Annotated in this window: 52 protein-coding genes and 1 tRNA gene (1 of these 53 only partly in view); 22 read left to right on the top strand and 31 right to left on the bottom strand. The window is 68.5% G+C overall.

The features are described from left to right. The 3 genes from H0X95_RS27730 to H0X95_RS27740 form a co-directional block, all read right to left on the bottom strand. The coding region (locus tag H0X95_RS27730) for a LysR family transcriptional regulator (RefSeq protein WP_077175698.1) at positions 1 to 914 on the bottom strand (914 nt) is incomplete at its 3' end. Positions 915 to 1,014: 100 nt separating this feature from the next. Further along, positions 1,015 to 1,434 (bottom strand): ATP--cob(I)alamin adenosyltransferase, encoded by a 420-nt coding sequence (locus H0X95_RS27735; protein ID WP_006490454.1) that lies wholly within the window; start codon positions 1,432 to 1,434, stop codon positions 1,015 to 1,017. 120 nt (positions 1,435 to 1,554) lie between these two features. Beyond that, positions 1,555 to 2,355, bottom strand: a complete 801-nt coding sequence (locus tag H0X95_RS27740) for an AraC family transcriptional regulator (RefSeq protein WP_006490459.1) — start codon at positions 2,353 to 2,355, stop codon at positions 1,555 to 1,557. Between the two features lie 164 nt (positions 2,356 to 2,519). Between H0X95_RS27740 and H0X95_RS27745 the strand changes: the two genes are divergently transcribed. After that, the gene (locus H0X95_RS27745) at positions 2,520 to 3,146 is read left to right on the top strand and encodes a LysE family translocator (RefSeq protein ID WP_006490488.1); all 627 of its coding nucleotides are present in this window, start codon (positions 2,520 to 2,522) and stop codon (positions 3,144 to 3,146) included. Between the two features lie 13 nt (positions 3,147 to 3,159). After that, on the top strand, positions 3,160 to 3,912 hold the full coding sequence (locus tag H0X95_RS27750) for a class I SAM-dependent methyltransferase (protein ID WP_059722502.1): 753 nt from the start codon (positions 3,160 to 3,162) through the stop codon (positions 3,910 to 3,912). Positions 3,913 to 3,936: 24 nt separating this feature from the next. On the opposite strand, the gene H0X95_RS27755 is transcribed toward H0X95_RS27750, so the two are convergent. The 4 genes from H0X95_RS27755 to H0X95_RS27770 form a co-directional block, all read right to left on the bottom strand. Then, the gene (locus H0X95_RS27755) at positions 3,937 to 4,626 is read right to left on the bottom strand and encodes a DUF2848 domain-containing protein (RefSeq protein ID WP_006490484.1); all 690 of its coding nucleotides are present in this window, start codon (positions 4,624 to 4,626) and stop codon (positions 3,937 to 3,939) included. Between the two features lie 65 nt (positions 4,627 to 4,691). Further along, entirely contained in the window at positions 4,692 to 5,078 is a 387-nt protein-coding gene (locus H0X95_RS27760; protein WP_006490483.1) for a hypothetical protein, read from the bottom strand. Between the two features lie 50 nt (positions 5,079 to 5,128). Continuing rightward, positions 5,129 to 6,607, bottom strand: a complete 1,479-nt coding sequence (locus tag H0X95_RS27765; protein WP_059722500.1) for a 4-hydroxyphenylacetate 3-hydroxylase family protein — start codon at positions 6,605 to 6,607, stop codon at positions 5,129 to 5,131. Between the two features lie 36 nt (positions 6,608 to 6,643). After that, positions 6,644 to 7,192: a flavin reductase family protein gene (locus tag H0X95_RS27770; protein ID WP_080322307.1), complete on the bottom strand. Its 549-nt coding sequence runs from the start codon at positions 7,190 to 7,192 to the stop codon at positions 6,644 to 6,646. 254 nt (positions 7,193 to 7,446) lie between these two features. On the opposite strand from H0X95_RS27770, the gene H0X95_RS27775 reads away from it, so the two are divergent. Further along, positions 7,447 to 8,658, top strand: a complete 1,212-nt coding sequence (locus H0X95_RS27775) for an IscS subfamily cysteine desulfurase (protein WP_059722498.1) — start codon at positions 7,447 to 7,449, stop codon at positions 8,656 to 8,658. Between the two features lie 19 nt (positions 8,659 to 8,677). Here H0X95_RS27775 and H0X95_RS27780 read toward each other — a convergent pair whose 3' ends face one another. Further along, a complete protein-coding gene (locus H0X95_RS27780; RefSeq protein WP_006490479.1) occupies positions 8,678 to 9,220 on the bottom strand; it encodes a MarR family winged helix-turn-helix transcriptional regulator in 543 nt (180 codons plus the stop codon). Positions 9,221 to 9,348: 128 nt separating this feature from the next. On the opposite strand from H0X95_RS27780, the gene H0X95_RS27785 reads away from it, so the two are divergent. Further along, the gene (locus tag H0X95_RS27785; RefSeq protein ID WP_059722497.1) at positions 9,349 to 9,945 is read left to right on the top strand and encodes a nuclear transport factor 2 family protein; all 597 of its coding nucleotides are present in this window, start codon (positions 9,349 to 9,351) and stop codon (positions 9,943 to 9,945) included. Positions 9,946 to 9,957: 12 nt separating this feature from the next. Here H0X95_RS27785 and H0X95_RS27790 read toward each other — a convergent pair whose 3' ends face one another. Both H0X95_RS27790 and rtcR read right to left on the bottom strand, forming a co-directional pair. Continuing rightward, positions 9,958 to 10,497 (bottom strand): SUKH-3 domain-containing protein, encoded by a 540-nt coding sequence (locus H0X95_RS27790; RefSeq protein ID WP_006490472.1) that lies wholly within the window; start codon positions 10,495 to 10,497, stop codon positions 9,958 to 9,960. Between the two features lie 86 nt (positions 10,498 to 10,583). Next, positions 10,584 to 12,200 (bottom strand): RNA repair transcriptional activator RtcR, encoded by a 1,617-nt coding sequence (gene rtcR, locus H0X95_RS27795; protein ID WP_059722495.1) that lies wholly within the window; start codon positions 12,198 to 12,200, stop codon positions 10,584 to 10,586. Positions 12,201 to 12,538: 338 nt separating this feature from the next. Here rtcR and H0X95_RS27800 point away from each other — a divergent pair. The 6 genes from H0X95_RS27800 (at position 12,539) to H0X95_RS27825 (ending at position 18,934) form a co-directional block, all read left to right on the top strand. Then, positions 12,539 to 12,611 (top strand) — tRNA-Phe (locus H0X95_RS27800). A gap of 256 nt (positions 12,612 to 12,867) precedes the next feature. Continuing rightward, positions 12,868 to 14,007: a slipin family protein gene (locus H0X95_RS27805; protein WP_006496077.1), complete on the top strand. Its 1,140-nt coding sequence runs from the start codon at positions 12,868 to 12,870 to the stop codon at positions 14,005 to 14,007. Positions 14,008 to 14,068: 61 nt separating this feature from the next. Further along, positions 14,069 to 15,298, top strand: a complete 1,230-nt coding sequence (locus tag H0X95_RS27810) for an RtcB family protein (RefSeq protein WP_059722717.1) — start codon at positions 14,069 to 14,071, stop codon at positions 15,296 to 15,298. A gap of 55 nt (positions 15,299 to 15,353) precedes the next feature. After that, positions 15,354 to 16,169: a nucleotidyltransferase domain-containing protein gene (locus H0X95_RS27815; RefSeq protein WP_059722493.1), complete on the top strand. Its 816-nt coding sequence runs from the start codon at positions 15,354 to 15,356 to the stop codon at positions 16,167 to 16,169. A gap of 258 nt (positions 16,170 to 16,427) precedes the next feature. After that, the gene (locus H0X95_RS27820; RefSeq protein ID WP_006496079.1) at positions 16,428 to 17,576 is read left to right on the top strand and encodes a DUF1176 domain-containing protein; all 1,149 of its coding nucleotides are present in this window, start codon (positions 16,428 to 16,430) and stop codon (positions 17,574 to 17,576) included. 62 nt (positions 17,577 to 17,638) lie between these two features. Then, positions 17,639 to 18,934: an XAC2610-related protein gene (locus H0X95_RS27825; RefSeq protein ID WP_059722491.1), complete on the top strand. Its 1,296-nt coding sequence runs from the start codon at positions 17,639 to 17,641 to the stop codon at positions 18,932 to 18,934. 36 nt (positions 18,935 to 18,970) lie between these two features. Here the strand turns inward: H0X95_RS27825 and H0X95_RS27830 are convergent, their stop codons facing one another. Beyond that, the gene (locus H0X95_RS27830) at positions 18,971 to 19,642 is read right to left on the bottom strand and encodes an O-methyltransferase (RefSeq protein ID WP_048988940.1); all 672 of its coding nucleotides are present in this window, start codon (positions 19,640 to 19,642) and stop codon (positions 18,971 to 18,973) included. Positions 19,643 to 19,791: 149 nt separating this feature from the next. On the opposite strand from H0X95_RS27830, the gene H0X95_RS27835 reads away from it, so the two are divergent. Then, positions 19,792 to 21,087: an O-acetylhomoserine aminocarboxypropyltransferase/cysteine synthase family protein gene (locus H0X95_RS27835; RefSeq protein WP_034202699.1), complete on the top strand. Its 1,296-nt coding sequence runs from the start codon at positions 19,792 to 19,794 to the stop codon at positions 21,085 to 21,087. 164 nt (positions 21,088 to 21,251) lie between these two features. Beyond that, positions 21,252 to 21,974 carry a ZIP family metal transporter gene (locus H0X95_RS27840; protein ID WP_059722490.1) on the top strand — a complete coding sequence of 241 codons (723 nt, stop codon included), beginning with the start codon at positions 21,252 to 21,254 and terminating at the stop codon, positions 21,972 to 21,974. A gap of 25 nt (positions 21,975 to 21,999) precedes the next feature. Here H0X95_RS27840 and H0X95_RS27845 read toward each other — a convergent pair whose 3' ends face one another. Together H0X95_RS27845 and H0X95_RS27850 are read right to left on the bottom strand one after the other, a co-directional pair. Next, positions 22,000 to 22,503, bottom strand: coding sequence for a hypothetical protein (locus H0X95_RS27845; RefSeq protein ID WP_006496083.1), 504 nt, complete (start codon positions 22,501 to 22,503; stop codon positions 22,000 to 22,002). Positions 22,504 to 22,530: 27 nt separating this feature from the next. Next, positions 22,531 to 22,806, bottom strand: a complete 276-nt coding sequence (locus H0X95_RS27850) for a DUF4148 domain-containing protein (RefSeq protein WP_058902796.1) — start codon at positions 22,804 to 22,806, stop codon at positions 22,531 to 22,533. A 315-nt stretch (positions 22,807 to 23,121) separates the two neighbouring features. Here H0X95_RS27850 and H0X95_RS27855 point away from each other — a divergent pair, with 315 nt between their 5' ends. Beyond that, positions 23,122 to 24,282, top strand: a complete 1,161-nt coding sequence (locus tag H0X95_RS27855) for a porin (RefSeq protein WP_059722488.1) — start codon at positions 23,122 to 23,124, stop codon at positions 24,280 to 24,282. Positions 24,283 to 24,482: 200 nt separating this feature from the next. On the opposite strand, the gene H0X95_RS27860 is transcribed toward H0X95_RS27855, so the two are convergent. Continuing rightward, positions 24,483 to 24,926 carry a hypothetical protein gene (locus H0X95_RS27860; protein WP_226245100.1) on the bottom strand — a complete coding sequence of 148 codons (444 nt, stop codon included), beginning with the start codon at positions 24,924 to 24,926 and terminating at the stop codon, positions 24,483 to 24,485. A gap of 92 nt (positions 24,927 to 25,018) precedes the next feature. On the opposite strand from H0X95_RS27860, the gene H0X95_RS27865 reads away from it, so the two are divergent. Further along, positions 25,019 to 25,306 carry a DUF4148 domain-containing protein gene (locus H0X95_RS27865; protein WP_006490475.1) on the top strand — a complete coding sequence of 96 codons (288 nt, stop codon included), beginning with the start codon at positions 25,019 to 25,021 and terminating at the stop codon, positions 25,304 to 25,306. A gap of 79 nt (positions 25,307 to 25,385) precedes the next feature. On the opposite strand, the gene H0X95_RS27870 is transcribed toward H0X95_RS27865, so the two are convergent. From H0X95_RS27870 to H0X95_RS27920, 11 genes are all read right to left on the bottom strand, one after another. Next, positions 25,386 to 26,810 (bottom strand): heavy metal sensor histidine kinase, encoded by a 1,425-nt coding sequence (locus H0X95_RS27870; RefSeq protein ID WP_196446299.1) that lies wholly within the window; start codon positions 26,808 to 26,810, stop codon positions 25,386 to 25,388. After that, complete coding sequence (gene irlR, locus H0X95_RS27875) at positions 26,807 to 27,490, bottom strand: heavy metal response regulator transcription factor IrlR (protein ID WP_006490455.1); 684 nt, start codon at positions 27,488 to 27,490, stop codon at positions 26,807 to 26,809. The genes H0X95_RS27870 and irlR overlap by 4 nt, the downstream gene beginning before the upstream one ends. After that, positions 27,490 to 30,702 (bottom strand): efflux RND transporter permease subunit, encoded by a 3,213-nt coding sequence (locus tag H0X95_RS27880; RefSeq protein WP_006490482.1) that lies wholly within the window; start codon positions 30,700 to 30,702, stop codon positions 27,490 to 27,492. The genes irlR and H0X95_RS27880 overlap by 1 nt, the downstream gene beginning before the upstream one ends. Positions 30,703 to 30,830: 128 nt before the next feature. After that, complete coding sequence (locus H0X95_RS27885; RefSeq protein ID WP_112750735.1) at positions 30,831 to 32,300, bottom strand: efflux RND transporter periplasmic adaptor subunit; 1,470 nt, start codon at positions 32,298 to 32,300, stop codon at positions 30,831 to 30,833. 26 nt (positions 32,301 to 32,326) lie between these two features. Continuing rightward, entirely contained in the window at positions 32,327 to 33,634 is a 1,308-nt protein-coding gene (locus tag H0X95_RS27890; RefSeq protein WP_058902791.1) for a TolC family protein, read from the bottom strand. Positions 33,635 to 33,875: 241 nt separating this feature from the next. Further along, positions 33,876 to 35,066 (bottom strand): phosphotransferase enzyme family protein, encoded by a 1,191-nt coding sequence (locus tag H0X95_RS27895; RefSeq protein ID WP_059722482.1) that lies wholly within the window; start codon positions 35,064 to 35,066, stop codon positions 33,876 to 33,878. A gap of 36 nt (positions 35,067 to 35,102) precedes the next feature. Next, positions 35,103 to 35,735, bottom strand: a complete 633-nt coding sequence (gene pnuC, locus H0X95_RS27900) for a nicotinamide riboside transporter PnuC (protein WP_034202705.1) — start codon at positions 35,733 to 35,735, stop codon at positions 35,103 to 35,105. 59 nt (positions 35,736 to 35,794) lie between these two features. Further along, entirely contained in the window at positions 35,795 to 38,026 is a 2,232-nt protein-coding gene (locus H0X95_RS27905) for a TonB-dependent siderophore receptor (RefSeq protein ID WP_059722480.1), read from the bottom strand. Positions 38,027 to 38,627: 601 nt separating this feature from the next. After that, on the bottom strand, positions 38,628 to 38,831 hold the full coding sequence (locus H0X95_RS27910) for a DUF2970 domain-containing protein (protein ID WP_006486164.1): 204 nt from the start codon (positions 38,829 to 38,831) through the stop codon (positions 38,628 to 38,630). Positions 38,832 to 38,951: 120 nt separating this feature from the next. Beyond that, the gene (locus H0X95_RS27915) at positions 38,952 to 41,015 is read right to left on the bottom strand and encodes a pyridoxamine 5'-phosphate oxidase family protein (RefSeq protein WP_059722478.1); all 2,064 of its coding nucleotides are present in this window, start codon (positions 41,013 to 41,015) and stop codon (positions 38,952 to 38,954) included. Between the two features lie 34 nt (positions 41,016 to 41,049). Beyond that, the gene (locus tag H0X95_RS27920) at positions 41,050 to 41,694 is read right to left on the bottom strand and encodes a glutathione S-transferase family protein (protein WP_058902787.1); all 645 of its coding nucleotides are present in this window, start codon (positions 41,692 to 41,694) and stop codon (positions 41,050 to 41,052) included. 126 nt (positions 41,695 to 41,820) lie between these two features. On the opposite strand from H0X95_RS27920, the gene H0X95_RS27925 reads away from it, so the two are divergent. Next, a complete protein-coding gene (locus H0X95_RS27925; protein ID WP_006486155.1) occupies positions 41,821 to 42,774 on the top strand; it encodes a LysR family transcriptional regulator in 954 nt (317 codons plus the stop codon). 15 nt (positions 42,775 to 42,789) lie between these two features. Here H0X95_RS27925 and H0X95_RS27930 read toward each other — a convergent pair whose 3' ends face one another. Continuing rightward, positions 42,790 to 43,275, bottom strand: a complete 486-nt coding sequence (locus tag H0X95_RS27930; RefSeq protein ID WP_006496097.1) for a hypothetical protein — start codon at positions 43,273 to 43,275, stop codon at positions 42,790 to 42,792. Between the two features lie 45 nt (positions 43,276 to 43,320). After that, positions 43,321 to 43,974 (bottom strand): TetR/AcrR family transcriptional regulator, encoded by a 654-nt coding sequence (locus tag H0X95_RS27935; RefSeq protein WP_034178474.1) that lies wholly within the window; start codon positions 43,972 to 43,974, stop codon positions 43,321 to 43,323. Positions 43,975 to 44,062: 88 nt separating this feature from the next. Between H0X95_RS27935 and H0X95_RS27940 the strand changes: the two genes are divergently transcribed. From H0X95_RS27940 to H0X95_RS27950, 3 genes are read left to right on the top strand one after another with little or no spacing between them, the layout of a single operon-like run. Then, positions 44,063 to 44,965: an SDR family NAD(P)-dependent oxidoreductase gene (locus tag H0X95_RS27940; protein WP_006496098.1), complete on the top strand. Its 903-nt coding sequence runs from the start codon at positions 44,063 to 44,065 to the stop codon at positions 44,963 to 44,965. Then, positions 44,962 to 46,545, top strand: a complete 1,584-nt coding sequence (locus H0X95_RS27945) for a flavin-containing monooxygenase (RefSeq protein WP_059722476.1) — start codon at positions 44,962 to 44,964, stop codon at positions 46,543 to 46,545. The genes H0X95_RS27940 and H0X95_RS27945 overlap by 4 nt, the downstream gene beginning before the upstream one ends. A gap of 7 nt (positions 46,546 to 46,552) precedes the next feature. Beyond that, the gene (locus tag H0X95_RS27950) at positions 46,553 to 47,536 is read left to right on the top strand and encodes an alpha/beta fold hydrolase (protein ID WP_059722475.1); all 984 of its coding nucleotides are present in this window, start codon (positions 46,553 to 46,555) and stop codon (positions 47,534 to 47,536) included. Between the two features lie 72 nt (positions 47,537 to 47,608). Here the strand turns inward: H0X95_RS27950 and H0X95_RS27955 are convergent, their stop codons facing one another. Continuing rightward, positions 47,609 to 48,007: a carboxymuconolactone decarboxylase family protein gene (locus H0X95_RS27955; RefSeq protein WP_006486153.1), complete on the bottom strand. Its 399-nt coding sequence runs from the start codon at positions 48,005 to 48,007 to the stop codon at positions 47,609 to 47,611. A gap of 362 nt (positions 48,008 to 48,369) precedes the next feature. On the opposite strand from H0X95_RS27955, the gene H0X95_RS27960 reads away from it, so the two are divergent. From H0X95_RS27960 to H0X95_RS27975, 4 genes are all read left to right on the top strand, one after another. After that, positions 48,370 to 50,736 carry a collagen-like triple helix repeat-containing protein gene (locus H0X95_RS27960; RefSeq protein WP_154641178.1) on the top strand — a complete coding sequence of 789 codons (2,367 nt, stop codon included), beginning with the start codon at positions 48,370 to 48,372 and terminating at the stop codon, positions 50,734 to 50,736. Between the two features lie 127 nt (positions 50,737 to 50,863). Continuing rightward, on the top strand, positions 50,864 to 52,147 hold the full coding sequence (locus tag H0X95_RS27965) for an isoprenylcysteine carboxylmethyltransferase family protein (RefSeq protein WP_059722472.1): 1,284 nt from the start codon (positions 50,864 to 50,866) through the stop codon (positions 52,145 to 52,147). A gap of 575 nt (positions 52,148 to 52,722) precedes the next feature. After that, on the top strand, positions 52,723 to 53,313 hold the full coding sequence (locus H0X95_RS27970; RefSeq protein WP_006485515.1) for a hypothetical protein: 591 nt from the start codon (positions 52,723 to 52,725) through the stop codon (positions 53,311 to 53,313). A gap of 54 nt (positions 53,314 to 53,367) precedes the next feature. After that, positions 53,368 to 53,940: an NADPH-dependent FMN reductase gene (locus H0X95_RS27975; protein WP_059722470.1), complete on the top strand. Its 573-nt coding sequence runs from the start codon at positions 53,368 to 53,370 to the stop codon at positions 53,938 to 53,940. 33 nt (positions 53,941 to 53,973) lie between these two features. Here H0X95_RS27975 and H0X95_RS27980 read toward each other — a convergent pair whose 3' ends face one another. The 3 genes in view from H0X95_RS27980 to H0X95_RS27990 are tightly spaced (at most 3 nt apart) and all read right to left on the bottom strand, a layout consistent with a single transcriptional unit that may run on beyond the window. Continuing rightward, the gene (locus H0X95_RS27980; RefSeq protein ID WP_034202712.1) at positions 53,974 to 54,603 is read right to left on the bottom strand and encodes a DUF2894 domain-containing protein; all 630 of its coding nucleotides are present in this window, start codon (positions 54,601 to 54,603) and stop codon (positions 53,974 to 53,976) included. Beyond that, positions 54,600 to 55,244, bottom strand: coding sequence for an OmpA family protein (locus H0X95_RS27985; protein WP_006491235.1), 645 nt, complete (start codon positions 55,242 to 55,244; stop codon positions 54,600 to 54,602). Before H0X95_RS27985 ends, H0X95_RS27980 begins: the two co-directional genes overlap by 4 nt. Positions 55,245 to 55,247: 3 nt before the next feature. Continuing rightward, on the bottom strand, positions 55,248 to 56,340 hold the 3' end of the coding sequence (locus H0X95_RS27990; RefSeq protein ID WP_196446300.1) for a DUF802 domain-containing protein. The gene runs 1,715 nt beyond the window's last position; only the last 1,093 of its 2,808 coding nucleotides appear in the window; its start codon lies beyond the right edge, outside the window; its stop codon occupies positions 55,248 to 55,250.

Here is a 56,340-nt window from a genome sequence, read left to right on the forward strand (position 1 = left end):
AGCCCTGTGTGTTCCTTCCCGGCCTGCACGAAACGCTCCGCGATCCAGTCGACGAACGCGCGCACGCCGGGCGACACATGCGGGCGCTTCACGTAGACGACCGACACGGCGAGCGCATCGGGTTGCCAACACGGCAGCACCTCCCGCAGCCGTCCCGCCTCGATCAGCGGCTGCGCGGCGACGCGCGTCGGCTGGATCAGTCCGAGGCCGTGCACGCCGCAGGCGAGATACGCCTGCTCGTCGTCCACGCTGACGATGCCGTCGAGCCGCACCTTGCGCACCGCGTCGTCCACCATGAACTCGAGCTCCGCCGGACGCTGGCCGAACACGTGCGATCCGCAAATCGCACGATGCGCGCCCAGATCGTCGGGTGTGCGCGGCACGCCGAAGCGGTCGAGATACGCAGGGCTCGCGCAGGTCACGCGCTCGAGCGCGCCGAGCCGGCGCGCGACGAGCGACGAATCGGGCAGCGCACCGAGCCGGACGCTGCAATCGATCGCGTCGCCGATGCGGTCGCCCGCGCGCCCGGCCACGGCGAGCATCAGCTCCAGATCGGGATGCCGGGTATGAAATTCGCCGAGCGCCGGCAACACGATCGCGCCCGCCACCGACGCCGGCAATTCGACGCGCAGCGGCCCGCTCGGATGCAGCGCGGCGCCGCGGATGCTCGCTTCGAGCTCGTCGACGTCCGCCGTGATGCTGACGCAGCGCCGGTAATACGCGTCGCCTTCGGGCGTCGGCCGCAGCGCGCGCGTCGTGCGCACCAGCAGCGGCATGCCGAGCGCCGCTTCGAGCTCCTGCACGGTGCGCGTGGCGGTGGCGCGCGAAATGCCGAGCGCCTGCGCCGCGCGCGTAAAACTGTTCATTTCGACGATGCGCGTGAAGATGCGCATCGCGCGGATCGGATTGTCCACCGGACACCTCTGCATGGTTGCACTCTGCCGCGGCGCGCGTTCGCGCACCGTGCGTGCGTGTCGATGTCGACGCAAGCCGCGCGCCGGCGCGGCCGTCGGGTCAGGCGTTCGCCGCCGCGACGCCGGGCGCCGGTTCGGCGAGCAGCCGTTGCGCGAGCGCCAGCGCGTCGTCGCGGCTCGCCGCCGCGTTCAGCGGATACCCCCAGACCTTCTCGAAGGCACCCGAAAAGGCATTGAGCGCCACGCGCCGCGCCGCATTGGGCTCGATCGCGATCATCCCGGGAATCCATTCGCGCGACAGCGCGCGGTTGGCCTTGCTCCACTTCGCGAGCTGCTTGCGCATCTCGTGATCGTTGTCGGCGCGATCGTCGCCGGACGGCGCGTCGTCGGTCAGAAGAACGAAGCGTTCGCGGCGCGCCAGCAGCGCGTCGAGTTCGGCAAGCAGGCGGGCGGGATCGGTGTGGGTCGAGCCGCTGTAACGCAGCCAGACAAACGGGAATTCAGTCGTGACGATTTGCATGTTGGCCTCCAGATGAGAACGATTCTCATTTTATGGATCGAGACCTGATGCGTCATTTCTCATCCCGGCCAACTGCTTTTTCAATCCGGCCAACCGTGCACGGGCGCGCAGCCCGGCGGTTCAGCGTTGCCGGTCGGTCAGGAATTGCGTCGGCGGCTTGCCGGTCGCCTTGCGGAACATCGTGACGAAGCTGCTCGCGCTTTCGTAGCCGAGATCGATCGCGATCTGGTGCACGCGGCGGCCGGTCGTCAGCATCCGCAGCGACAGCGCGACGTGCAGCCGCCGGCGCCAGTCGCCCAGGCTCATGCCGAGCTCCCTCGTCGCGAGCCGCGTCAGGCTGCGCTCGCTGATGCCCGCACGCCGCGCGAGCTCGGGCAGCGGCGACTTGTCGGCCGGGTCGTCGAGCAGATGGTCGATCAGCTTGCGCAGCCGGCGGTCGGCCGGCATCGGAAGGTACAGGTCCTCGACCGGCGCCGCGACGAGTTCGTCGAGCAGCGTCGCCACCAGCCGCCCTTGCGGCCCGTCGACGTCGTACAGATTCGGGAAGCTGGCCGCCTTCAGCAGCAGTTCGCGCAGCAGCGGCGACACGCCCAGCGTGCAACAGCGCGTGGGCAGGTCGAGCGCCGCGTCGGGTTCGACCAGCACCGCGTAGAAGGTCGCGCCGGCCGAGCCGCGCGCCGCGTGCGGGACATCGCCGGGAATCCAGACCGTGCATTGCGGCGGCGCGGTCCACACGCCGCCGTCGATCTCGCAATAGACGACGCCGGTCAGCGTGTAGAGCAGCTGCGCCTGGCGATGGCTGTGCCGCTCCAGCCGCCATTCGGGCTCGACGACCGAGCCGCCGAACACGACGAGCGGACGCGGCACGTGATAGACGTCGGCGTCCGCAGCGGGATCGGTGGTCGGTGGAAGGTCGCGCATGGAACGACGGGTCGTGAAAAAAGGCCGGACGCCGGCGCGTCCTGTCGTGCTTATACCAGAAAGGCGCGGCCGCAGCCGTGCCGTTCGAGGGCGCCTGCACCCGCGCGCCGAACCGAATACAATGCGCCGATCCCCCGCCGCTGCGCGAACCTGCCGGAGCCGCCATGTTCGACCTGACCACGCTGACCACCTTCACGGCCGTCGTTCTGGGCCTGTTCCTGATCCCCGGCCCCGCCGTGCTGCTCGTGCTGAGCCGCACCGTGCAGGGCGGCCGCAAGACCGGCATCCTGACCGGCCTGGGCGTCGCGAGCGGCGACTTCGTGCATACGCTGTTCGCGGCCGTCGGGCTGTCCGCGCTGCTGATGACGTCGGCGCTCGCGTTCAACGTCGTGAAGCTGGTCGGCGCCGCGTACCTGATCTATCTCGGCGTGCGCGCGCTGCTGGAGAAACCGTCCGATCCGTCGCTGCCGCAGGTGTCGCCCGTCACGCCGCTCAAGGCGTACCTGCAGGCGATTCCCGCCGAAGTGCTGAATCCGAAAACCGCGCTGTTCTTTCTCGCGTTCATGCCGCAGTTCGTGCATCCGGAACGCGGCTCGACGTTCGTGCAGTTCGCGGTGCTCGGGCTGATCTTCGTCGTGCTCAGCTCGCTCTACACGACGCTGATCGCGTGCTCGATCCGCCCGCTCGGCCGCATCGTGAAGCGGCTCACGTGGCTCACGCGCTGGCAGGGCAAGATCATCGGCTCGATCTTCATCGCGCTCGGGCTGCGCGTGGCCGTGCAGCAGCGCTGATGCGCATGAGCGTATGACGCCCGCCGGCGCGGACCTGCTCTATACCGACCCGCGGCTCGTCGCGGTGTACGACCTGTTCAACGCCGGCGATCGGGACTTCGCGTTCTACGCCGGCGCGATCGGCGCCACCCGGCGACGCGTCCTCGATCTCGGCTGCGGCACCGGCACGTTCGCGCGACGGCTCGCGGCGGCCGGGCACGACGTCGTCGCGATCGATCCCGCGCCGGCGATGCTCGATTACGCGCGACGCCAGCCGGGCGCCGACGCCGTACGCTGGTTCGCGTGCGCGCTCGACGGCCTGCCGCCGGGCACGCCGTTCGATGCGGTCGTGATGACCGGTCACGCGTTCCAGTGCCTGCTGACCGACGACGACATCGACGCGACGCTGCGCGGCGTGCGACGCGTGCTCGCCGACGGCGGCCGCTTCCTGTTCGACACCCGCAACCCGCGCACCGAACCGTGGCGAGCATGGACGCCCGCGCAGTCGGCGCGCCGCATCGAGTCGCACGAATTCGGCATCGTCGATCTCCATCACGCGGTGCGGGCGATCGACGGCGCGATCGTGACGTTCGACACGCACTACCGCTTCCGCCGCGACGACACGCTGCTGACGAATACGAGCCGGCTGCGTTTCATCGCGCAACCTGAACTGCAGGCGCGCGTGATCGCAGCCGGATTCCCGGCGGCCGACTGGTGCGGCGACTGGGACCCCGCTCCGTTCGACGAAGCGACCAGCGCGGAGATCATCGCGATCTGCCGCGCGTGAGCGCGCGCGCGTTCTGCTGCGGCGTCAGCCCGCCACGGGCAGCGTGTCCACCGCGTACGCATGCCGGATCGTGCGGCCCAGCACCGGGTCTTCCAGCTCGACCTCGAACCGCTCGGCCGGCCGGATGCCGCCGATCGCCGCGAGCGTGCCGCACAGCATCGCGGTGCCGTCCTCGAAGCGGCCGCCATGACGCGCGAATTGCGCGAGCAGATCGTCCGGCGCGCGCATCGCGGTCACGTTGCCCTCCTGATACAGCACGCGCTCGCCGTCGATCGTCGCGTACGCGCGCAACACCAGTCGATCCCAGTGACCGGCCACGTCGTCGAGCTTCCACAGCGTGTTCGCGCACGGCTTGCCGCACATCTGCTTCGACACGGTGATGCCGTACGTCTCGACCTCGCGATCGGTGTGATCGGACGCGATGCCGACGAAGGTCTCGCCGCCGTCGCGCACCAGCACGAATTCCGCTTCGCCGCTGCTCTGCCCGCCCGCGACCTGGATCGCCGGCGACGGATCGAGGCGATCGGCGGCAACGCGGTAGAACACTGGCGTCGTCGCCGGTCGCTTGACGCCGAGTGCTTCCAGTTCGCGGATATGCTTTTCCATGGCGACCGTATCGCGGCCGGTCCAGCCCGCGATCACGAGCGTGTCGATCGCGATCGCGCGCTCGGTGCGGCCGTCGCGACCGTCGATCGCGAACGTGATGGTTTTCATCGAATGCTCCTCGTCGCGGGCCGCGCGATGCAGCGGGCCCGCTGTCTGTCATTGATCGACCGGGCTCACGCCGGATCGTAATAGTGGATCTCCAGCAGCACGCAGCCGCCGTTCGACTTGAACGGACCGTGCCATGCGCCGGGCGGGCGCACCGCATACGTGTAGCCCTCGAACGGCGTGCCGCCGTTGCCGTGCTCGTCGTTGCCGACGGTCAAATCGCCTTCGACCAGAAACACCTCTTCCCAGTAGTCGTGCACGAACGGCTTCTGCGTATGCAGCCCCGCCGGCAGGCGCAGCAGGCGCGTGCGGCTGCCGCGCTTGCGCTCGGTGTCGAGCGCGCCGGAGAGGATCAGCTCCTGCGCGCCGGACGCCGGGTCATAGCCCTCCGGCAGCCGCCAGTCGCGCTGCATGTCCAGCGTGTGGAATTCGTCGTGAAGCTTGTTGATGGCCATCTGTCTCTCCTGGTTGCGATAGCGGGTGAAGCGGGTTTCGATGCGGGCGGTCAGGCGGCGCGCGGCGTCGACCGTTCCTGGTTCAGCGAATAGCTTCCGAGCATCGAATCGACCAGATGCGACGCGCGCTGCCAGTCGTACGTGCGATACGCATGGCCCTTCGTGACGAACGACGCGCCGGCATAGAACAGTTCGTACTGGTTGTGGCGCGACGCGAATTCGGAACCGACCGCGTCCCACGCGAGCTTGAAGAACTTCACGCGATCCTCGGACGAGCACACCGGCGACTTCTGCGTCTTCTCGATGATGCGCAGCAGGTCGGGGTTCTCGAAATCGCGCACGCTGGACGGCAGCATGATCATTCCGCCGCCGGCGAGCTCGCGCAGCGTGTTGAGCACCTTCGAATAGAGTTGCTGCGTGACGACCTGCGAGCCGTACAGCATGTTGCGGTCGGGCACGTAGAAGCCGTTGACGACCGTGCCCTTCGCTTCCATTCCGTAGACCCACGCCTCGACCATCGATGCTTCGGCCGCGAGCTGGCCCAGCGTCTCGCGCACCTGCGGGAACGCGTTCGTGCCGTTGACCTCGGAGATCTTCAGGCCGAGCCCGACGAGAAAACGCAGCTTCGTCATCAGGCGCACCTGGCATTGATAGTTCTGGTACACGTGCGCGGGTGTCGCGTGGAACTGCTTCGCGCACATCGCGGTATTGCCGGCGACGAAGATCCGCTCCCACGGCACCTTCACGTCGTCGAAATACAGCACCGCGTCGTTCTCGTCGAAGCGGCTCGACAGCGGGTTGTCGAACACCGACGTCGCATGCTCCTCGTACGACTTGCGCGACATGATCTTCATGCCCTTCGCGTTCATCGGCACCGCGAACGACAGCGCATACATCTCGTCGCCTTCGCGCAGCGGCTGGATGCAGCTGCAGAACACCTCGTTCGCCATGATCCCGCTGGTCGCGAGCATCTTCGCGCCGCGCACCGTGATGCCTTCGGCATCCTGATCGACGATGCCGACCGCGAGGTACTTGTCCTCCTGCTCGTGCGCGGCCTTCGACTGGTTCGCCTGCGGATTCACGATCACGTAGGTCAGGAACAGGTCGTTGTCGCGTGCATAACGGTAATAGTCGCGCAGCGCGCCGGCGCGCGCCGGGTCGTATTGCTCGAACACCTCGGCGCCCATGTACATGCCGGAGAGGCACGACGCGACGTGGTCGGGCGAGCGGCCCATGAAGCCGTAATGCAGCTCCGACCACGCTTCCAGCGCGGCACGGCGCTCGACGAGTTCGTCATAAGACGTCGGCAGTTGCCAGATCCGGCTGACGCGATTGCCGGAGTCCGGCGACACGAACGTCATCTTCTCGACGTTTTCGTTCTCCGCCTGATAGTCGTACAGGCTCGCGTAGCTGCGGATCGAATTGCGGAATGCCGCGTGCGCGGTCACGTCGCCGACCGGCTGGCCGTTCAGGTAGACCTGCCGCCCGTCGCGCAGCGACGCGATGTGCTGAGTGCCGTTCTTGATCATGATGCCCTCCTGGGTGGAATGAATCGTGGGTTGCGTTCACATGGCCGGCGCGTACGCGCCGTCGAGCGCGCGGTAGCGTCCGCCGAAGAAGATCAGCGGACGCCCGTCCGGGCGCGCGCGGTGCCGCATCACGCGGCCGACGAAGATCACGTGGTCGCCGCCGTCGTATTGCGCATACGGTTCGCATTCGAACGTCGCGAGTGCATCGGGTAGCAGCACGCCGCCGTCGTCACCGGCCGCACCGCCGCGCCAGCCCCACTTGTCGCCGTTCGCTTTCGCGAAGCAGTTCGACAGGTGCTGCTGCGTCTCGTCGAGCACGTTGACCGCGTAGCCATCCGCGCCGGCCAGCTCGCCGAGGCTCAGGCTGCGACGGTCGACCGAAAACAGGATCAGCGGCGGGTCCAGCGACACCGAATTGAACGACGCGACCGTGATACCGATCGGCATTCCCTCCTTGCGCGGGGCGGTAATCACCGCGACGCCCGTCGCGAACATCGACAGTGCGGCCCGGAAGCGCCGCTGCTCGTCGGCATCCGCGCCGGTTCCGGCATGGTTCTCGCTCATCTCGTCCTCCATGGGTTGCATTGCCGGATTCCGCCGAGGAATCCGCACCAACAAAGCACCGTTAATTAGCTTTGTTATTTAGCTTTTATTAAATGTAAACACAAAGCCCGGTTCAAGATGTCGTAAACCCTGATCTTGAAAGCTTTGTTTGAAAGACAACCCTACTCGCGGGATGGATGTTGCACGGCGCGCACGAATGTCCACGTACACTGCGGCAACCGTATTCCCCGGCGCTCGCGACCCATGCGGGACGCCGCCTTCCGGAGCCCCTTTCGATGCAATTCCGTCCGATCTACATGGACTACAGCGCAACGACGCCGGTCGATCCGCGCGTGGTCGCCAAGATGGTGCCGTTCCTGCACGAGCAGTTCGGCAACCCCGCCTCACGCAGCCACGCCTACGGCTGGGATGCCGAGCACGCCGTCGAGGAAGCGCGCGCGCACGTCGCCGCGCTGCTCGGCGCCGATCCGCGCGAAATCGTGTGGACGTCCGGCGCGACCGAAGGCAACAACCTCGCGATCAAGGGCGCCGCGCACTTCTATCAAGGCAAGGGCAAGCATCTCGTGACGGTGAAGACCGAGCACAAGGCCGTGCTCGATACGTGTCGTGAACTCGAACGCCAGGGTTTCGACGTCACGTACCTCGACGTGCGCGAAGACGGCCTGCTCGACCTCGATGCGTTGCAGCAGGCGCTGCGCGCCGACACGATCCTGGTGTCGGTGATGCTCGCGAACAACGAAACGGGCGTGATCCAGCCGGCGGCCGACATCGGTGCGCTGTGCCGCGCGCGCGGCATCGTGTTTCATTGCGATGCGGTGCAGGCGGCCGGCAAGATTCCGGTGGACGTGAATGCGCTGAACGTCGACCTGCTGACGGTGACCGCGCACAAGGTGTACGGCCCGAAGGGGATCGGCGCGCTGTACGTGCGCCGCAAGCCGCGCGTGCGCCTCGAAGCGCAGATGCACGGCGGCGGCCACGAACGCGGGATGCGCTCCGGCACGCTGCCGACCCACCAGATCGTCGGGATGGGCGAAGCGTTCCGGCTGGCGAAGGAAGAAATGGCGGACGAAAGCCGCCGCGTCGGCGCGTTGCGCGACCGGCTGCTGGCCGGCCTGTCGACGCTCGACGAGGTTTACGTGAACGGCGACCTCGCGCGCCGGATTCCGCACAACCTGAACGTCAGCTTCAATTTCGTCGAAGGCGAATCGCTGATCATGGGGATCAAGGGCGTCGCGGTGTCGTCAGGCTCCGCGTGCACGTCGGCGTCGCTGGAGCCGTCGTATGTGCTGCGCGCGCTCGGCCGCAGCGACGAGCTCGCGCACAGCTCGATCCGCTTCACGCTCGGCCGCTTCACGACCGAAGCCGAGGTCGACAGCGTGATCGCGCAGGTGCGCGACACGGTCGGCAGGCTGCGCGAATTGAGCCCGCTGTGGGACATGCATCTCGAAGGGGTCGACCTGGATACGATCGAGTGGGCCGCGCACTGAGCGCGGCGGCCGGCGCGCGTCAGCCTTTTTCCTGGCGCGCGATCATGTGCGCGAGATCGAGCGTCGCGCGATCGCCGTTGGTGACGAGGCGGTCGATCACCGAGCAAAGCGCCTTGAACTCGGTTTTCGTCACGCCTTCGAACAGCACGTTGTTGATGCGTTGCTGCGTATCGGCGAGCGCTTTCAGCAGCTTCGAGCCGGCCGGCGTGACCGTGAGCCGCATCTTGCGCTTGTCGTCGGGGTCCGCGCGTTTGTCGATCAGGCCGAGCTTCTTCAGCTTGCCGGTCTCGATCGTGACGAACGCGCCGCTCAGGTGCAGATGATCGGCGAGGCGGTTGACGGTCACGACGTCGTCGTGCGACAGATGGGCGACCGACACGAGCAATGAATACTGGATGCCGGTGAGGCCGATCAACGAGCCGAAACCGTCGCGCACCGACAGCAGGCGCGCCGCGAACGGCAGCAGCCCGTTGATCAGGTGGCGGAATTCCGTGTCCGTGCCGTCGATCAGGCAGGCCGGGTTGGTAATGGTCAGAACGGACTCCTCTTGCTGCTTGGCCATGACATCGACGCTCCGTGCGGTCATGCGAATTTAGCTTTGAAACGAAATTATACGGCAAAGGCACCTGCGGCCTCGGCCAGCCCGGCCGCCCGCATGCGGCCCGATTTCCCCTATCAGGAGGTTCGCGCATGCCCTTCCCGCTTCATCCCGCCACGGTTCGCGCGCTGCTCGAATGCTATCTGCGCGCGAAGGACCTGAACCAGGCCGCGCTGATCGCCGACTGCTTCGCGGCCCATGCCGAGCTGAGCTTTTCGCTCGCCAGCGACGACATCGATTTTCCGCCGCGCGTGACCGGTGTGACGGCCATTGCGCATACGCTGGTCGAGGCATTCGGCGAGCGGTTCGAGCAGTGCCGGACCTACTACGTCTGCGCGCAGCCGCCCGTCGACGGGCACGGCGTCAGCCGCATGCCGTGGCTCGTCGTGATGCGACAGAAGGACAACGGCGCACTGCGGATCGGACATGGCACGTACCGCTGGCAGTTCGCCGTCGACGGCGAAAACGACGACGTTGCGCGGGTTGCCGCGCTGCACATTCATATCGCGCGGATGGATACGATCGACGATCCGCAGTCGTTGAAACTCGCGCGGCTGCAGGCGGCGTTCGGGTATCCGTGGCTGCCGGCGCACGCGCTCGCGCGCGGGCTCGCGGACGTCGCGGCGGCGCATCCGGATTGGGCATTCCTGGCGCCGTTCGAGCAGGCGGCCGCGTCGGCCATCGACTGACGCCCCGCTGCATCACGGCGCCGCGCGCGATCCCTCATTGCCGGCCAGCAACTGCGCGGCGGTCATGACGCGCGGGTCGTCGCCCGTCAGATGCGCGCCGTAATAGGCGATCGACGCCTGCTCGTCGAGCAACAGCGGAATCGCGACCCGCCCGAGCAGCGCGCGTTCGATCGCGTCGCCGAACGTGAATCCCGCCAGATAGACGCCGTCCATCACGCAATTCGTCGTGAATACGCGGCCCTGCGCATCGACATAAAACTCGACGTAGCCGAGATCGTCCTCGGCGATTCCGATCATCGTCGTGTCGAGCGCCCGCTCCCACGCGGCAATCTGTTCATCCTGACGCTCCAGTGCGCGAAACGCGATGCCCATCGGCGCGCAGGTCTCCCCGCTGCGCCGGGCCGGCTCCGCCCCCACGATCAACGTGCCGAATTCGCGCAGGATCGTATCGCCCGGATGTTCGCCGTCGCGGGCCGATAGACGGCCGTCGGCAGGGCCGCGCCACCCGGCCGCGACAAACAGCGGCCTGACCGTCAACGGAATCTCGATCACGAAAATGCTCCTGAAGTTACCGCATACGATACGACACGCGCGAACACTCTCCGCAGCGTGGACAGCATGCGCCGCCGCGCTCGCCCTCACACACAGTCGAGCGCGCGCCGCACACCGTCCCAATCGAGCCCGAACCGCGCGAGATACTTGCGCAGGCGGTCCGCGTCGTTCGGCTGCTTCTTGCTCTGCCGCGACACCGCGAACAGCGTGCGCCCGGCTTCCGACAGGCTCACCGACGTGCGGCACACGTCGAGCACGCGTTCGAGCTGCGCACGGTCGAACAGGTCGAGTTCCGCCGCGCGCGCACCAAACACCGCGTCGACGCACGCATCGGATGCCCCCGTGCCCCCCGGCGGCGACCACGTGCGCGTCAGCCGCTCGACTTCCTGCTCGGCGAGCGCCTCGGTAATGCGCCCCGCATCGGCCAGCGTCGCCATCCGGGTGACCGACGCCGACAGCTCGCGGAAGTTGCCGGCCCACGTCGCGCGCGGCGAGGCCGCGAACGCGAGATAGCGCCGCTTCGCCTCGACGTTGAACCGCACCTGCTCGCCCTGCTCGCGACCGAACCGGTCGAGCTCGAATTCGAGGTTCGGCTCGATGTCCTCGCGGCGCTCGGCCAACCCCGGCAATTCATAGGTCCAGAGGTTGATCCGCGCATAGAGGTCCTCGCGGAACGTGCCGGCCGCCACCATCTGCCGCAGATCGCGGTGCGTGCCCGCGATCAGTTCGAAATCGCTGGTCGCCTCGACGTCCGCGCCGACCGGCAGGAAGCGCTTCTCCTCGATCGCCTTCAGCAGCATCGCCTGTTCGTCGAGCCCGAGTTCGCCGATCTCGTCGAGAAACAGCAGCCCGCCGTCCGCCGCGCGCAGCAGCCCCGCGCGCGCCGACTGCGCCCCTGTGAACGCGCCCTTCACGTGACCGAACAGCGTCGACATCGCCGCGTCGCCGCGCAGCGTCGCGCAGTTGATCTCGATGAACGGCCCTGCGAGCCGATGCCGGCCGCGCTTCAGCTCGTATACGCGCTTCGCGAGAAACGACTTGCCGGCCCCCGTCGGCCCGACCAGCAGCATCGGTGCGCGCGAACGCACCGCCACGCGCTCGAGTTGCTCGATCAGCGCATTGAAGCGCGCGTTGCGCGTCGCGATGCCGGCCTTCAGGAACGACACCGTTTCGTCGCGCTCGCGCGTGAAGCGCTGCGCGATACGGTTGTAGCGCGACAGGTCGAGATCGATCACCGAGATCGTGCCCGGCCCGCTCGGCCCTTCGTCGGTTCGCTGCGGCGGCCCCGTCTGCACGAGGCGCGCGGGCAGGTAGCGCGCTTCCGCGAGCAGGAACCAGCAGATCTGCGCGACGTGCGTGCCGGTCGTGATGTGGATCAGGTAATCCTCGTGTTCGAGGTCGAACGGATACGCGCGTGCGTAATCGTGCAGCGTCGCATAGACCTCCTCGAAATCCCACGGATCGTGGAGCGTGACCGGCGTGAGCCGCACATCGGTGTGCGGCGACACGCGCGCGAGATCGTCCCGCACCTGGTTGGCGAGACGCGTGTAGTCCAGCGAATGCAGCAGTTCGAGCCGGTCGATCGGCAGGTCGGGCTGCTCGCACAGCGAAATCGTCGGCCGCCATTTGCGGTAACGGCGCGGCGCGCGGCCGCCTTGGTCGAGCACCGTGCCGAGAAAACCGATCGCGACGGTTTTGCGCATGTTTATCTCATGGGATAAGAAGCGATCCGATTGTATCGGATATTCATGACCGCGAGGTGCCGACAGCGTCGATGCCGGACACTGAAAAACAGACAATTCTCTTTTGACTTCAATGAGTTGCGAGATTTCAAGAAGCACCGGCCGCCCCCTGGCACGCTCCTCGCTAAATAAAAGACGCCGGATGTCCCGCTGGCCCACGAGCCAGGGTTCGACAAGCCCTGCTGGTGCGCCGCCGCCGAACCTCGTTCGTCGCGGTAGCGCATGCCGCCATGGACAGACGAAGGCAACGGGGCGCGCGCCAGGATGCCTCGCCCGGGTTCGAATCCCGGGGCGCCCATTGTTCGAAAGCTCAGCCAGGTGGAGCAGCCGGCGAAAGCCGGCCGGTGGCGGGTTCGAATCCCGCTCGAACGCTGTCCGCAAGGACGGTCTCGTATGAAGGCAGTACCCGCCGGTGCGGGCCGACAGGCCCGCCGCGCGTCGGACCGGTTGCGGTTCCGCGCAATCGGCCGGGCGGCCGCACGGCCCGCGCGAAGGCGCACGACGACGCAATGCAGCAGGCGTCGCCATGCGTTTCGACGCTGGCCGGCGCGCCGCCCGCCCGATTGCGTCGCCCCGCGATCCGCACGATGCGCGTTACCCGGCGGCCATTGAAGAAAAGGACAAAAATATGTGGAAGCGTCATGTGGTGAAAAAGAACGAACGCGCGCTGCTGATGAGCGAGGGCGATTTCGTGAAGGTGCTGGAACCGGGCGTGTTCAAGGCCTTCGATCCGTTCAAGCGCCTGTCGGTGCAGACCGCGCGTCTCGACGCGCCGCTCGCCGACGACGCGCTGGCCGACTACCTGCGTCACGACGCACCGGACGTGCTCGCGCGGTATTTCGTCGCGATGGATCTCGCCGACGACGAAGCCGGCCTGCGCTACGAAGACGACGTGCTCGTCGAGATTCTGGCGCCCGGCACGCGCCGACTGTACTGGCGCGGCCTGACCGCGCATCGGCTGGAGCGCATCGACCTCGCGCAGGACAGCATGCTGCCTGCGGCGCTGGTGAAGCGCATCGCGCAACCGTCGCTGCGTGCGCGCGGCGTGGCGGGGCTGACGGGCGTGCTCCTGGCGCAGGTGCCGGCGTACCACGTCGGCGTGCTGAAGGTCGACGGCAAGATCGAGCGGCTGCTGGACGCGGGTGCGTCGGCGTTCTGGCGCTTCAACCGCGACGTCGCGGTCGAGCTGGTCGATCTGCGCTTGCAGGCGATCGAGGTCGGCGGGCAGGAAATCCTGACGCGCGACAAGGTCGCGCTGCGGCTGAACCTGTCGGCGACGTGGCGCTATGCGGACGTGCTGCATGCGTTCGGCCAGTTGCAGAAGCCGGTCGAACACCTGTACCGCGAGTTGCAGTTCGCGCTGCGTTCGGCGGTCGGCACGCGCTCGCTCGACGAGCTGCTGGAGGACAAGCAGTCGCTCGACGAGGTCGTGATCGCGCAGGTGCGCGCCCGTCTCGACGGTTCGGGCGTGGACGTGCGCAGCGTCGGCGTGAAGGATATCGTGCTGCCGGGCGACATGAAGACGATCCTCGCGCAGGTGGTCGAAGCGGAGAAATCCGCGCAGGCGAACGTGATTCGCCGCCGCGAGGAAACGGCGGCCACGCGTTCGCTGCTGAACACCGCGAAGGTGATGGAAGAAAACCCGACCGCACTGCGGCTCAAGGAGCTGGAAACGCTCGAGCGCGTCGCGGAACGGATCGACCGCATCTCGGTGTTCGGCGGTCTCGACCAGGTGCTGAACGGGCTCGTCAGCATCAAGGGCACGTAATGCAGGTTCCGGCGCGATGCAGATGTGTCGCGCCGGTCCCGAAATGAATCAGGTGAAGCAAATGACCGACATGGACATGGATTATCAGGTGATGGAACTGGCGAACGGCAAGCCGGTGAAAATGTGGACGCAAGGCGTCGCCGTCGAGGACGAAGCGCGCGCGCAACTGCGCAACACCGCGCAGATGCCGTTCATCTTCGGCCACGTCGCGGTGATGCCGGACGTGCACCTCGGCAAGGGCTCGACGATCGGCAGCGTGATTCCGACGAAGGGCGCGATCATCCCGGCCGCGGTCGGCGTCGACATCGGCTGCGGAATGATGGCCGCGCGCACGACGCTGACGGCGGCCGACCTGCCCGATTCGCTTGGCGGGCTGCGCAGCGCGATCGAACGCGCGGTGCCGCACGGCCGCGCGCCGGGCCGCCGCGACCCGGGCGCATGGGGCGATCCCACGCCGGCCGCCGTGACCGACGCGTGGAAATCGCTGCAGCCGGGCTTTCAGCGCATCGTCGACAAGTATCCGAAGCTGGCAAAGACGAACCACTACGCGCATCTCGGCACGCTCGGCACCGGCAACCACTTCATCGAAGTGTGCATCGACGAGGCGGACCGCGTGTGGTTCATGCTGCACAGCGGCTCGCGCGGCGTCGGCAATGCGATCGGCAGCCTGTTCATCGAACTCGCGCAGGCCGACATGCGACAACACATCGCGAACCTGCCCGACCGTAATCTCGCGTACTTCACCGAAGGCAGCCGGCACTTCGACGATTACGTCGAGGCGGTCGGCTGGGCGCAGGACTACGCGCGGCGCAACCGGCAGGCGATGATGGACGCGGTGATCGGCGCGGCGCGCGGCGTGATCGGCACACCGTTCTCGGTCGACGCGCATGCGGTGAACTGCCACCACAACTACGTGCAGCGCGAACGCCACTTCGGCGAAGACGTGCTCGTCACGCGCAAGGGCGCGGTGTCCGCGCAGAAGGGGCAGCTCGGGATCATTCCGGGTTCGATGGGCGCGAAGAGCTTCATCGTGCGCGGGCTCGGCAACCCGGAAAGCTTCTGCTCGTGCAGCCACGGCGTGGGCCGGACGATGAGCCGCACCGAAGCCAAGCGCCGCTTCACCGCCGACGATCAGGCGAAGGCGACGCAGGGCGTCGAATGCCGGAAGGACGCGGGCGTCGTCGACGAAATCCCGATGGCCTACAAGGACATCGACGCGGTGATGGCGGCCCAGCGCAGCCTCGTCGAAGTGGTACGTACGCTGCGCCAGGTGGTGTGCGTGAAGGGATAGCGCGGTGTGCGGCCGAGGGCCAGCGGCCGCGCACAACGAAAGGAAAACGACAACGATGAAAACCGACAACGCAATGACGACCGTGCGCAGCGCGCATCCGATCGACCCGGCGGTACGGGCGCGCGTGATGGCGGAGCTCGCGGAAGTCGAACGCCGCCATGATGTATGCGTGCTGTTCGCGTGCGAATCGGGCAGCCGCGGCTGGGGCTTCGCTTCGCCGGACAGCGATTACGACGTACGCTTCGTGTACGCCCACCGGCGCGACTGGTACTTGAGCGTCGAACCGCAACGCGACGTGATCGAGCGGCCGCTCGACGACGAGCTCGACGTCAGCGGCTGGGAATTGCGCAAGGCGTTGCAACTGCTGCGACGCTCGAATCCGACGCTGCTCGAATGGCTCGACTCGCCCGTCGTGTATCGCGAAGATGCGCGCTGGGCGCCGCGGCTCAGATCGCTGGCATCGGCGTTCTTCTCGCCGGTACGCGGGCGTCATCACTACCTCGCGATGGCGAAGAAGAATTTTCGCGGCTATCTGCAAGGCGACACGGTGCGTTACAAGAAGTACCTGTACGTACTGCGTCCGCTGCTCGCGGTGCGCTGGATCGACATGGGGCTCGGCATGCCGCCGATGCGCTTCGCCGATCTCGTCGACGGGACCGTGCACCAGCCGACGGTGCGCGCGGAGCTCGATGCGTTGCTCGCGCTGAAGATGAGCGCGAACGAAAGCGAATACGGGCCGCGCCGGCCGGCGATCCACGCGCTGGTCGAGACGATGCTCGCCGATGCCGAACACGATCGCGAATACAAGCGGCCGTGGGGCGACGTGGCGATGCTCGACGCGTTCCTGCGCGACGTGGTCGACGGCCGATGAAAAGTGAACGGCGCGATGCCTGCGGGGATCGCGCCATTTTTGCATCCGCGCTCGTCCGATCGATGCAGGCGAGCAACGATCGTGCCCGCGTACGACGTGTCGTCGCAACGATCGCAGCCCAGCGCGGCGGTATACTCGATGCCGTTCGGCACAGCGCGCCGCCGCATGCGCCGCAGCCTTCGACCTGCCCCGCCTGCTGACGATGCGCTTGCAATCCGACATCTTCCGCCCGTCCATCCACAGTCGATACGAACCGTCATGTCGCACCGCCTTTCGCTCGCCATCGCCGCCCTCCTCGCCGTTTCCCCGTTCGTTGCCAAGGCCCGCCCGCTCGCGCGGCCGCCGGTCGAACGCGACTTCAAGAACTGGTCGGTCGTTTGCGACAACGGCAACCGCTGCATTGCCGAAAGCCACGCGGACGATATCGATGATGCACGCACCCGCCTCATCCTGCGCGTGACGCGCGATGCCGGCCCGGACGCGCCAGCCTCGCTCGACATCTATGCGTCGGCGCCGCTGGACCTGCGCAGCGCACGCGTGGATGGTCGTCCGTTCGATGCAATGGCGGCCCGATGGCATGCGTTCGGCGGCAAACCGGCCGATGACGACGCGCACCCGTTCCGGATCCGGACCAACGATCCGGCAACGGTCGCCGCATGGCTCACCGCGTCGCGCAATGCGCAACTGCTGAGCTTCGGCGATCCGGCGTCGGCCCAAACCGCCCGCACGCCGTTGACGGGATTGAGTGCCGCGCTGCTGTTGATCGACGACACGCAGGGCCGTGTCGGCACCGTCACGGCGTTGCTGCGCCCGGGCACCCGGCCGGCGTCGGCGGTGCCCGTCGCACCGGCACTCCCCCCCGCCGTCACGCCGGCCCCGGCCGTCGCAAACCTGTCGGCCGCGGAGCAACGGCCGCTCGTCGATGCGGTGCTCGCGAAGTTCGGCGGCGACGTGAAGCAATGTGCGACCGATGTCGAAGACGAAATGCCGGCGAACGATCGCAGGAAGGCGTCGACTGCCGTGGCGGTCTCCGCCGACGAAGCGCTGGTCGCGATACCGTGCCAGACCAGCAGCCTGTATAACCACACCGACCTGTGGTATCGCGTGCGGCGAACCGCGCCCTACTCGCCGACGGCGATGAATTTCGGCGAGAACGCGAACGCGGGACTCGATTCGGCGTCGTTCGCAAACGAACTGACCGACGCCGGCTACGATCCCGCCAGCGCGACGCTGTCGAGCAAGGTCAGACTGCGCAGTGCCGGCGATTGCGGCTCGACCGCATCGTGGATCTTCGACGGCCGGCACTTCGTGCTCAGCGATATCGCCACGCACGGCACTTGCAACGGCTTGTTCGACGATCAGTGGCCACGCCTGTATCGACGGGCCGATGCGAGCGGAAACCGCTGACGCACGTATCGCACCGAAACACGCCGGCAGACATAACCCATAACGAACCGAGGGGCCGAACCATGCATCACCCGTTCATCGCCGCGTCGCGCCACACAGCCGCGACGCGGCGTACGCGCGAGCGGCTCAGCGCGCTTGCGTTTGCGCTGATCGCCATCACCGCATTCGCGTCGACGCCGGTGCGCGCGGCAAACGCCGACGAGTCGGTCGAGATCCCGTTCTGGTCGCGTGACTGGGCCGGCACGATCGGCAACCGGCACGTCGAAGTCTCGTTGTCGCGCGTCGGCGACACGGTATCGGGCTGGTACTGCTACGCGCCATGCACGTCCGACAAACGCTATCGGCTCGCATTGAAGGGAATGCTCGACGCGCACGGTGCGACGCTGTCGGAACGGGATAGCGGCGCGAAAGCCGACGCCGATCGCGTAACGGGCAAGTGGCGCGTCGCTTCTCTCGACGATGCGGTAACCGGCACATGGACCGCACCGGACGGCAAGCGCACACTCCCTGTCTCGCTTGCGCAGAAGCACGACGGCAGAGCGTTTCCCTACGACATCCGCCTCGTCGCCGACCATCTGCCGGACGATGGCGGTTCGTGCACCGACGCGCCTGAAGTCACCGCAATCCGCCTGTACGACCACGGCCGCCTCGTCCAGACGCTAAAGACCGATTCGCGGGGCACCTGCAACCTGTTCACGCCGGATTTCGCCGACGTGAACTTCGATGGCTGGCCCGACTTGATGCTCGCGCAATCGATGGGGGCCGGTCCGAACATCCCGTACCAGACGTGGATCTTCAACCCGACAACGCGGCGCTTCGCCGATGCGCCGCCGGGACTGCAAGACATCACGTCGCCGGATTTCGATCCGGTGCACCGGATCGTCTGGACGAGCTGGCGCGCGAGCTGCTGCGAGCACGGCGTGACGACCTACCGCTGGCAGGGCAACGACGTGAAGGAGGTCGACTCGGCGAGCAGCTACTTGCTGCCCGTGCTCGACGGAAACACGCGTCGCTATTGCTACATCGTGCCCGGCTACGGCAACGGCCATATCGAGTATCCGCAACGCATCGAGCAGACCGATACCGGGCTGCGCTCGACGCTGGGCGCGCTGAAGGACTGCGAGGCGGGCGATTCGCCTCAGATGTCGCGGGTGTATATCGACATCTGGAAGCCGGGCGCGCCGGGTGGCGCCCCGACGCTCGTGCGTACCGAAAGGGTCGCCTGGAAACGGACGTCGACGCGCGCCGGCATGAAGTTCTGCCCGGACGTGCCGTTCTACGACAACGGCCGCATCCGCCGCGTCCTGTTGCGCGACGATCCCGACCAGTGCAGCGATTCGAATCCCGACGAGAACTAGTGTGCGGCGCGCCCGCAAGGGCGCACCGGCGTCACCTCACGCGGCGCCCACGATCGAGATCGAGAACCCGTCCCAGCCCTTCTGCCCGACCGTCTGCACGGCGGTCGTCATGAGCGCCGGCTCGGCCGCGAGCCGCGCGAACCCGGCGCGCACGCCGGCCACGTCCGGCTCGCGATTGTCCGGATCGACCACGCGCCCGTTGCGCACGACGTTGTCGACGACGATCACCGTGCCGGGCCGCGACAGCTTCAGCGCCGCATCGAGATAGACGGCGTTGTTGTCCTTGTCCGCATCGATGAAGATGAAGTCGAACGGCGCCTCGCCCGTGTCGATGAGCCGCGCAAGACTGTCCTTCGCGCTGCCGACCATCACCGACACGACCTGCGCGAATCCGGCGCGCGCGATGTTCTGCGTCGCGACCTTCGCGTGTGCGGGGTTCAGCTCGAGCGTCACGAGCGCGCCGCCCGGCGGCAATGCGCGCGCCAGCCAGATCGTGCTGTAGCCGCCGAGCGTGCCGACCTCGAGAATCCGCCGCGCGCCGCGGATCGTCGCGAGCAGCTGCAACAGCTTGCCCTGGTTCGGCGCGACGTTGATCGCCGGCAGCCCGGCCGCGTCGCTCGCCGCCAGCGCGGCGTCGAGTACGGCGTCGGACGGCACGAGCGTCGCCGAGAAATACGCATCCACCTGGTTCCACCGATCCTGATCCATCGCGCACCTTTCGTCTGCGGAAAAGGGCATTCTATGCGCCGCGCCTCCATAAGCAACCCACCATTCGTTCTAAGGGCAGCCGCGCACGTGCTCCTATAATCGCCGGACGGCAGGACCCCTCGACCTTCACAACAACAAACGGAGCACCCATGACCGATCAGGCCAAGCCGAACTGGCGCCTCGAAACCATCGCCGTGCACGGCGGTTATCGTCCCGACCCGACCACGCGCGCGGTCGCCGTCCCGATCTACCAGACCGTTGCGTACGCATTCGACGACACGCAGCACGGCGCCGACCTGTTCGACCTGAAGGTCCAGGGCAACATCTACACGCGGATCATGAACCCGACGACGGACGTGCTCGAGCAGCGGATCGCCGCGCTCGAGGGCGGCATCGGCGCGCTCGCGCTCGCGTCGGGGCAAGCCGCCGTCACGTACGCGATCCAGACGATCGCCGAAGCCGGCGACAACATCGTGTCCGCGAGTTCGCTGTATGGCGGCACCTACAACCTGTTCGCGCACACGCTGCCGCAATACGGGATCGCCACGCGTTTCGCCGACCCGCGCGACCCCGCGTCGTTCGAACCGCTGATCGATGCGCGCACGAAGGCGATCTTCGCGGAATCGGTCGGCAACCCGCTCGGCAACGTCACCGACATCGCCGCGCTCGCGGCAGTCGCGCATCGCCACGGCATCCCGCTGATCGTCGACAACACGGTGCCGTCGCCGTACCTGCTGCGACCGTTCGAGCACGGCGCGGACATCGTCGTGCACTCGCTGACGAAGTATCTCGGCGGGCACGGCACGAGCCTCGGCGGCGCGATCGTCGATTCGGGCAAGTTCCCGTGGGCCGACCACGCGGACCGCTTCAAGCGGCTGAACGAGCCGGACGTCAGCTATCACGGCGTCGTCTATACCGAAGCGTTCGGGCCGGCCGCGTATATCGGCCGCGCCCGCGTGGTGCCGCTGCGCAACATGGGCGCGGCGATCTCGCCGTTCAACGCGTTCCAGATCCTGCAGGGAATCGAGACGCTCGCGTTGCGTATCGAACGCATCAGCGACAACGCGCTGAAGATCGCGCAGCATCTCGCGCGCCACGAGCACGTCGAATGGGTGAACTATGCGGGCTTGCCCGATCATCCCGATCATCCGCTCGTCGCGCGCTACCTGTCGGGCCGCGCGCCGGGCATCCTGACGTTCGGCGTGAAGGGCGGTCGCGACGGCGGCGCGAAGTTCCAGGATGCGCTGAAGCTGTTCACGCGGCTCGTCAACATCGGCGATACGAAGTCGCTCGCGACGCACCCGGCCTCGACCACGCATCGTCAGTTGTCGCCGGCCGAACTCGCGAAGGCCGGCGTGAAGGAGGAAACGGTGCGGCTGTCGATCGGCATCGAGCATATCGACGACCTGCTCGCCGATCTCGACCAGGCGCTCGCGCAGCTTTGACCGCAACGGGCGCGCCGGCCGCTTGCCGGTGCGTCCGCATCAAACCGCTTGACTCTGGAGCGGCTTCAAGGTGTTCAATCCCCGGTTGATGCCGGGGCGATGCCCGGTGTGTACGATCGTGCGACGCAGCGCCCGCTGCGCCACGCCAACCGCCGAGAGGACTCATGACACCGACCGCGAAGCTCGCGCTGCTCACGTTACCGCCCGTGCTGGCGGCCTGTTTCGGCGCCCTCGCGGCCGCGTGGCGCGCGCCCGGCCCGAAAACGTCGAGCGTGATCCAGCATTTCACCGGCGGCATCGTGTTCGCGGCCGCCGCGCTCGAACTGCTGCCGCAGGACCGCGCACATGCGCTGTTTCCGGTCGTCGTCGGCTTCGTGCTGGGCCTTGCGCTGATGCTGGCGATCCGCGCGCTGTCGGGCGCGATCGAGACGCGCTTCGAGACGGCGCGGTTGCCGGTGAGCCTGATCATCGTCACCGCGATCGACCTCGTCGTCGACGGCCTGGTGCTCGGCATCGCCTTTTCCGCGAGCGACGAAAGCGGCATCATCCTGACCGTCGCGCTGACGCTCGAGGTGCTGTTCCTCGCGCTGTCGGTCAGCGCGGCGCTGGCCGCGGCCGGCATCGGCCGCTTGCTGTCGATCGTCGTGCCGGTCGCGCTCGCGGCGCTGCTGAGCATCGCGGCCGTGGCCGGCAATGCGGCGTTCGCCGGGCTGCCGGCGAATATCTATGCGGCGCTGCTGGGGCTCGGCACGGTCGCGCTGTTGTACCTCGTCACCGAGGAGCTGCTGGTCGAAGCGCACGAAGTGCCCGAGACACCGTTCGCGACGGCTGCGTTCTTCATCGGCTTCATCGTGTTCTTCCTGATCGAAGGATCGGTGAAAGCCTGACGCGCCGCGCTCGACGGCGCGACGGCTACCAGGTCGTCGCGCCGGTCGGATAGGTATCGACGATCCGCGTGCCGTTGACCGGCGTGACACCCGCGTTGCGCAACGCGGTCCACAGGTCGATCGCATGTTCGCGCGATTTGCGGCTGCCGTCGTCGGTCAGCACGTTCAGCGCGACCACTTCGTCGCGCGTGGTCAGTTGCAGTTGTTCCTTCAGCTTGCGTGACTGATGCGATGCGGTGCGAACGTCGCCAAGCACGATCGCCTTCGCCGCGACGGTCGACTCGTCGCCGGCATCGGCTGGCACGAACGTCAGCCGGCCGTTGGCGACTTCGCATTGCCCACGCGTGAACGTCGCAGTCCATGCGCCGGCCGGCACGGCCGCGAACTCGCAGCGCATCCGCTCGTTCGCGCGGCTGCCGGCATCGTGCGCCGCCGCGTGCGACAGCGCGCGTTCCGGCCAGCCTGCCGCCATCGCGGCCGTCGACATCAGGCATGCCGCCAGCACGATTCCCTTCGCGACATTGCGCATCGCGCTCTCCTTTCCGTCGATCAACGTTCAAAGCACCGCGAAGCGGTTGTCGTGTGCATCGACCATCGGCATCTTCTCGCCGCGATGAACGGTCGCGCGATGAATCTCCTGATTGCGCGCGACGGCGGCCGGACTCGCCGGATAGTCGTGATTCGGGCTCGGAATCACGCCGTCGTGACGCGCGCGCACCAGTTCCTGAATCACTTCCTGACGGCTCTGCGGCTGCGCGGCCACGGCTTGGGAGAACGCTGCAATCGACAGCGCGGCGGCGGCAATGACGATCATCGGACGCGGGATGTTCATGTTGGGGCTCCTTGCTGGAATGCCGTGACTGGAGCCTTCACTTTGATCCCGCGGCGGTGCGGATCCGTGATCGCCTGATGACGGTTTCGTCATCGTTCACGCATATTTCACATCGCAGTGCGAATGAAATTCACCACACGTTTCAGCGCGCATGACATTGCGATGACATTTTTCTCATTTGTCCCTCACCGTCACGATCCGAACGCTTTCCAGAATCGCCACCGCAATCGCGATATTCCGGCCCGTCGCGACACAAGTTCGGCGCCGGCATCGAACGATGCACGAAACGATCATCTTGAACTTCAGGGACACACCATGAAAACTCCGGTTCGACTCGTCATGATGTCAGGGGCGCTGCTGACGACCGCGCATGCGGCGCAGGCAACGGAAGTCACGCTGTACGGCCTGTTCGATACGTCGCTGACGGTCGTGTGGAACGCCGATGCGCAGGGCAAGAACCTCGTCGGCCTCGGCAACGGCAACCTGCTCGGCAACCGCTTCGGCGTGAAAGGCGCGGAGGATCTCGGCGGCGGGCTGAAAGCGATCTTCACGCTGGAAAACGGCTTCAACCCGAACACCGGCGCGCTCGGGCAAGGCAACCGGATGTTCGGTCGGCAAGCGTTCGTCGGGCTGGAAAGCGCGCGCTGGGGGACGCTGACGCTCGGCCGCCAGTACGACGCGCTCGCCGATGTCGCGTGGCCGATCACCGGCGATTTCTACTTCGGCAGCGTGTACGCGACACCCGGCGACGTCGACAACTACGACACGTCGTCGCGCACCGACAACGCGGTGAAGTACACGTCGCCCGTGGTCGGCGGCTTCCAGTTCGTCGGCATGTACGCGCTCGGCGGTGTGGCCGGCAAGAGCGGCGCCGGCCAAACCTGGTCGGCCGGCCTGTCGTACAACCAGGGCCCGTTCGACGCGGCGGGCGGCTACTACTATGCGGCCAACCGCGCCTCGCTCGCCAACGGCGTCCGGACCGGCTGGAACGGCACGTCGGACGGCACGTTCGACGGGTCGCTGGTCAACGGCGGCTACCTCTCCGCGAAGTCGATCGGCATCGCACGCGGTGCGTTGCGCTACAACTTCGCACCGTTCACGGTCGGCATCGACTACAGCAATGCGCAGTACAAGGCCGATGCGACGTCGGCCTTTCGCGGCACGCAGAAGTACGACACCGCGCGCGGATTCTTCAACTATCAGGCAACCGCCAGCCTGCTCGTCGGCGTCGGCTACAGCTACACGAAGGCCCGCGGCGATACGAGCGCCACCTACCATCAGGTGTCCGCCGGCGCCGACTACGTGCTGTCCAAGCGCACCGATCTCTATGCGGTCGGCGCGTGGCAGCGCGCGAACGGCGAACAGCGTACGCCCGACGGCGGCACGCAGGCGGCCCAGGCGTCGATCGGCTCGTACGGCTACGGCGGCACGCGTACGCAGGGCATCCTCAATCTCGGGTTGCGCCACCGGTTCTGACTGCGACAGCCAACCCTGCGCGCTGCGTGACGAAAATTTCATGTTCCGATCAGGTTCGCGATGCGTCGCGTCGCTACGATCGGAACGGTAGCGGGCCATGCCCGTTTCCGTCCACGCAGCGGGTCGCTGCCGCACGGCACGATCACGCATTAGGCCCGGGCTCGTCGAGTACCGGGCTCTTTTTTACGCGGATCCGACGATCACGGCGCTGAATTGAGCCGCGGGTACACGCACGGATGCGTTTTCACATACAGGTTCGGATTGCCGCAGCGATGCCCGGCATAGTCGATTTGCTCGCCCGGCGTCAGATCGGCCGGCGCGGGCTTGCGCGCGGCAGCAGGGGGGGTGACCGTGGCGCCGGAACGTGTCGATGCGCAACCCGAGAACAACGGGACGATCAGGACTGCGATCAAGGCGAGGCGAATGGCGGGACGATGCAATTTTCGGTCCGGAATGAAGGTCTGAACGACGCCGTCCGCGCTCGATGCTGCTGGCGCGACCGGCACGAACGCCGCCGGCGCGGTCGGCCAGCGGCAGGCTTCATGTTCCGCTTCCCGCTCATCGCACCCATGACGCGAACATGACGGTTGCGTCATGTCGTTCGAGACCGCATGACGCGTTCTTGCCTCCGCAATCTGACGCATTTTTCATCTCGCGATCACGATCACGCACGGCTGCTTTCGCATACTGGGTCCATGGTTCGCCACCCGGCGGCCCTGATCAAGGAGAGCACTCGATGAAAACGGCAAAACTCGCAGCACTGTTCGTCACCGCCACGCTGTCGCTCGGCATGGCCACCCAGGCGGCGTTCGCCCAGACGCAACCGCAAGGCAAGTCCCGCGCGCAGGTCGTCAACGAACTGAAGCAGGCGCAGCACGACGGCGTCGTGCCGACGAGCAAGACGCAGTACCCGCCGACCGGCGAGATCGTCGCGCGCAACAAGGAACTTCACGGGATTTCGGTGCATGGCGGCGAGAAGAAGCCGCAGACCGACAATCACGACAACCTGACCGCGAAGCAATGATGACCGGCCACATGGCCGCGGGCAGCGCGCCGCGCGCGGCCGTCTTGCGGCAAACGCGCGGGCGTCGCCGCCCGCGCTGTCAGGTGCTGATGGCGGCCGGCCGTTGCGGTTCGGCCGGCCGGCGCGGAAAGCGCAGCCAGAAGGTCGTGCGGCGGCCCGGCTCGCTGTCGACGCCGCATTCGCCGCCGTGATTGTCCATGATCGACCGGACGATCGCGAGGCCGAGCCCCGTGCCCGACGCCGAATTGTGCCGCGACGGATCGACGCGATAAAAGCGCTCGAAAATCCGCCCGACATGTTCCGCGGCGATGCCGGGCCCCGTATCCGACACGGCGATCGTCGTCGCGCCGCCCTGCTCGACGCAGTCGATCGTCACGACGCTGCCGCGCGGCGCATAGGTCAGCGCATTCGACAGCAGGTTGCTCAACGCGCGCTGGTACAGCGTCAGGTCCGCATCGACCCACGCGTGGCCGTCGACCTTCACCGTCACGCCCTCGTCCTCCGCCAGCGGCTCGTAGTAGCCGGCCACGCGCTCCGCCTCCTCCGCCGCATTCAGGCGCCGCACGCTGATCGACGTGCCGGCCTGCTCCGAACGCGCGAGAAACAGCATGTCCTCGATCATCCGCGACAGCCGCTGGTATTCGTCGATGCTCGACTCGATCACGCTCCGGTATTCGTCCGCGCCGCGCGGCTGCGACAGCACGACCTGCGCGGCCGCCTGCAGGTTCGTCAGCGGCGTGCGCATGTCGTGCGCGAGGTTCGACGAGAACTGGCTCAGCCGCGTAAACGATTCGTTCAGCCGCGCGAGCATCCCGTTGAACGCGTGCTCGAGCTCCTTCAGCTCGCCTGACGTATCGAGTTCCGGCAGCGTATGCGCGAGCCGGCTCGTCGACATCTGCTCCGCGCGCGCCGCGAACCGCCGCAGCGGGCTCAGCCCGAGCGCCGCGATGCCATAGGCCATCACGGCCGCGAGCACCACGCCGAACACCTCGATCACGACGATCGTATAAGCATGCGTGCGCAACAGCAGCACGTCGGCGCTGCGATCGTACTGCACGGCGACGCGCACCACGGGCGCACCGGCGCCGGCCAGCGGCACGGTCGTCAGCAGATACTGGTGCCGCGCGGCCGGCGGCGCGACGCCGACCGGCACGCGGCCCGCGTTCATCGACATCAGCGGCGCATACGGACGAAAGCCGGGCGTGCCGACGAGGCGCGTACCGGCGGCATCGAAGATCGCGAGATCCATGTTCGGATGACCGTGCAACTGGTCGATCCAGATATCGGTGTTGCGCGCGACGTCGGCCGTCGTGCGCGCCTCGGCCAGGTGCGCCCCCAGGGCGGCGGAAATGCCGGCCATCTGCTCGGCCGCCGTCGTTTCGACGCGGTTGCTCAGCGCTTCGTACAGCGCGACGCCGCTCGACGCGAGGATCACCGACGTCGACAGGATGATCAGCGCGGTCAGGCGGCCGCGCAGCGTCCGCGGCAGCAGGCGCGCGATCATGCGGCCGCGCCGCCGCGCGCTTCGAGCACGTAGCCCATGCCGCGCACCGTGTGGATCAGCTTCGGTTCGTACGCGTCGTCGATCTTCGAGCGCAGCCGGCGGATCGCCGAATCGACGACGTTCGTGTCGCTGTTGAAATTCATGTCCCACACCTGCGACGCGATTGTCGCGCGCGGCAGGATCTCGCCTTCGCGGCGCATCAGCAGCCACAGCAGCGCGAACTCCTTCGCGGTCAGCAGGATCGTGTCGCCCTGGCGCGTGGCCTTGCGGCGCGTCAGGTCGAGTTCGAGATCGGCCACGCGCAGCGTGTTCGAGTCGCGCGGCTGGCCGCGCCGCAGGATCGACTTGATGCGTGCGGTCAGCTCGACGAAGTCGAACGGTTTCGCGAGATAGTCGTCCGCGCCAAGTTCGAGCCCCTTCACACGATCGCCGACGTCGTCGCGCGCGGTGAGGAACAGCACGGGCGTCGACTTGCTGCGCCGCAGGTTCTGCAGCAGCGTCCAGCCGTCCTGCCCGGGCAGCATCACGTCGAGCACGAGCAGGTCGTACTCCTCCGTTTCGGCCTGGTGCTGGCCCGTGATGCCGTCCTCGACCCAGTCGACGACGTAGCCGGCCTCGGTCAGGCCCTTGCGCAGATACGCGCCCGTCTTCGGTTCATCCTCGACAATCAGAATTCGCATCACGCATTACCCTTGAAGAAACCCAGCCGGCGCAGCACGCCCGCGCCGAAGCCGCCACGCAACGCCGCGCGCCACGACACCGCATGGCTGACCCGGTACAGCACCGGCAGCACCAGCAGCGTCAGCGCCGTGGACGACAGGATACCGCCGATCACGACCGTCGCAAGCGGACGCTGCACTTCGGCGCCGGTGCCGGTCGCGAACGCCATCGGCAGGAAGCCGAGCGACGCGACCAGCGCGGTCATCAGCACGGGGCGCAGCCGCGTGAGCGCGCCGTCGTGCACCGCGGCGTCGAGCGGCATGCCTTCGTCGCGCAGGTTGCGAATGAACGAGATCATCACGAGACCGTTGAGCACGGCCACGCCGGACAGCGCGATGAAGCCGACCGCCGCCGTGATCGACAGCGGAATTCCGCGCAGCCACAGCGACACGACGCCGCCGCTCAGCGCGAACGGAATGCCGGTGAACACCAGCAGCCCGTCCTTCACGTTGTTGAACATCACGAACAGCAGCACGAACACCATGAACAGCGCGAGCGGCACGACGAGCTTCAGGCGCTCGCTCGCGCTCTGCAACTGCTCGAACTGGCCGCCCCACGACACCCAGTAGCCGGCCGGCACGCGCACGTCCTGCTGCAACTGCTCGCGCGCATCGGCGACGAACGAGCCGACGTCGCGACCGCGCACGTTCGCGCTGACCACCACCCGGCGCTTGCCGTCCTCGCGGCTGATCTGGTTCGGGCCCGGCGCCACGTCGATCGTCGCGAGCTCCGCGAGCGGCACGTACGGCGCCGCCGCAAGCGGTGCGCTGGCGCCGGCGGCCGGCGCGGGCAGCGCGATCGGCAGCCGCTTGATCGCCTCGATGTCGGAGCGCAGCTCGTCGGGCAGCCGCACGACGATGTCGAAGCGACGGTCGCCCTGGAACAGCGTGCCGGCCTTCTGCCCGCCGACGGCCGCGGCCACCGAATCCTGCAGGTCAGCCACGCTCACGCCGTAGCGCGCGAGCTTGTCGCGGTCGAGGTTGACGGTCAGCACCGGCAGGCCCGTGGTCTGCTCGACCTTCACCTCCGACGCGCCCGGCACCTTCTGCAACGCGGCCGCGATCTGCTCGCCGGTCTGGTTCAGCACGGCCATGTCGTCGCCGAAGATCTTCACGGCGACGTCGCTGCGCACGCCGGAGATCAGTTCGTTGAAGCGCAGCTGGATCGGCTGCGAGAATTCGTATGCGTTGCCCGGCAGCTCGGCGAGTGCTTCCTCGATCTCGCGCACGAGCTGGTCGCGCGGCTTCTTCGGGTCGGGCCACCGGTCGGCCGGCTTCAGCATGATGTAGCCGTCCGACAGGTTCGGCGGCATCGGGTCGGCCGCGATCTCGGCCGTGCCGGTCCGGGCGAACACGCGTTCGATCTCCGGGAAGCGCGCCTTCAGCGTCTTCTCGATCGCCTTCTGCATCTCGATCGACTGCGACAGGCTCGTGCCGGGAATCCGCAGCGCGGACACGGCCAGATCGCCCTCGTTGAGGCTCGGGATGAATTCGCTGCCGAGTCGCGTCGCGAGCCCGAGCGTGACCAGCACGATCGCGCCCGCGCCGATCATCACGCGCGTCGGGCGCGTCATGAACGCGGCGAGCACCGGTTCGTACGCGCGCCGCGCCCAGCCCATCAGCCGGTTCTCCTTCTCCTCGACCCGCTCGCCGATGAACAACGCGACGGCCGCCGGAATGAACGTGACGGTCAGCACCATCGCGGCGGCGAGCGCCATCACGACGGTCGTCGCCATCGGATGGAACATCTTTCCTTCCACGCCGGTCAGCGCGAAGATCGGCAGGTACACGACCATGATGATCAGTTGCCCGAAGATCAGCGCGCGGCGCGCCTCCTGCGACGCGCCGAACACTTCGGCAAAACGCTCGTCGCGCGTGAGCGGCCGCCCGGCCGCCGACTGCGCATGCGCGAGCCGCCGCACGCAGTTCTCGACGATCACCACCGCGCCGTCGACGATGATCCCGAAGTCGAGCGCGCCGAGGCTCATCAGGTTCGCGCTCACCTTCGCGTTGACCATCCCGGTGAAGGTCATCAGCATCGACAGCGGAATCACGAGCGCGGTGATCAGCGCCGCGCGGATGTTGCCGAGGAACAGGAACAGCACGGCGATCACGAGCACCGCGCCTTCGAGCAGGTTCTTCTTCACCGTCGCGACGGCCTTCTCGACGAGCACCGTGCGGTCGTACACCGGAATCGCCTTCACGCCGGCCGGCAGCGTGCGGTTCACGTCCTCCATCTTCGCCGCGACGGCCTTCGACACCGTGCGGCTGTTCTCGCCCATCAGCATGAACACCGTGCCGAGCACGACTTCCTCGCCGTTCGACGTCGCGGCGCCGGTGCGCAGTTCGCGGCCGATGTCGACCACGCCGACGTCCTTCATCCGCACCGGCACGCCGCCGACGTTGGTCAGCACGATGTTCGCGATGTCGTCGACGGTGCGCGCCTGGCCCGGCACGCGCACCAGATACTGCTCGCCGCGCTTTTCGATGTAGCCGGCGCCGACGTTGTCGTTGTTGCGCTCCAGCGCGCGCACGACGTCGGCGAGCGTCAGCCCGTACGACATCAGCTTCGCCGGATTCGGCGCAACGCGATATTCCTTCACGTAGCCGCCGATCGAGTTCACCTCGGTCACGCCGCGCACGTTGCGCAACTGCGGCCGCACGACCCAGTCCTGCAGCTCGCGCAGGTCGGCCGCCGTATAGCGCGTGCCGTCGGGCTTGCGCGCGTCGGCGTCGGCCTCGACGGTCCACAGGTAGATCTCGCCGAGGCCGGTCGACGTCGGCCCCATCGCGGGTGCGATGCCGGCCGGCAGCTTGTCCTTCGCTTCCTGGATGCGCTCGTTGACGAGTTGCCGCGCGAAGTAGATGTCGGTGCCGTCCTTGAAGATCACGGTGACCTGCGACAGCCCGTAGCGCGAGATCGAGCGCGTCTGTTCCAGCCCCGGCAGCCCGGCCATCACGGTCTCGACCGGATACGTGATGCGCTGCTCGGCCTCGAGCGGCGAGTAGCCGGGCGCGGACGTGTTGATCTGCACCTGCACGTTGGTGATGTCGGGCACGGCGTCGATCGGCAGCCGCTGGTAGCTGAACACGCCCAGCGCGGCCACGGCCGCGATCGCCAGCATCACGAGCCAGCGGTGCGCAATCGCGAAGCGGATCAGGCGCTCAAACATGTCGGGATTCCTTGAAACGAGGCACGGTCGCCCGTACCGGGCGGGCCGCGCGGCCCGTCACCCGGCGGACCGGAAAGCGGGCCGCATAGCGGGCCGCCAGTCGCGCCACGACGCACGCGTATTGCTGCTCATTCATGTTCCGCGCTCCCCTTGCCGAGTTCCGCCTTCAGCACGAAGCTGTTCGATGCCGCGTATTCCTGGCCGGGCTTGAGCCCCTTCAGCACTTCGGTCGCGCGTTCGTCGCGCCGCCCTGTTTCGACGGCCTGCGCGACGAAGCCCTTCGGCGAGCGCACGAATACCGACGGCGCGCCGTCGACGTCCTGCAGCGCGTCGCTCGCGACCGCGAGCGGTACACCCTGCTTGCCCGCGTCGACCGACACGTTCACGAACATCCCCGGCCGCCACACGCGGTCGGGGTTCGGCAGCACGACGCGCGCCGGCGCGGTGCGCGTCTGCTCGCCGAGCAGCGAACCCACGTACGCGATCGGGCCGCTCGAGCGCGATTCGAACGCGGTCGCGATCACCGTTGCGTCGCGACCGACGCGCACGTCGTTGAGCCGCTGCGCGGGCACCGCCATCTCGGCCCATACGGTCGACAGATCGGAAATCACGAACATGCTCGCGTCCGCAGCGATCGCCTCGCCGGGCGTCGCATGCTTCTCGACGATCGTGCCCGCGAACGGCGCGCGCAGTTCATACCGGTTCAGCGCGCCCGCGCCGACCGGTGCATTCAGCGCGGCGAGCTTCTGCCGCGCGTTCTGCACGGCGATCTCGGCCTCGCGCAACTGCACCTGCGCCTGCTGATAGTCCTGCTCGGCCGAAATGCGTTCCTGCCACAGCGTGCGTTCGCGCTCGTAGGTTGCGCGCGCCCCCGACAGCCGGCGCTCGGCCGTCAGCAACTCGCTGCGGCGGTCGGCCAGATCGGTGCTCGCGATCACCGCGAGCACCTGCCCCTTCGCGACGTTCTGCCCGAGCGACACCGATACCTGCTCGACGATGCCGGCCACGCGCGGCACCACGTGCGCGGTGCGATCCTCGTTGAACCTGATTTCGCCGGGAAGCTGGAACGGCGTCGCGATCTGCGCGGGGCCGGCTTTCGCGAGCGCGATCTTCGACGTCGCCAGTTGCGCGTCGGTCAGCGCGATCGCGCCGTCGGCGCGCGCGAACGGGAACGACGCGGCGTCGTTGCCGGCCTTCACGTCGATCGTCGCATCGAACACGTGCGGCTTCGCGATCGACTGCGCGGACACGAACTTCTGGCCGGCCGCGTCGAACCGCAACGGTTCGTGCGTGCGGTCGTAGCGCACCAGCGTGCCGGACACGGTCACACCCTTGTCCACCGGCTTGCCGTCGACGAGCGGATAGACGACAAGCCGCGCGTCGCCGGGCTTTTCCGTCATCACGATCTCGACGGACAGCTTGCCGCGCTTGAGTACGACACCGCCGCGCGCGCCGGCGCCGGCGGCCGGCTGCGCGACTTCGGCGGCGGTCGGCGCCGATGCGCCGCCGCCGCCCCGCGTGACGGCGAGCGCGCCGATCACGATCCCTGCGCCGCCGAGCACGGCCGCCGCAATAACGAAGATTCTGCTGCGTGACATGATGATCCTTCAGGTAGGAGGGGCGCTTATCGCGCGACGGCCGCGAGCGGCGTGCCGACGAGGCGGCCGATATCGGCGCGGGCCGCATGGGCGCCGGCGAGCGCGCGCACGTATTGCGACTGCCCCTGGAACAGCGTGCGCTGGGCGTCGAGCACGTCGAGGAAGCTGAACTTCCCGAGTTCGTAGCCGCGCGACATCGCATCGAGCGCGAGGCGCGCGGCCGGCAGGATGTCGGACTTAAGCCGCTGCGCTTCCTGCTCGGCCGCCTCGAAATTCGCGTATGCCTGCGTCAACTCCAGCCGCAGGCGGGTGCGTTCGCGATCGAGATCGGCGTTCGCGCGCTCGGCCTTGTGCGTCGCCTCGAGCAGCGCGCCCTTGTTCGTGTTGAACAGCGGAATCGGGATCGACACGCCGACCACCGCCTGGTTGTCCGGCACGCCGCCGGTGGTCACGCGCTTCACGCCGGCGCTGACCGTCACGTCCGGAATGCGCCGCGCGCGTTCGAGCGATATGGCCGCGTTCGAGCGCAGCATCTCGGCGCGCGCGACCCGCGCGAGCGGCGCATCGTCGAGTTGCGCGGTCAGCGCGGACAACGGCTCGACCGGCGGCACGGTTTCCAGGTCGCCGAGCACCGCGAGCCGGTCGTTGCGCGCCTCGCCCATCACCGCGTTCAGTTTCTCGCGCGCGACCTCGACACGGCCGCGCGCGGTCACGACTTCGATCTGCACGCCGGCCGCCGCGACCTGCGCCTTGGTCGCCTCGACCGGCGACACCTTGCCGGCCTGCGCGCGGCGCCCCGCGAGGTCCGCCGAACGCGCGGCGATCGCGGCCGACTCCTCGGTCACCTGAAGCTGGCGCTGCGCGGCGAGCAGCCCGTAGAACGCAGCGATCACGTCGGCGCGCACGGCGGCGCCCTGCTCATCGAGCGACGCGCTGGCCGCCTCCCGGCCGTATGACGCGACGTCGAGCCGCGCGCGGCGCTTGCCGCCCAGCTCGATGGTCTGGTTGATCAGCGCGGTGGACGTGCGTTCGGCGCGACTGAAGCCTTCCTGCAGGAACGACACTTCGGGGTTCGGCCGCGCGCCGGCCTGCATCAGCGCGCCGGCCGATGCATCGACATCCGCGCGTGCGCCGCGCAGCGCCGGATTGTTCCGGGCCGCGACCGCGAGCGCGTCGGACAACGTCAACGACGACGCAGGAAGCGCATCGGACGGCGGTGCGCCGATCGGCGCGGCGGCGGCAGCCGGGGACGGCCCCGGCGACAGCGATGGCTGCGCATGAGCCGTCGCGGCCATCGCGAAAACGATGGCCACGGCGAGGTAGGGCTTGAGCATGTTCGGTTCTGCGGTAACGGTTTGCGACCGATGCTACGGACCAGCCGCAGTGCGAACATGAGGCGAAGATGATATTTCCGTCATGTGGGGCGCGGCAGCACGCACGCGTGCGACGCCCCGCGGGAACGGTGTCCCCCGTGGATGACGGGAAAATTCCGTGAGCGCGCGGCGCGATGGCCGCACGACAGCATGCGGAGGTTCGGGAATGCGGCACGCGCAGGCCGCACGCCCCGCACGTGAATCAGGTGATGCGCTGCTTCCCCCGCCGTCGCCGCACGAGCCAGTCGAGCAGTTGCCGCCCGTCGCGTTCGCCGAACCAGCGCGCGTGCCCGATCAGGTAGCCGTCGTACGCGATGTCGACGATCGCCGGCGCGTCGATGATGCAGCCGAAATACGCGACTTCCGACAGCGCGAACTCCGTATGCACGATCGGCAACAACGCGACCAGCGCCGCATACGCGTCGTCGCTTAGCGGTTCGAGCGATTCGTAGCCGTCGAGCAGCGCGTCGATCTGGTCGTATTCGACGCGCCGCGCATCGGCCGGCGCCATCCAGTCGACGGTATTGCGCTCGATCGCGAGCGCGAGATCCATCACCGCGCAGGTGCGGTCCGACAGGCCGAAATCGAGCACGGTGCGCACCTGCGCGCCGGGCCCCGCATCGGTCCACAGCAGGTTCGACGCATGCCAGTCGCCGTGCGTCCACAGCGGCGGCAACGCGGGCAGCAGCGGCACGAGGCGCGCGTGATACGGGCCGATCGCATCGGCCACGTCGCCACGCCAGTCGCGCGCGCCCAGCGCGCGCACCAGCAACGGCTGCGCGTCGACCCAGCGTTCGAGCGCGCCCGCCAGATCGGCGGACGACAGCACGCGAAAACTCGACAGCAGCGTGCGCACGGGCCGTGCGGGCGCATCGTAGCCGGCCGACGCGCGATGCAGCTCGGCCAGCGCGCGGCCGGCCGCGTACGCATGCGAAGGATGCGTGAACGGCTGCCACGACATCACGCCGCGATACGGATCGACGCCGGGCGCGAGAACATGCACCTCGTATGTCCATTCGCCCGACGCGAACGCGGTCGCACCATTGCGATCGGCCAGCACGTCCACCACCGGCATCCCGCGCTCGCGCAGATGCGCGATGAAGCGATGCTCTTCCTCCAGCCCCGCGACATCGCGCAGGCTCGCATGATGTCGCTTGACGAACAACCCGCGCCCGTCCGCCATCCGCACCAGCACCGCTGCCGCGAACTGCCGTGGGCTGTGCCACGTCAGCCGCACCGGCTCGCCCGCGCCGTCGATCCGCGCGAGCACGGCCGCCACCTCGTCGTGCGTCATCAGCGGCCAGTCGCGTTCGGCCTGCTCGCCGTCCACGCCGAATTGCGGCGGTGCGACGTCACGCGGCAGGGGGCCGTCCGGCTCGAGGGGGAATGACATGACCGACGTTGCTCCGTAGTTGAATCCGTGCGTGAATCAGCGGGCGCCGCCGCCCGATGCGCGCGGGCCGCCCGCGGCTGCTCGCAATGCGGCGGCCGTGCGGCTCCAGTCGCGCCAGCCGACCACCGCCAGCCCGATGAACAGCGCATAGAGTCCGGCCGTCAGATACAGCTCCTTGAACACGAACATCCCGACGTAGACGACGTTCACGACGATCCACAGCCCCCACGACGCGATGTAGCGCCGCGCGGTCCAGTATTGCGCGACGAGGCTGAACGCGGTCAGCGACGCATCGACGAACGGCAGCGCCGCATCGGTCCAGCGCGCCATCATCCCGCCGAGCAACGCGCTGCCGATGACCGCCGCGACCAGGTCGGGCAGCATCCTGAGCGGCCGTACGCCGGTGACGGGCGCGACATCGCCGGCTGGCGCCGCCTCGCCGTCGGCCTCGCTCGCGCGCTGCGCGAGCCAGCGCTGCCAGCCGTACACCTGCAGCACCGCGAACGCACCCTGCAGCAACATGTCCGAGTACAGCTTCGCGTCGAAGAAGATCCAGCCGTACAGCGCGACCGACGCGAGGCCGACCGGCCAGCACAGCATGCGCCGCTTCGCGGTCAGCCAGATCGCGAGCGCGCTGACGATCACGCCGGCGATTTCGAGTGGGGACATCGTCTGGGCTCTCCTGGTGGGCTGCCGGGGCCGCGCGTCACGCGGCCGATGCCGGTCGGTCAGAAATCATAGGTCAACGATACGCGCGCGGTGCGCGGCGCACCCGGGAACAGGTACGCATCGCCCTGCTGCTCGCCTGCGTCGCGCCAGTAGAACTTGTTGAACAGATTGTCCACCGACACGCGCAACACCGTGCGATGGCCTCCGATCTTCGTCGTATAACGCGCGCCGAGATTGAACACGAACCACGACGGCACGCGCGCGGTGCCTTCCTCGTTCGCGTTGCGCGCCGCGCTGTATTCCACGCCGCCGAGCACGTTCAGGCCCGCGACGCCCGGTACCGCGTAGTCCGCATACAGCGACGCGCGCAGCGCGGGCACGTTGATGATCTGGTGCCCTTCGTAGGCAGGCGAGCCCGAATCGACCGCGCGGGCGCGAATCGCCGCGACGCTGGCCGTCAACCCCAAGCGCTCGGTCACGCGCCCGGCCGCGCCGAGTTCGATCCCCTGGTGCCGCTGCGTGCCGCGCTGCACGAACGTGTAGGACGTGCCCGACGCATCCGGGTCGGCGAACTGGAACGGCTTGCTGATCGAGAACACGGCGGCCGTGAGGCTCAGCCGGTCGAGCCAGTCGTATTTCGCGCCGACCTCGAACTGGTGCGATTCGACGGGCGGCAGGAACGCATACGCGTTGGTCGCGCGCACCGGCGCCTGATCGCCGAGCGACAGCGCCTTGCTGTACGACGCATACAGCGACAGCACGTTCACCGGCTTGTAGACGAGCGCGACCTGCGGCAGGAACACCGAGCGGTCGGTATGCGTCGTCTCGCCGTCGAGGCTGCTCCAGCTGCGCTGCCGCAGCAGCACTTCCTTGCCGCCCGCGAGCACCTGCCAGTGTTCGCCGATGCTGATGCGATCGAGCCCGAACACGCCGTACTGCCACGCGTCGAGGCGCGGGTACGACGGCCCGGGCGAATTCGGCGACGGCGAAAAGGTCAGGTCGGGCCCGTAGACGTTCTCGCTGCCGACGTAGTCGTACACGGCGTCGGCCATGTGCACGACGCGGCGCTGCACGCTCACGCCGAGCGTCAGCTCGTGCCGCAGCGGCCCCGTCGCGAACTTGCCGGTCGTGACCGCGCGCAGATCGTCGTTGCGCCGGTATTCGCCGGGGCTGCGGAAGTCGTACACGTCGTAGTCGCCGTTCGCGCCGAAGAAGAACGGCGACGTCGCGCCGGCCGCGCAGCTTGCCGCATACGAACAGCCGTACGCGAACGCGCTGTTGTCGTCGATCATCGTGCGGCTGCGGCCCGCGGCGATATAGGCCTTCCAGTCGTCGTTGAACTGGTAGTCGAAACGCGCATTCAGGTTCAGCGCATCGGTCGTCACCGGCTTCGCCCACGGCTGCGTGCCGAGCGCCTTCGACGTCGTCTTGACCGACGGCACGACGGTGCCGCCGAGCAACTGGTAACCCGGCGCGGAACGCTGGATCCATTGCTGGAATTCGGCATTGAGCTGCAGGCTCGCGCGCGGGCTGATGTCCCAGTCGGCGGCGATCGAGCCGAACGTGCGTCGCCCGTTCGTGCCGTCGATATAGGAGTGCATGTTCTCCTTCGCCGCATTGATCCGGAACCCGAACTGATGGTCGGGGCCGAAGCGCCGGCCGAGATCGACGGCCGCCGACGTCGAGCCGCGGCTGTCGACGCCGCCCGTCACGCTCGCCACGTTCGCGGAGCGCTTGGTCACGAAGTTGATCACGCCGCCCGGCGCGACGACGCCGCTGTCGATGCCCGCGAGGCCCTTCAGGATCTCGACGCGCTCCTTGTTCTCGAGCGGCACGTTCTGCTCGCCGGACACCGTCAGCCCGTCGATCCGGATCGCGCTCGCGAGATCGACCGGAAAACCGCGGATCGCGAAACCTTCGAAATAGCCAACCGGCGCATAGTCGTTGACGACCGACGCATCGTTGCGTACGACGTCGCTCAGCCGCTTTGCCTGCTGGTCGTCGATCAGCGCGCGCGTGATCACGTTCACCGACGCCGGCGTGTCGCGCAGCGGCGCGTCGTCGAGCCCCGCGACCGACGCTTCGCGCGCGCGCAGCGGGTGGCCGCGCTCGCCGCTCACCGTGATCGCGGGCAGCGTCGCGTTGCCCGCCGCGTCGGCGCCCGGCGCGGGCGTGTCGCCCTGGGCCGCGGCCGCCTGCGCCGCGAAAAGCGTGACGCCGAGACCGACACCGAGCTCGACCTTCGCGCGCCGCCGCCGTGCGGGCGCCGCTGTTGTTCTATTCACCGTCATTGTTCTGGATGGAAACTCGCCACTCGATCTGTCGAAACCCGTTACGAAGCTGCGAAGCGTGCGCCCGCGAATGCCGCCGGACACGTGCGTCGACACGATATTCATCAGACGAACCGGACCTTGCGGCACGCAGGCGGGCCGACCGGTCGGAACAACGCAGGATGGGACATCGGATTCGGATGACGCGCCGGGAACCGACGCAGCGGCCGACGGGTTCGTCGGATGCCTGTCGGCCGGCCGGCTGCCTCGCGCGGTCGTGTCATGCGGGGGACGCTTCGAACGCCCCGGTGCGGGCGGCGGGCACTCACGCCGGCCGTTCATCGGAACGGCGGCCTGCCCGGCGCGCGACATCGCGGCGTGGCGCGCATTTTACCCCGGGCGCGGCGAAGGGCCGCGGAATCGGGCGGAACGGGAAACGGGGAAGGCGGGAACAGGGACAGGCGGTTCGGGCGGTGCGACGACGGTGGCGATGTGGTCGCGATGTGGCCGCGATGCCGGTGGTGCCGTACCGGCCACTGACATCGGCGCGATCGTGCGCCGATCAGGCGACCTCGAACCGGAGCGGCAATGGCGGCACGCTACCGGCTCACCGGCCGCTCGCTCAGAAACCCTGCATCGTCACGGTCGGATCGACGACCAGATGCACGACGCCGTAAATCACCGCGCCGACCAGCAGCGCAAGCAGGATCGCCACGAACGGGAGCAGCGTGAAGTTGGCGTTCGCGAGGTCGGTCGCGTGCGCCTTGCTGTTGCGCACGCCGAAGAAACTCCACAGGACCAGGCGGACCATGCCGAGCAGTTTCATGATGGGCTCCTTTATCGAATCGGTTGACGCTATCGTCGATCCGGACGGCATCCGAAAAAAGAAGCAGTTGCGCACGCTTTTTGCGCAGCAGGCCCTCCGCGGCCGCATGTCGCAGGTGCGTCAGCAATCCAGCACGAGCGGCGCCGTCGCGCCTTGCGCGGGCCGCGCGACGCACAGCAGCGCGCAGCCTGGTTCGACCGGCGCATCGGGCGTTTGCGCGTAGTCGATCGCGCCGGACAGCACGCGCGTCGCGCACGTGCCGCACGAACCCGAGCGGCATTCGGCCGGCACGGCCACGCGCTGCCCTTCCGCGAATTCGAGCAGCGTGCCGTCGGCGGGCGTCCATGCAGCTTCGCGCCCCGTGCGCCGGAACACGACCGGCACGCTTGCCGCCGCGGGCGCGGCAGCCTCGCGGGTCGCACTGCGCGACACGCTCGACGGCCCGAACGCCTCGAAGCGGATGCGTTCGTCCGGCACGTTCAGCGCGCGCAGCCCGTCGTACAGGTCGCGCATGAACGCCGACGGCCCGCACAGGTAGAAGTCGTAGTCGTCGAACGACAACAGCCGCTTCAGTTTCCCGATGTCGATCCGGCCGCCCCGCGCGGCCGAGCCTTCGTGAGGATGACTGTCGAACCAGTGAAGCGACACGCGTGCATCGGCGGCCGCGCTGCGCGCCAGTTCCGCCGCGAACGGCCGGTCGGCCGCTTCGCGTGCGCCATGCACGAACACGACGCGGCGCGACGGCGTGCCATCGGCCAGTGCCCGGCGCAGCATCGCGACCATCGGCGTGATGCCGATGCCGGCCGACACGAGCACGGCCGGCCGCGGACTCGCGACATCGAACGTGAAGCGGCCGCGCGGCATCTGCGCGTCGAGCGTCATGCCGGCCTGTGCGTGATCGTGCAGCCATGCCGATACGCGCCCTTCGCGCTTCACGGTGATCCGGTAATGCGCGCCGCCCGGCGCATCGGACAGCGTGTAGCTGCGAATCGCTGGCGCGTCGCTGTCCGGCAGCGGGATGCGCAACGTCAGATGCTGGCCGGCTTCGTACGCAGGCAATGCGCCGCCGTCCGCCGGCTCGAAATGAAACGACCGGATCGCACGCGCTTCGTCGACGATCTTCGCGATCCGCAGCGACCGCCATGCGGGCGCCGATGCCGGCGCGGCCGCGGACGGCACCTCCCCGGCCGTTGCCGCCGCCCCGCTCGACGCCATCGCCATCGCCGCGAACTGCGGCGCGCGCTCGACCGCCGACCACCGGAACGGCAGCACCGCCCGCATGCGCCGCACTTCCCGCACATGAAAGCGCACCACGCGCTGCGCGCCGTCGAACGACGCGACGACGGGCCCGTCCCACACGATCTCCGCGTGCGCGGCGACATACAGCAGATCGCCGCTGTCGAAATCGACGAACAGCAACCCCGCGCGCGGATCGTGCTGCAGGTTGCCGAGCGTGTTGAAGAACCGGTTGCCGCTGAAATCGGGCGTCGTCAGCGTGCGCGCGTCGTCGACGCGCACGAAGCCCGGCATCCCGCCGCGATGCGACACGTCCGCGCCACGCGCCGCGCCCGCCCCCGCGGACGTGTTCGCGCTCGCGACGAAGAACGTATCGGCCTGCGCGAGCAGCGCGCGATCCGCGTCGCCCAGCGCATCCGACACGTCCGGCGCGACGGACGCGTCGACGTCCCGCGCGACGAAGATCGGCTTGCGGCCCTGGATGTACTTCGCGCAATTGCCGAAGCTCTGCTCGACCGCGATCGTCAGCGCATCGCCGTCGACCGCGCGCACGACGCCGTTCACGCGATTGCGGCGACGCGTATCGAATTCGATCCCGAGCCCGCCGAGCGGCGCGCCAACGTGCCACGCGCCGGCCAGCGGATCGCCCGGCAGCGCACGCGCCGCGATGCGCAGCGTGCGTGGGTCCGGCGACGTGACGAACCCCGGCGCGCCGGCTCGCAGCGTCGCCCACGGCTGGCCGTGCGCGTCGACGCCGCCGAGCACGAAGAACGGCAGTTGCGCGAAAAACGTCCGGTGCTGGTCCGGCATGAAACGCCGGATCCCGCGCCGGCCGGCCGCGCTCGCCGCGTCCGTCACGCCTGCGCGCTGCTGCACGGCAAGCTCGCCCGCATGAAACGGCGCGGTATCGAGTTCCCAACCCGGGACGACGGCGGTCGGCGCATTCATCGCATTCTCCTGAACAGGCGCGGTGGCAGAGGCGTCAGGCGGCGAGCAGGCCCGCGCGGGTCGTCGGCATCGCGACGAAGCCCGGCAACGCCTCGATTCGGGCGAGCCATGCGCGCACCTGCGGATACGGTTCGAGCGACACGCCGCCTTCCGGTGCGTGCGCGATGTACGTGTACGCGGCAATGTCCGCGATCGTCGGTTGCGCGCCGGCCGCGAACGGCTTGCCGGCCAGTTCGCGATCGATCACGTCGAGCACCTTCGCGGCCGTGCGCTTGGCCGCTTCCGGGTCGAGCGGCGCGCCGAACACGGTCACGAGCCGCGCGGCAGCCGGACCCGATGCGATCGGGCCGGCCGCGTACGACAGCCAGCGCTGCACGACGGCCGCGCCGACCGGGTCGTCCGGCAGCCAGTGCGCATCGCCGTAGCGCTTCGCGAGGTACACGAGGATCGCGTTCGAATCGGCGATCACGGTGCCGCCGTCGTCGATCACCGGCACCTGCCCGAGCGGATTCAATGCGAGAAACGCCGGTTCGCGCTGCGCGCCGGCCGCCAGATCGACGTCGATGGTCTTCGACGGCAACCCGAGCAGCGACAGGAACAACCGGACGCGGTGCGCGTGGCCGGACAACAGGAACGAATAGACGCGAATCGGCGAGGCAGGCTTGCTGGCGGCAGACATGGAAACACTCCGGAATCTCGCGCCGCCGGGGATCGGCGACGAACGGCTCCAGCGTAGCGCTCGCCGTTCGTCGCCAGAAGACGGATAATCGTGGAAACATTCTCCGCTTTCATAGGACAATCGACGATGGCCGATCTGCGCGACGTGAACCTGAACCGGCTGGCGATCTTCGTCGCGGTGGTCGAGGCCGGCTCGCTGACGGCCGCGGCCGAGCGGCTCGGCCTCGCGAAGACGGTCGTCAGCACGCACATGCAGCGCCTCGAATCCGAGGTCGGCGCGAACCTGCTGGTGCGCACGACGCGGCGGCTGAGCGTGACCGATGCCGGACGCGTGTTCTACGACGCGTGCCGCGACATCGTGCGCGCCACCGAAGCCGCGCTCGACGCGGTGTCGTCCGACGCCGGGCCGCTGCGCGGCACGCTGCGCGTGAGCGTGCCGATCGACTACGGCGCGCTGGTCGTCGCGCCCGCCGTCGTCGCGCTGCGCGACCGGCATCCGGGGCTCGATGTCGAACTCGTCGCGAACGACCGCGTGATCGATCTCGTCGCGGACAACCTCGACGTCGCGGTCCGCATCGGCCGCCTCGCCGATTCCAACTATCGCGCGGTGCAGCTCGGCACCTACGAGAAATGGCTGGTCGCGAGCCCGGCGTTCGTCGCGCGGCACGGACTGCCGCGCGACCCCGATGCGCTCGCCGCGCTGCCCTTCGTGATGTTGTCGTCGCTGCCGCGCCCGCATACGCTCGACCTCGACGATGCGCGCGGCGGCCACGCATCGGTGCGCTGCGTCGCGCCGGTCGTGTCGAACACCGCGACCGCGTGCCGCGCGATCGTGCTCGCGGGCGGCGGCTTCGGGCTGCTGACGGATTTCTCGACCGCGGACGACGTCGCCGCCGGCCGGCTCGTGCGGCTGTTGCCGGGCTGGCGTACGGCGCCGGCCGGGATTCACGCGGTGTATCCGTCGACGCGGCTGCCTTCGCCGAAGGTGCGAGCGTTCATCGATGCGATGAAGGCGAGGCTCGGGGAGACGCCTGCAACGCCGCGCGCACGCCCCGGTCGGCCGAAACGCGCGAACGGCTGACCGGTCGCTCGCCTGTCACATGAACTTCACGTAGCACGCCTTTTTTTCGACTTCTTCGCGCTTGAATCCCTTTTCGCTCATGCAGGCAGTAAATTCGTCGGGGAACGGGTTCAGATTGAAGATCCGGTCCTGGATATTGGCGGGGATGCCCTGGTCCAGCTGGGCTTGCGCTTCCGCACAGGTCGCCTTCGCGAGCGACAGCCTGACGGGCTCGCCGCTGATGCGATTGCGGATTTTTTCATACGCCCCGTCCTTGCAGGCCGATACCGCGTCCTTGAGGTGCTGCGTATAGAGGGCGTCGCGACAGACATCGCCTGTCCGGTCCGCATCCCTGAACAGCGCCCCGACCGTTTGCGATTTCCACTCGGTTTCATAGCGCGTGGTCTCGCTAAACGGCCAGCAGCCGCAGCCCGTCAGCATCAGGACGGAAACGGCCATCCCCGCCGACGTCACGCGGCGCCCCCATCGGTTGCGTGCCTGCATGATTTCCTTGTTATTCATCGACCACCATTGATGTGCGCGGCGAACGGCCCCGTCCCCGCGAATCTACGCCGCCTGCAACGTCCCCAGCAGCACCTTCCTGCAACTGGAGATCATCTGCGCCTCCGGATCGCGATAGTCGGTCAGCAGCCACGCCGCGCCGACGTTCGTCATCGCGCCCACCAGCGCGAGCCCGATCAGCCGCTGCTCGGTGCGCTCCGCCGGCGTCACGGCCTCGCGCGGCGCGCCGATCGCCATGATCAGCTTGCCGAAGTCGATCAGCATGCGCTGATACGTCATGTCGGTGTCCGCGCTCACGCCCATCACCTCGAGCAGCAGCACGCGCGCCGCGCACGGGTCGCGCAGAAACGCGAAGAACGCGGCGAGCCCCGCGTCGACGCGCTCGCGCAGTTCGCCGCCGCGCGCGGCGACCGCCTGCGCGACCGCGTCATGCAGTTGCTGCGCGTGATGCAGGTAGGTGCAGCGCAACAGATCCTCGGTGCTGTCGAACGCCGCATAGAAGTAGCGATCGTTCAGCTTCGCTTCCTGGCAGATCGACCGCACGGTCGCCTTGCGAAAACCCACCGTGCCGAACACGCGCGTCGCCGCGCGAATCAACGCGTCGCGCCGCTCGGCGGCCCGTACCTCGGGCGCCACGCCGCCGTACGACCGGCCCCTTTTTTCCGTTTCGAGTGCTTTCTCCATTCCGCTATTTGACATCAGGACACCCGAAAACTAAAGTGGTGACACACAACACCACAATAGACGCGCCGCCGGTGCAGCGCAAGCGGAACGGGAGGAACGACGGATGAAGGGATTTTCCGGCAAGGTCGCCGCGATCACGGGCGCCGGTTCGGGCATGGGCCGCAGCCTCGCGGTCGAACTGGCGCGGCGCGGCTGCGCGGTCGCGCTCGCCGACGTCAGCGAAACCGGGCTCGCCGGCACGGCGGCCCTCTGTGCGCAGCACGGCGTGCGTGTGAGCAAGCGCCGGCTCGACGTCGCCGATCGCGACGCGGTGTTCGCGTGGGCCGATTTCGTTCGCGCCGAGCACGGCAAGGTCAACCTGATCTTCAACAACGCGGGCGTGTCGCTCGCCGCCAGCGCCGAAACCGCGCGTCTCGCCGATCTCGAATGGATCGTCGGCATCAATTTCTGGGGCGTCGTGCACGGCACGCAGGCGTTCCTGCCGCATCTGCGCGCGTCGGGCGACGGCCACGTCGTCAACACGTCGAGCCTGTTCGGGCTCGTCGCGATGCCGACGCAAAGCGCGTACAACGCGACCAAGTTCGCGGTGCGCGGCTTCACCGAGGCGCTGCGGATGGAACTCGAACTCGACGGCGCGCCGGTGAGCGCGACCTGCGTGCATCCGGGCGGCGTCGCGACGGGCATCGTCGACGCGAGCCGCGTCGATACCAGCATCCACGCGCTGACGGGCCAGGACGAAGCGACCCATCGCCGCCAGGCGAACCGCCTGATCAATGCGACGACGGCCGACGAGGCCGCGCGGCAGATCCTCGCGGGCGTCGAGCGCAATGCGCGCCGCGTGCTGGTCGGCGCCGACGCGCGCCGGCTCGACCGGATCGCGCGCCTGCTCGGCGCCGGTTACCAGTGGCTGGTGCTGCGCCACGTGCGCCGCGCCCGCGCACGCAATCTCGAACGCGCGCCCGCCCCGGCCGCGCGCCCGATCACGCCGACCAAGGACCCCGCATGACCTCGACGACGACCGACCGGCGCGATGCGCCGCCCGCCCCCGGCGCCCGCCGCGACAGCGGCGACAACCGCGACCTCGACGTGCTGATCGTCGGAGCCGGCCTGTCCGGCATCGGCGCCGCGTATCACCTGAAGCAGCGCTGCCCGCATGCGAGCGTGGCGATCGTCGAGGCGCGCGACGCGATCGGCGGCACCTGGGACCTGTTCCGCTATCCGGGCGTTCGTTCGGATTCCGACATGTTCACGCTCGGCTACAGCTTCCGCCCGTGGCACAGCGACAAGGCGATCTCCGACGGACAGACGATCCTCGACTACATCCGCGACACCGCGCGCACCTACGGCATCGACAAGACGATCCGCTACGGCCAGAAGGTCGTCGCGGCCGACTGGGATTCGAATCGTGCGCGCTGGACGGTACGCATCGAGCGCACGCAGGACGGCGCGACCGACACGCTCGTCTACACCTGCCGCTTCCTGTTCATGTGCAGTGGCTACTACGACTACGACGCCGGCTACCTGCCCGACTGGGCCGGCATGGACACGTTCGAGGGCAAGCTCGTGCATCCGCAGCACTGGCCGAAGGATCTGTCGTACGCGAACCGGCGCGTGGTCGTGATCGGCAGCGGCGCGACGGCCGTCACGCTCGTGCCGTCGATGGCGGCCGACGCGCAGCACGTGACGATGCTGCAGCGCTCGCCGACCTACATCGTGTCGCTGCCCGCGCGCGACAAGATCGCGAACGCGCTGCGCCGCGTGCTGCCGTCGCGGCTCGCGCACCGGCTCGTACGCGTGAAGAACGTCCTGCTGACGATGTACCTGTACAACGTGTCGCGCCGCAAGCCCGACCGGACGAAGCAATTCATCATCCGCGCGGCCAGCAGGCAGCTCGGCCCCGACTTCGACGTCGCGAAGCACCTGACGCCGCGCTACATGCCGTGGGACCAGCGCGTGTGCCTCGTGCCGAATGGCGACCTGTTCAAGGCGATCCGCGCGGGCCGCGCATCGATCGTCACCGACGAGATCGAGCGCTTCACGCCGACCGGCCTCCAGCTGAAGAGCGGCCAGCAGCTCGACGCGGACGTGATCGTCACCGCGACCGGGCTGAAGGTGAAGATGCTCGGCGGTGCGCGCGTGACGGTCGACGGCCGCGTGGTCGATTTGCCGGAGACGGTGTCGTACAAGGGCATGATGTACAGCGACGTGCCGAACCTCGCGTCGTCGTTCGGTTACACGAATGCGTCGTGGACGCTGAAGGCCGAGCTGATCGCGCGCTACGTGTGCCGGCTGCTCAACCACATGCGCGCGAACGGGTACGACACGTGCGTGCCGCGGCTCGGCGCGGGCGATCTCGGCGACGTGCCGGCCGTCAACCTGAGCTCGGGCTACATCCAGCGCGCGGCCGGCATCCTGCCGAAGCAGGGGCACCGCAAGCCATGGAAATTCCACCAGAACTACGTGCTCGATCTCGCGTCGCTGAAGTTCAGCGCGCTCGCCGATTCCGCGATGCATTTCGAGCGCCGCGCCACGACCGACCCGGCGGCCACCGCGCCGGCCGCCGAACCCGCACTCGAAACCCGCTGAGGCCGACATGACTCCTACGCTCCATCTGATCCAGAACGTGCTGCTCGGCGTCGTCGCGGTGCTCGCCGCGCTCGCGCTGTTTTCCGCTTACGTGGCCCGGCGCGTGACCCGCGCGTTTCCGCCCGAAGGCCGCTTCGTCGACATCGGCGGCGACCGCATCCACTACGTCGAATACGGCAACGGCCCGCCGATCGTGTTCGTCCACGGGCTCGCGGGGCAATGGCGCAATTTCGCGTACCTGCCGCTCACGCGGCTCGCCCAGCAGCATCGCGTGATCCTGCTCGATCGCCCGGGCGCCGGCCGGTCGCTGCGCGGCGCGGCGTCGCAGGCGAACGTGTTCGCGCAGGCCCGTACGGTCGCCGCATTCATCGACGCGCTGAAGCTCGACAAGCCCGTGCTGGTCGGCCACTCGCTCGGCGGCGCGATCGCGCTCGCGGTCGGCCTCAACCATGCGGACCGCGTGAGCCGGCTCGCGCTGATCGCGCCGCTGTCGCACGAGCAGACCGAGCCGCCCGCGCCGTTCAAGCCGCTGACGCTGCCGTCGCCGCTCGTGCGCCGTTTCGTGTCGTGGACCTTCGCGATTCCGCTGACGATCCTGACGGGCCGCCAGGCCGTGCGCCAGGTGTTCGCGCCGGAAGACGTGCCGCGCGACTTCCCGGTCAAGGGCGGCGGCCTGCTCGGGATGCGCCCGCACGTGTTCTACGCGACGGCGACGGACCTGCTGTCGGCGCCCGTCGACCTGCCCGCGATGGAGCGTCGCTATCCGGAACTCGCGCTGCCGGTCGACGTGCTGTACGGTCGCGCCGATCCGATCCTGAACTGGCGCGAGCACGGCGACGCGCTCGCGAAGAAATCGGCGCGCGTGCGGCTGAAGGTCGTCGAGGGCGGCCACATGCTGCCGGTCACGATTCCCGACGCGACGGCCGACTGGCTGCTCGAAGTCGCCACCGCGCCGGCCGACACGGCCACGCAGACGGTACGCATCGCGTAGATCGCGGCAGCGAAGCGGCGCCTGATCCTGCTTCCCCGCTCCCGCCGCCGGGCAGCCGGCGCCGCGACGGAATCAGGCTTCGTCGTCGGGTATCGACAGTCCGAGATCCGACAGCACCTCGCGCGCGCTGCGAAACGCCTCGACCGCGGCCGGCGCCCCTGCGTACAGCGCGCTGTGCAGCAAGACCTCGCGGATCTCGACGAGGCTCGCGCCGTTGTTGAGCGCGCCGCGAATATGCCCCTTCAACTCCGTGCCGCGGCCGAGCGCCGCCAGCATCGCGCACGTGCACAGGCTGCGCGTCTTCAGGTCGATCCCGCCCCGCTGCCACGTGCTGCCCCACGCATGTTCGTTCAGCCAGTTCTGCAGCGGACGCGAAAATCCGTCGAGGTCGCGCATCGCGCGCTCGACGAACGCCTCGCCCATCACGTCGATCCGCCGCGCCTTGCCGTATTCCCTGTCCTGTTCGCTCATGTCGGTGTCCTGGTGGTTGGAGTCGTGGCCGCTGTCGCGCTGCCGGCGGCCGGGGATGTCGCGCCATGTTCAGCGCGACCGCGCGTTTCGTCAAAGATGCGGCGCTCGGTTCGCGGCCGTTCGCGTCACCGGCGGCCGGACGCTACGTAACATCCTGCCGCGCGTTACGGCGCCTTACGGGAACATCGCAGCCGCGACGTTCGCGCACCGCACGTGCCTGTCGCGCGAAACCGCCTTTCCTCCGTTTAAATCGCGTCGATAGTCCCGATTTCCGCAACAAATTGCGACACCGTTTCGCCAAACATGTCGTGGCGCGGAATTTGCAGAGAAGGCCTGGACACACTTCCAATGTCGAGGCCAACATGCAGAATCTCTTCAAGAAGACGACGGTAACGATGGCCGTCTCGTCACTGCTCGCGCTGTACGGTTGCGGCTCGGTCGATGGACCGACGACCCCGCCGACGATCAAGCCGAGCACGTCCGGGACGAGCGGCACGTCGGGGACTTCGGGTACGTCGGGCGGCGGTTCGTCGGGGACTTCGGGTGGCGGTAGTTCGGGGACTTCGGGGTCGTCGGGGACTTCCGGTACCTCGGGTACTTCCGGCAGCTCGGGTACTTCCGGCACCTCGGGTACTTCCGGCACCTCGGGTACTTCCGGTACGTCGGGCACTTCCGGTACGTCGGGCACTTCCGGTACGTCGGGCACTTCCGGTACTTCGGGCACCTCCGGCACCTCGGGTACTTCCGGTACCTCGGGCACTTCTGGCACCTCGGGTACTTCCGGCACCTCGGGCACTTCCGGTACGTCGGGCACCTCCGGTACGTCGGGTACTTCCGGCACCTCGGGTACTTCCGGCACCTCGGGCACTTCCGGTACGTCGGGCACTTCCGGTACGTCGGGTACTTCCGGTACCTCGGGTACTTCCGGCACCTCGGGTACTTCCGGTACCTCGGGTACTTCCGGTACGTCGGGTACTTCCGGTACGTCGGGTACTTCCGGTACGTCGGGTACTTCCGGTACCTCGGGTACTTCCGGCACCTCGGGCACTTCTGGCACCTCGGGCACTTCCGGCACCTCGGGCACCTCCGGTACTTCGGGCACCTCCGGTACTTCGGGCACTTCCGGTACCTCGGGCACTTCCGGTACCTCGGGCACCTCCGGTACTTCGGGCACTTCCGGTACCTCGGGCACCTCCGGTACTTCGGGCACCTCCGGTACTTCGGGCACCTCCGGTACCTCGGGCACCTCCGGTACTTCGGGCACCTCCGGCACCTCGGGCACCTCCGGCACCTCGGGTACGTCCGGCACGTCGGGCACTTCCGGTACCTCAGGCACGTCCGGCACCTCAGGCACGTCCGGCACCGGCGTCACCCCGCTCGGCAACGTCCTCCAGAAATCCGGCAACCTCGTGACGGCGCTCGGCACGACGGTCGTCAACGGTGGCAGCCAGATCGGCGGCGTGCAGATCCCCGGCACGAACCCGACGACGGCCACCAGTGTCGGCAACGCGGTCGGCAGCCTCGGCAACGGCGTGCAGTCGCTCGGCAACGGCATCGCGGCCGGCCTCGGCTCGATCGGCGTGTCGGCGAACCCGCTCGGACCGACGCTCACGTCGACCACCGGCCTGCTGACGGGCGCCGGCGGCGCGGTCAACAACCTCGGCAATGCAGTGACGAGCCTCGGCACCGGTCCGCTGTCGCCGCTCGCGCCGGCGACGACGCTGGTCGGCAGCCTCGTCAACACGGTCGGCACCGCGGTCAACTCGACCGCCTCGGCGCTGAATACGGCACTGAACAGCTCGCCGGTCCAGCAGCTCGAAACGCAGCTCGGCAAGGTGATCAACCCGATCACGAACACGCTGACCGGCGGCGTCACGACGCCCGGCGCGACGCAGACGCTCGGCGGCGTGACGCTGCTCGGCACCCCGCTCAACGGCCTGTTGAGCACGCTCGGCAACGGTCTCGCGCTTGCGGGCACGAAGGTCGGCGGCGCGACCGACAACCCGGTCGGCACGGGCCTCGGTGGCGTCGTGACGCAGCTCGGCAATACGGTGACGTCGACCGGCGGCCTCGTCCACGACAACAACGCGGGCAGCTCCAGCAGCGGCACGGGCGGCACCAACCCGCTCGCCCCGATCACGGGCCTGCTCGGCACGTTGACGGGCGGCCTCGGCGGCGGCAGCTCGAGCGGGTCGGGCGGCACCAGCGGCACGAGCGGCACCAGCAGCGGCGGCCCGCTCGCGCCGATCACCGGCCTGCTCGGGACGGTGACGGGCGCACTCGGCGGCCTCGGATCGGGCGGCACCAGCGGTACGGGCGGCACGAGCGGGACCGGCGGGACCAGCGGCACCGGTGGCGCAGGGCTCGTCGGTCTGCTCGCACCGGTCACCGGCCTCGTCAACTCGCTGACGCCGCTCGGTGCAAGCCTCACCGGCACCGTCACGACGCCGGGCGGCAACCTGTCCGGCACGCTCGGCGGCGTGCTGACGAGCGGCCCGGTCGGCACGCTCACGGGTGCGCTGGGCACGCCGGCCGGCTCGGCCGGCGCCACCGGCACGGTCAGCCCCGGCGGCGCAGCCGGCACCGTGACGACGCCGGGCGGCAGCGGCTCGGTGGTGACCGGCCTGACCGGCAGCACGGGCGGCGGCGCCGCAGGCGGCACCGGCAACCTGCTGTCGCCGGTGACCAACCTGCTCGGCGGTCTGCTGGGCGCCGGCACCAAGAAGTAAGCTTTAACGCATCACGTACCAGAACGACAGGCCAATGGCCGGGCACACATCGATAAACAGCCCGGCCGACGGCCGGCGTCACCCGCCAAGCGGGGGCGCCGGCCCTCATCCCTACGAGGATCCGATCATGAACTCCACGCTCGACGGCATCGTCGCTGCCCCGGACCGCCCACCCCGTTCCGCCACGCCGTTCCGCGCCGGCCTGCTCGGCATCACGGCCGGACTCTTCGCGCTGTGGATCACGCGCGACCACCCGACCCTCGATGCGGCCACCCGCGCGGTCATCGCGAGCCTCGCGATCATCGGCACGATCGCGCTGCACGAACTCTTCATCTCGCGCGTCTACCTGCGCCCGAGCGCGGGGCTGTCGCGGCAGGCCGTCCGGCCGCTCGGCCTCGGGCGCGTCGCGACGCGGCTCGGCGCGCTGACGTCGATCTACGCGGGCATCGGTGCGATCTACTGGCTGCTGCCCGAATACCACGGCGCGTTCTACCTGCCGTTCTGGTCGCTGCTGCGCTCGCTCGCGCCGTACGTGATCGTCGCCGCGCCGTTCTACTTCGCGTGGATGGACCGCCACCAGCGCGAGACCGACGACGCGTACCTGCTGTGGGGCCGCTTCCTGTTTCGCCGCGAGCAGCCCGCGAGCTGGAAGCCGGTGCGCGAGATGCTGGCCGGCTGGGGCGTGAAGGCGTTCTTCCTGCCGCTGATGACCGTCTACCTGTCGAAGGATGCCGATCACCTGAGCGCGTCGCTCGCGAACGCGATGCACGCGCCGATGACGATCGCGACCTTCGTGTTCATGTACGACCTGTCGTTCACGATGGACCTGATGTTCGGCACCGTCGGCTACCTGTGCACGTTCCGCATCCTCGACAGCCACGTGCGCACCGTCGAGCCGACGACACTCGGCTGGGTGGCCGCGCTGATCTGCTACCAGCCGTTCTGGTCGCTGATCTCGAACAACTACATCCGCTACGAAGGGTCGGTGTTCTGGGACAACTGGCTGCTGTCGGCGCCGACGCTGCGCGTGATCTGGGGCACGGTGATCATCCTGCTGCTGCTGACCTACGCGCTGTGCACGATCTCGTTCGGGCTGCGGTTCTCGAACCTCACCAACCGCGGGATCATCACGTCGGGCCCGTACCGCTTCACGAAGCACCCGGCGTACATCACGAAGAACCTGTCGTACTGGATGGTGTCGGTGCCGTTCGTCGAGCCGCTCGGCTGGCAGATCGGGCTCATGCACTGCGCGGGGCTCGTCGCGGTCAACCTGATCTACTACACGCGCGCGAAGACGGAAGAGCGTCACCTGATGCGCGATCCGGACTATCGCGCGTATGCCGAATGGATCGCGCAGCACGGCTTGTTCGCGCGGATCAGGCAGACGTTCGGCGGGCGGCAGGCGGTGTGACGGAGCGGCCGGGGCGGCCGCCATGCCGCTCCGGTCCCTCGCGTGGGTGTCGGATCGGTCGCGGACTTCGCATCCGCAACGACACTGTTGCACGCATGCTCTCCGGCGCTGGGCGATGCGCTTTCGCGTGGATCGCCCGAACGTTTGAGCGCTCCCATGCGGCCAATTGTCGCGAAACAGCGCGATTCTCCGCTTTTCGTCGCTTTTCTCCCCCAGTCCGATTGCCCGCCCCCGACGCGTCGCGTATGGTGCTGGCCGTCCGCGCACGATCCGTCGCCGGACCCCGACCGTCGTCCCGCACGACGGCCGTGCGGGCCGTGCCCGCCGCTCACCGTCTCCGCGACGCCGCCCGCCGGCGCCGCGCATTCATGAGGAAAGAGGCGTGATCCACAAAGTCCTGATCCTGTTCGCACTCTGCATCGCGGGCCTCGCCGCGATCGCCGCCGGTTTCCAGCACATCCCCAGCTGATGCGCGGCCCCGGCTCGCTTCGCCGAGCCCGGGGGCCGCTTCCCTTTCCGCTTCCCCGTTGCCATGCACTCCTTTCTCGATGCGCCCGAGACGGGCGCCTTTCGCCATGCGTATCGACGTACAGCATTCCCAGCACGACATCGACGACGAACTCGACACCCTTTATGAACGCCTCCACCAGCCGGGCCATCGCCTGCACGGCCTGCCGGGCGTCGCGCTCGGCCGCTCGGGCCTGGTCGTCCGCCATCGCGAAGCGGACGGCGAATACTTCCTGTATGTCGAGGATCTGGCCGCGCGCCAGCTCGCCGGCTACACGGTGTTCAACCGCCTGCCCGAAATCCCGCGCCGCGCGGACCGCTACCTGCGCGCGCCGCACACGCGGCTGCGCGGCTCGGCGCAACGCAAGGGCCTCGCGACGACGCTGTACCGTTGGGGGCTCGACGCGGGCCTGTGCCTGATCAGCGGCGCGCGCCAGTCGGTCGGCGCCGCGCGGTTGTGGACGGCGCTCGCGCAGCACTACCGGCACGGCTTCGTCGATGTCGAAGGCCGCGCGCTGCGCTATCTCGGCGATACCGTTGCCGACGACGTGCACGGCGCACTGCATACGCGGCGGCTGTTGCTCGGGAGCGGCTGGGGCATCGGAGAATTCGCGCAGGCGGCCGGGATGAGCGACGCGGCGCGAACGCCGATGCGATAATCCGCCGAGCCCGCGCGACGCGCCGGCTCGCCCCGCCAATCGAAACGCCCTGCGATGACCATCGATCCCCGAACCGACGTCGGCCGCCCGCTCGACATCGTCGCGCTGTGCGGCAGCCTGCGCGCGCAGTCGTACAACGCGGCACTCCTCGACGCAGCCGCGCTCGTTGCCCCGCACGGCATGCGCATCGCGCGCTTCGATCGTCTCGGCGCATTCCCGCTGTTCAATCCCGATGCCGAATACCCGACGCCCGCCGCGGTGCGCGACCTGATCGACCGCCTGAACGCGGCCGACGGCGTGCTGATCGCGAGCCCGGAATACGCGCACGGCATATCGGGCGTGATGAAGAATGCGCTGGACTGGGTCGTGGGATGCGAGGCCGTCGTGTACAAGCCGGTCGCGGTATTGAACGCGTCGCCGCGCGCGACGCATGCGGACGCGGCGCTGCGCGAAACGTTGTCGGTGATGTCGGCGCGCATCGTCGAGCCCGCCTCGATCGCGCTGCCGATCCTCGGAAGCCGGCTCGACGCGGCGGGCATCGCCGCGCATCCGCCGTTCGCATCGGCGCTCGTCGACGCATTGCACGCGCTGCGCGCGGCGATCGCCGAGTCGGCGCCAGGCCGCTAAGTACCCCGCACGCCTGCCCCCTGGGGCGTCGCGTTATCGCGCCTTGGTGCGCGTCGTCTTTCTCGCCGGTTTGGCCGCCTTCGCACGCGGCGCTTCCTTCTCGGGCTGCGCGCCGCCGCCGGCGAGATCCTCGAGCCATGCGAGCGCATCGACGTACGACAGGAACTGCTGCAGATAGTCCGGCGACAGCTCGCGCATCGTCGCGAGCGAGCGGTGCACGAGGCTGTTCGAATTAAGCGGCCCGGCGTTGCGCGGCACCTGGTCGAGCGACTGGCGGTATTGCTGTTCCGTGCGGACTTTCGACCACATCGTGCGGAAGTAGTCGACCAGTTCGGGATCGAGCCCGCGCCGGTCCGCTTGCGGATCGCGCGCGAGCCCTTCGACGAGCGCGGCCAGCGCGCCGCGCGCGGGCCTGCTCGTCGCGGCTTGCCCCGTCTCGCGCGTGACTTCGGCATCGTCGTCGGCGCGCGCGACGAGCGCCGCAAACCCGTCGATCAGCGTCGCCAGCCGCGCGTCGAGCAGCGCGCGTGCCGCGCCGTCGAGCACGGCCGCGCGCCGTTCGAGCGCATCGATCCGGTGAAACCGCACGGGATCGAGCCGGTCGGCGCCCTGCTCGCGCCAGGCGTCGAGCGTCGCGCGCACCTGCGTCGCGTCGTCCGTCACTTTGCGTTGCCTCCGTTCGACGCCGACTTGCGCGGCACCGGTGCGATTTCCACGCGGCGGTTCTTCGCGCGGCCTTCATCGTCCGCATTCGAGCTGACCGGCTGTTCGGAACCGAACGCGGCCGCGAACACCGACGACGCCGGCACGCCGGCATCGATCAGCGCGCGCGTGACCGTCAACGCGCGCTTGGCCGACAGTTCCCAGTTGTCCGCGAACAGGCGGTTGCCGGCGTGTACCTGCTGGTCGTCCGCGAAGCCGCTGACCATCAGGATCTCGTCACGGGTCTTCAGATAGGTGGCGAGCGGTACGGCCAGCGTCTTCAGCAAATCACGGCCCGCGGGCTGCAACTGGTCGGAGTTCAGCGCGAACAGCACGTTGCCGCTGATGCCGATGCGCCCGTTCACGAGCGTCACGCGGCCGGCCGCGAGCGGCCCGGCGAGCGCCTGTTCGAGCGACTTGCGCTGCTGCGCCTCGAGCTGGCGCGCGCGCACCGCTTCCTCGAGCTTCGACGTGAGCTGGAGCTGCATGCCGATCACGCCGACGAGGATCAGCACGAACGCGCCGAGCAGCACCGACATCAGGTCGGCGAACGCGGGCCATACCGGCGCCGATTGCGCGCCGCCGTCGATTTCGTCGTGCATGCGTTACGCTCCGACAGGCGCTCGCCGGCCGGCGAGCTGCTGCAGGTCTTCGACGATCTGCTTCTGCGACATCACGCTCAGGTCGATCACTTCGCGCGCCTGCGCGACGTAGTATTCGAGCTGCTCGTCGCTGCGCGCGAGCGATTTCTCGAGCGCGGCCTCGATGCGCTGCAGATGGGTCAGCAGCTTGTCGTTCGATTCGCCGAACACCTGCACGGCCATCCCGAACGCGTCGCCGAGGCTCGCCACTTCGACGGCGCCGGCCGTGACCTGCGCGGCCACCGAATCGAGCTTGCGCGTTTCGGCCTCGACGGTGTCGTTGAAGCGCGCGCCGACGCGATCGAGCAGATCGGCCGACGTGCTGACGAGCGCGTCGATCGCGGCGCGCTGTTCGGTCGACGCGTGGTTGACCGCACCGAGCAGCGTCTCCAGCGTCGCGAGCAGGCGGCTGCGTTCCTCGAGCATCGCGGTGTCGCGCACCATGCTGTCGGACAGGCGCTGACGCAGCTCGGCGACGACGTCGGCCGCGGCCTTCGGCGCTTCCGACGCGGCCTGCACGAGCCGCGCGATTTCGTTGATCGTGTCGCTCGCGTGAACCTGCGCCTGTGCGGTGATGTCGTTCGCGGTGCGGGTCAGCGTGTCGCAGATGTCCTGATGGCGCGCCGCGGCCTGCGCGCTCGTCTGCGCCCATTCGTCACGCAGCGCGGCGGCCATCGCGGCGAGCGAATCGTTCCACGCGGCGAGGCGGGCTTCGTCGCGCGCGGCCAGTTGCGATTGCAGGCCAGTGTGCGATTCGCGAATCGTCGTCAGCAGATCGTTCGAGCGTTGCTCGAACGTCGACGCCTGTGCGGCGAGATCGCGCGTCGTTTGCGCGAGGGCGTCGCAGATTTCCTGCTGGCGGCCGGCGCTGTGCACGCCTGCGCGCTGCCATTCATCGCCCAGCTTCGCGGCCATCGCGGCCAGCGAGTCGCTCCATGCGGACAGACGTGCTTCGTCGCGTGCAGCCAGTTGCGATTGCAGACCGGTGTGCGAATCGCGGATCGTCGTCAGCAGATCGTTCGAGCGTTGTTCGAACGTCGACGCCTGCGCGGCGAGG

The sequence above is a fragment of the Burkholderia sp. 9779_493 genome (assembly GCF_015712215.1).
GTDB classification, from domain to species: Bacteria; Pseudomonadota; Gammaproteobacteria; order Burkholderiales; family Burkholderiaceae; genus Burkholderia; species Burkholderia cenocepacia.

Bases quoted from the DNA above. Each gene is read 5' to 3' on its own strand.
- H0X95_RS27960 (WP_154641178.1), top strand. From the start codon at position 48,370: ATGCAGAATCTCTTCAAGAAGACGACGGTAACGATGGCCGTCTCGTCA.
- H0X95_RS27945 (WP_059722476.1), top strand. From the start codon at position 44,962: ATGACCTCGACGACGACCGACCGGCGCGATGCGCCGCCCGCCCCCGGC.
- H0X95_RS27950 (WP_059722475.1), top strand. From the start codon at position 46,553: ATGACTCCTACGCTCCATCTGATCCAGAACGTGCTGCTCGGCGTCGTC.
- H0X95_RS27935 (WP_034178474.1), bottom strand. From the start codon at position 43,974: ATGTCAAATAGCGGAATGGAGAAAGCACTCGAAACGGAAAAAAGGGGC.
- H0X95_RS27755 (WP_006490484.1), bottom strand. From the start codon at position 4,626: ATGAAAACCATCACGTTCGCGATCGACGGTCGCGACGGCCGCACCGAG.
- H0X95_RS27820 (WP_006496079.1), top strand. From the start codon at position 16,428: ATGTCGCACCGCCTTTCGCTCGCCATCGCCGCCCTCCTCGCCGTTTCC.
- H0X95_RS27785 (WP_059722497.1), top strand. From the start codon at position 9,349: ATGCCCTTCCCGCTTCATCCCGCCACGGTTCGCGCGCTGCTCGAATGC.
- H0X95_RS27925 (WP_006486155.1), top strand. From the start codon at position 41,821: ATGGCCGATCTGCGCGACGTGAACCTGAACCGGCTGGCGATCTTCGTC.
- irlR (WP_006490455.1), bottom strand. From the start codon at position 27,490: ATGCGAATTCTGATTGTCGAGGATGAACCGAAGACGGGCGCGTATCTG.
- H0X95_RS27740 (WP_006490459.1), bottom strand. From the start codon at position 2,355: ATGCGCGACCTTCCACCGACCACCGATCCCGCTGCGGACGCCGACGTC.
- H0X95_RS27830 (WP_048988940.1), bottom strand. From the start codon at position 19,642: ATGGATCAGGATCGGTGGAACCAGGTGGATGCGTATTTCTCGGCGACG.
- H0X95_RS27895 (WP_059722482.1), bottom strand. From the start codon at position 35,066: ATGTCATTCCCCCTCGAGCCGGACGGCCCCCTGCCGCGTGACGTCGCA.
- H0X95_RS27865 (WP_006490475.1), top strand. From the start codon at position 25,019: ATGAAAACGGCAAAACTCGCAGCACTGTTCGTCACCGCCACGCTGTCG.
- H0X95_RS27770 (WP_080322307.1), bottom strand. From the start codon at position 7,192: ATGCAACCCATGGAGGACGAGATGAGCGAGAACCATGCCGGAACCGGC.
- H0X95_RS27860 (WP_226245100.1), bottom strand. From the start codon at position 24,926: ATGCGTCAGATTGCGGAGGCAAGAACGCGTCATGCGGTCTCGAACGAC.
- rtcR (WP_059722495.1), bottom strand. From the start codon at position 12,200: ATGCGCAAAACCGTCGCGATCGGTTTTCTCGGCACGGTGCTCGACCAA.
- H0X95_RS27910 (WP_006486164.1), bottom strand. From the start codon at position 38,831: ATGAAACTGCTCGGCATGGTCCGCCTGGTCCTGTGGAGTTTCTTCGGC.
- H0X95_RS27885 (WP_112750735.1), bottom strand. From the start codon at position 32,300: ATGTCACGCAGCAGAATCTTCGTTATTGCGGCGGCCGTGCTCGGCGGC.
- pnuC (WP_034202705.1), bottom strand. From the start codon at position 35,735: ATGTCCCCACTCGAAATCGCCGGCGTGATCGTCAGCGCGCTCGCGATC.
- H0X95_RS27805 (WP_006496077.1), top strand. From the start codon at position 12,868: ATGTGGAAGCGTCATGTGGTGAAAAAGAACGAACGCGCGCTGCTGATG.
- H0X95_RS27845 (WP_006496083.1), bottom strand. From the start codon at position 22,503: ATGCGCAATGTCGCGAAGGGAATCGTGCTGGCGGCATGCCTGATGTCG.
- H0X95_RS27825 (WP_059722491.1), top strand. From the start codon at position 17,639: ATGCATCACCCGTTCATCGCCGCGTCGCGCCACACAGCCGCGACGCGG.
- H0X95_RS27940 (WP_006496098.1), top strand. From the start codon at position 44,063: ATGAAGGGATTTTCCGGCAAGGTCGCCGCGATCACGGGCGCCGGTTCG.
- H0X95_RS27905 (WP_059722480.1), bottom strand. From the start codon at position 38,026: ATGACGGTGAATAGAACAACAGCGGCGCCCGCACGGCGGCGGCGCGCG.
- H0X95_RS27855 (WP_059722488.1), top strand. From the start codon at position 23,122: ATGAAAACTCCGGTTCGACTCGTCATGATGTCAGGGGCGCTGCTGACG.
- H0X95_RS27850 (WP_058902796.1), bottom strand. From the start codon at position 22,806: ATGAACATCCCGCGTCCGATGATCGTCATTGCCGCCGCCGCGCTGTCG.
- H0X95_RS27975 (WP_059722470.1), top strand. From the start codon at position 53,368: ATGACCATCGATCCCCGAACCGACGTCGGCCGCCCGCTCGACATCGTC.
- H0X95_RS27915 (WP_059722478.1), bottom strand. From the start codon at position 41,015: ATGAATGCGCCGACCGCCGTCGTCCCGGGTTGGGAACTCGATACCGCG.
- H0X95_RS27765 (WP_059722500.1), bottom strand. From the start codon at position 6,607: ATGATCAAGAACGGCACTCAGCACATCGCGTCGCTGCGCGACGGGCGG.
- H0X95_RS27870 (WP_196446299.1), bottom strand. From the start codon at position 26,810: ATGATCGCGCGCCTGCTGCCGCGGACGCTGCGCGGCCGCCTGACCGCG.
- H0X95_RS27735 (WP_006490454.1), bottom strand. From the start codon at position 1,434: ATGCAAATCGTCACGACTGAATTCCCGTTTGTCTGGCTGCGTTACAGC.
- H0X95_RS27955 (WP_006486153.1), bottom strand. From the start codon at position 48,007: ATGAGCGAACAGGACAGGGAATACGGCAAGGCGCGGCGGATCGACGTG.
- H0X95_RS27775 (WP_059722498.1), top strand. From the start codon at position 7,447: ATGCAATTCCGTCCGATCTACATGGACTACAGCGCAACGACGCCGGTC.
- H0X95_RS27835 (WP_034202699.1), top strand. From the start codon at position 19,792: ATGACCGATCAGGCCAAGCCGAACTGGCGCCTCGAAACCATCGCCGTG.
- H0X95_RS27810 (WP_059722717.1), top strand. From the start codon at position 14,069: ATGACCGACATGGACATGGATTATCAGGTGATGGAACTGGCGAACGGC.
- H0X95_RS27920 (WP_058902787.1), bottom strand. From the start codon at position 41,694: ATGTCTGCCGCCAGCAAGCCTGCCTCGCCGATTCGCGTCTATTCGTTC.
- H0X95_RS27815 (WP_059722493.1), top strand. From the start codon at position 15,354: ATGAAAACCGACAACGCAATGACGACCGTGCGCAGCGCGCATCCGATC.
- H0X95_RS27985 (WP_006491235.1), bottom strand. From the start codon at position 55,244: ATGCACGACGAAATCGACGGCGGCGCGCAATCGGCGCCGGTATGGCCC.
- H0X95_RS27745 (WP_006490488.1), top strand. From the start codon at position 2,520: ATGTTCGACCTGACCACGCTGACCACCTTCACGGCCGTCGTTCTGGGC.
- H0X95_RS27970 (WP_006485515.1), top strand. From the start codon at position 52,723: ATGCGTATCGACGTACAGCATTCCCAGCACGACATCGACGACGAACTC.
- H0X95_RS27880 (WP_006490482.1), bottom strand. From the start codon at position 30,702: ATGTTTGAGCGCCTGATCCGCTTCGCGATTGCGCACCGCTGGCTCGTG.
- H0X95_RS27750 (WP_059722502.1), top strand. From the start codon at position 3,160: ATGACGCCCGCCGGCGCGGACCTGCTCTATACCGACCCGCGGCTCGTC.
- H0X95_RS27890 (WP_058902791.1), bottom strand. From the start codon at position 33,634: ATGCTCAAGCCCTACCTCGCCGTGGCCATCGTTTTCGCGATGGCCGCG.
- H0X95_RS27760 (WP_006490483.1), bottom strand. From the start codon at position 5,078: ATGGCCATCAACAAGCTTCACGACGAATTCCACACGCTGGACATGCAG.
- H0X95_RS27840 (WP_059722490.1), top strand. From the start codon at position 21,252: ATGACACCGACCGCGAAGCTCGCGCTGCTCACGTTACCGCCCGTGCTG.
- H0X95_RS27780 (WP_006490479.1), bottom strand. From the start codon at position 9,220: ATGGCCAAGCAGCAAGAGGAGTCCGTTCTGACCATTACCAACCCGGCC.
- H0X95_RS27930 (WP_006496097.1), bottom strand. From the start codon at position 43,275: ATGAATAACAAGGAAATCATGCAGGCACGCAACCGATGGGGGCGCCGC.
- H0X95_RS27965 (WP_059722472.1), top strand. From the start codon at position 50,864: ATGAACTCCACGCTCGACGGCATCGTCGCTGCCCCGGACCGCCCACCC.